Genomic DNA, 57,671 nt, shown 5'->3' on the forward strand with positions numbered 1-57,671 from the left:
GCTGCACAGCCACGCTGTTCGTGGAAGTGGATTCGTTCGCAGCGTCCAAGCGGCACCCACGACGGCAGTCGTTCCATCTGGGAGGACTCGAGCCCTACGTGAACGACCGGCCGTACGCGGCATCGTCAATGCTGAGCGTCGCCATCGGCCGGCTGTTCCGAACCGCGCTGGCCGGCACGTGCGATGCCCGGCCCGAACTCGTCGATCGGCCGCTCGACCTCGCCGTCGAGCTGCCGGCGCTGGGGGTGCGGGGAGGGGCGGACGTGCTCCGGCGGCTGTTCGAACCGTTGGGCTACGACGTCGAGTGCGCCCCCATCCCGCTCGACACGCAGTTCGGGGACTGGGGCGACAGCCGCTACTGCTCGGTCCGGCTGGCGGGCCAGCGCACCGTCCGCCGCACGCTGGAGCATCTCTACGTGATGCTGCCGGTGCTTGACGACCGCAAGCACTACTGGATCGGTCCCGACGAAGTCGACAAGCTGATGCGGCGCGGAGGCGAGTGGCTGGCCGACCATCCCGAGTCGGACCTGATCACACGCCGCTACCTGCGCTTCGGCACCCTCGCCCGGGAGGCGCTGGCGCGCCTCGCTGAAGCCGGCGAGGACGTCGAACGGGCCGACCAGCGCAATGACGACGCGGAGCAGGCGAACGAGCGCCGAATGAACCTGCGGGAGCTGCGTCTGGATGCGGTGATGGACGCCGTGCGGGGAGCGGGCGCCGGGCGAGTCGCCGACCTGGGTTGCGGCGAAGGACGGCTGTTGCAGCGGCTCATCGACGAACCTGCCGTGACGGCGATCTTGGGCATGGACACCTCGATCGGGGCACTCGAACGTGCCGAACGGCGTCTCGGTCTCGATGAGATGTCCGAGCGTCGACGGGAGCGCATCTCGCTGGTACAGGGCTCTCTCACCTACACCGACGAGCGCCTGCGCGGCTTCGACGTGGTCACGCTGGTGGAAGTCATCGAGCATCTCGATATCGAGCGCCTCGACGTGTTCGCCGATGTCGTGTTCGGCCGCGCCGCCCCTTCGGCGGTCGTGCTGACGACGCCGAATCGCGAATACAACGTCAACTTCGAACACCTCGGCCAGTCCGGGCTGCGCCATGGCGACCACCGATTCGAGTGGACGCGCAGCGAATTCACAGCGTGGGCGCATGATGTCGGGGACGAGTACGGCTACGGCTGCGAGATCAGCGGCATCGGACCTGACGATCCCGGGTGCGGGCCGCCGACCCAGATGGCGGTCTTCCGCCGGGCACCGTGAGCAGCGTCCGATGAGGCCCACGCTGACCGAGATCGAGATTGCCGAACCGGGGCTGGTCGTGCTGTGCGGCGCGTCCGGCTCTGGCAAGTCCACCTTTGCCCGCCGGCACTTCGCCTCCACCGAGGTCGTGTCGAGCGATCAATGCCGAGCCATGATCGGCGACGACGAGACCGACCAGACAGTCACCGCTGAGGCCTTCGATCTGCTGCACACGATCGTGCGCAAGCGCCTCGAGATCGGACGCCTCACGGTGGTTGACGCCACGAATGCCAAGACGCCCGACCGCAAGGCGCTGGTCGAGATAGCTCGCCGGGCCGACCTGATGGTCACAGCCATCGTCTTCGACCTGCCGCTGGCATGGTGCGTTGAACGGAACAGTTCACGCGAGGACCGCCAGACGCCGCGCCATGCCATCAAGCGTCAGCACGAGACGCTGCGCCGCAACGCCCGGCGCCTGCGCAAGGAGGGCTTCGCCCGGGTCCACACGATCGGCTCCGCTGATGAGCTGGATGCGATGCGCATCGTGCGCAGCAGGCTCTGGTGCGACCGCCGAGACGACGTCGGGCCATTCGACATCATCGGCGACGTTCACGGCTGCCACACCGAGCTCATCGAACTGCTCGACCGCTTGGACTACGACGTCGCCGCGCGCCCTATCACCCACCCCGACAATCGACGGGCGGTGTTCGTGGGCGACCTTGTCGATCGTGGGCCAGGCGTCGCCGAGGTGCTCGAGGTGGCCATGTCGATGGTCGATTCCGGCAGCGCACTGTGCATCGCAGGCAACCACGAGAACAAGCTGGGTCGAGCCTTGGCGGGACGCCAAGTGCAGATGACACACGGGCTGGCCGAGTCGCTCGCCCAGCTCGAACAGCGCAGCGCCGCCTTCCGCGATCAGGTGGCCGCATTCGTCGACGGGCTCATCAGCCACTACGTGCTCGACGGCGGCCGCCTGGTGGTCGCCCACGCGGGCCTTCCCGAGCGGTATCACGGGCGGGCGTCGGCTCGCGTGCGAGACATCGCGCTCTACGGCGACACCGACGGCGAGAGCGACGAGTACGGCCTGCCGGTCCGCTACCCGTGGGCCGCCGACTACCGCGGCGACGCGGCTGTGGTGTACGGCCACACGCCGGTGATGGCCGCGGAATGGGTCAACAACACGATCTGCGTGGACACCGGCGCCGTCTTCGGCGGCGAGCTGACCGCGCTGCGCTGGCCCGAGCGCGAGCTGGTGTCCGTGCAGGCGGCCGAGGTGTACTACGAGCCCGTCCGACCCCTCGACGCCGAGCCTCCCGCCGAGGATCGGGCACACACCGCACTCGACATCAGCGATGTCGCAGGCAAGCACATCGTGGAAACGTCCCTCGTGGGCCGCGTGACGATCGAGGCTGAGCAATCCGGCGCTGCGCTGGAGGTGATGAGCCGCTTCGCCGTCGATCCCCGCTGGCTTCCCTACCTCCCGCCCACGATGGCACCGGTCGCCACCAGCACCCGTGACGGGTACCTGGAGCATCCTGACGAAGCCTTTGCCTACTTCGAGCGTGCCGGCGTGCGCGAGGTCGTATGCCAGGAAAAGCACATGGGCTCGCGGGCCGTGGTGGTCATGGCGCGCGACACCGATGCCGCCGGGGCCCGGTTCGGCATCGTCAACGAGGCCGCCGGCGTCATCGTGACCCGCACCGGACGGGCGTTCTTTGCCGAGCCCGCAGCGACCGCATCGCTGCTGGCACGACTGCGTGCCGCCGCCGAGAGCACCGGGCTGTGGGATCGCCTCGGTACCGACTGGCTCGTGCTCGATGCCGAGCTGCTGCCGTGGTCGGCGAAGGGCGCCGAGCTGATCCAGGACCTGTATGCCTCGACAGGAGCGGCGGGAACTGCCGCCCTGAGCACTGCGAGCAGGCTGATCGCCGATGCCGCCGGGCGCGGCGTGGGGCTCGACGATCTGGCGTCCCGCACTGTCGAGCGGGCGTCCCATCTCGGATCGTTCATCGACGCCTACCGGCAGTACTGCTGGGACACCGACGGCATCGAGGGCGTCGAGATCGCGCCGTTCCAGATCCTGGCAGCACACGGCGAGGTGCTCGCCCGCCGTCCGCACGCATGGCACCTCGACGAGATCGACGCGCTGATTGCCGAGGCTCCCGATGTGCTGCGCCGCACCGATCGCCGGCACGTCACGATCGACGACGCTGCGTCAATTGCCGATGTGACCGACTGGTGGCATTCGATGACCGAGCGTGGCGGCGAGGGCATGGTGGCAAAGCCCGCCGATCCCGTCATGTTCAACGACAAGGGCCTCGTGCTGCCCGGCGTCAAGTGCCGCGGCCGGGAGTATCTCCGCCTCATCTACGGAGCCGAGTACCTGGCGCCGGAGAACCTGCAGCAGCTCCGCCAGCGATCGCTCAAGCGCAAGTCGTCGCTGGCGCGGCGGGAGTTTGCGCTCGGCATCGAAGCACTCGACCGGTTCGTCGCCAACGAGCACCTGTCACGTGTGCACCAGTGCGTGTTCGCCGTGCTCGCGCTGGAGAGCGAACCGGTTGACCCCCGACTCTAAGCCGCCGGAGGCTACGCGGCGACGAGCGGGAACTTGTCGTTGTCGCCGGGATACTCGCCGGCGACTGATGTCGTGTCGTCGTCGCCCACGATGGGATCGCACCCCGCATGGGGGTACCACACCGCGTCGTCGCCCAGCCAGCGGGTCGACAGCGCCACCCGCCGGTGATCGCCGGCATTGCCCGGCGAGCCGTGGATGATCCACGACGAGAAGAACAGCGCATCTCCGGGCTCGACGTCGAACCCGATGATGTCGTACGCGGCCCGGTCGGCCTCCACATCGGGCATCTTGGGGCCCTCGAAGTCGGCCATGAAGCCCTTCTTGCCGTCGAACGACTCGGGTGCGTAGTAGGCGTCCCAGCTGTGCGAGCCGCGCACGAACTCAAGCGAGCTCTCCGCCACGGTGACCGGCGTCATCGCCACCCACGCCGAGCAGATCTGCTTGCCCAGGAAGGGCCAGTAGGGGATGTCCTGATGCCACGGCGTGGGGTTGGCGGTGCGTGGCTCCTTGATGAGCAGGTGGTCGAAGTAGAAGCGCGCAGTGTCCGAACCCATCAGCGCCGCGGCCATCTGCGCCATGCCCGAGTTGAAGACGAAATCACCGATGACCGGGTCGATCTCCCACCGGTACCGGCTCGTGAACAGCCGGTTCTCCGGCGCTCCCGGATTCGTGTCTGACACCCACCTGCCGGGCTCGCGCAGCTGCTGGTCAGCCACGTCGAGCACCCGTTCGACCCACGCGTCCGACACCGCATGGGTCACCTTCACCACGCCGTCTGCTGCGAACACCGCCTGGTGCTCGTCGGTGATGCGCTCGCCTGACGGCTCAGCCTCTTGGGGGCGGCTCATGGCTCTCTCACCGCTTCCAGCAGGCCGGCGATGCGGGCCGGGCTGTGTGTGTGCTCGGGGGTCACGCCGAAGGCGTGGTGGGCAGGAATGAGATCGCCGAAGGGGCTCACCACGTTGACGTTGTCGCCCCCGATGAGGCCCGGGTGCTCGACTCCGCAGGCATCAGCCAGCCGGAACAGCTCCTTTCGCAACCCGATGACGTAGTTGGCGAGCCGCACGCTCTTGAGCGTCGGATCGAGCCCGCGAGAGAGCCACTTGTTCTGCGTCGCCACGCCGGTGGGGCAGTGGTCGGTGTGGCAGCGCTGCGCCTGGATGCAGCCGATCGCCATCATCGGCTCGCGAGCCACGCCGATCATGTCGACCCCGATGTTGAACGCCAGCGCTGCAGGAGCGGGAAAGCCCAGCTTGGCGGAGCCGATCATCACGATCTGGTCAGTGAGGCCGGCCTCGCCGAAGGCCCGGTGCACGACGCCGAACGCCCGCCAGAACGGCAGTGCGACGTGATCGGTGAACACCAGCGGCCCTGCGCCTGTGCCCCCCTCTGCGCCGTCCACCGTCACGAAGTCGGGTCCCCGCCGGGTCTCGGCCATGTGCTGGGCCAGCTCAGTCCAGAAGGTTTCCTGGCCGACCGCCGACTTGATGCCTACCGGCAGACCGGTCGCGCCGGCCACTTCTTCCACGAAGTTCACCAGCTCGGCGACGCTGCCGAACGCCGAATGACGGCTGGGGCTCACCACGTCTTTGCCGACCGGCACGCCGCGTGCCTCGGCGATCTCGGGGCTCACCTTTGCCGCGGGCAGCAACCCCCCGACACCGGGCTTGGCTCCCTGGGACAGCTTCACCTCGATGGATCGGACTGGCGCCCCGTCGACGGTTTCCAGCAGGCGGTCCATCGAGAACGTGCCGTCGGGATTCCTGCACCCGAAGTAGCCCGTCCCCATCTGGAACACCAGGTCACCGCCGCTGCGGTGGTACTTGGAGATTCCGCCCTCGCCGGTGTTGTGCATGCAGCCGGCCAGGGCGGCCCCGCGGTTGAGCGCCTCGATCGCCGTGCCCGACAGCGACCCGAAGCTCATGGCCGACACGTTCACGATCGACGCCGGCCGGAAGGCCTTGTCACGGTCCCGCCACGCGCCCATGATCTTGCCGCACCCCAGGGGCGCATCGGCCGGCACGGTGCGGCCCAGCGGGAACGGGCTGTGGCGGAACGTGATGTGGCCGGGCTTGTCGATTTCGTCGTCGGTGCCGAAGCCGAAGTAGGTGTTCTGCTGCTTGGCCGTCGAGTACACCCAGCGTCGCTCGTCTCTGTTGAATGGGCGCTCCTCCTCGTTGTGGGCGACGATGTACTGGCGCAGCTCGGGGCCGATCTTCTCCAGCAGGAAGCGCAGATGGCCGATCACCGGATAGGTGCGCAGGATCGAGTGCCGCTTCTGGACGATGTCGTGAACGAACACGACCACGGCGAGCGCCCCGAAGACGATCAGCCCCCACAGCCACCACGGCACAACTCGAACCTACCGCGGACGCGGCTGGGGGTCAGCGTTCGGGGCATTCGAGGGCTTCGCGGATGGGCTCCCATCCTGCCCATGGCTTTCCGTCGCTGAAGTTCTTGACCTCCGCGGCCGTAATCGTCTCGGCAGTCACGTCGGACGGCTTGGCGGGCAGGTTGTCCGCGCCCAACGTGTTCAGGATGCGCCAGAACAGCGCCGCGCTGCCGCTGTTGGCGGCGATGTGCCACGTGTAGGCGGCGCGGGCTCGGTCGATGGCGTCGTTGACCTCGCATGGCGGGTCGGCCAACGCGGGCGCCGTGTCGGGATCGGTGTTGTCGGCGCCGTCATCGGGATCGGTGTTGTCGGTGCCCGTGTCCGGCTGAGGATCCTGGTCGTTGACAGGATCGGCGCCGTCGGTGCCTGTGTCGGGCTGAGGGTCCTCTCCGTTGTCGGGGCCGGTGGCGTCGGGGTCGGGGTCGGTGCCTTCGTCGGGATCGGTGCCTTCGGTGGCGGTGTCGGGGGGCGGCTTGTCGGTGATGGTGCCGGTGGCCGTGTGCTGGTCGGGGTGGATCCGGGCTCTGCCTCCGGTGACATGGGTGATGCGGATTTGGAAGGTCTCGGGGCCTTCGTCGATGCTGTCCTGGAGTATGTAGACGGGGATGGTCTGGGTGGTCTCGCCCGCAGGGATGTGGACATGCCAGACCGAGGAGGCGTAGTCGCTGTCGGCGACCGCCGAGAGGGGGCTGGAATCGGCGGTGACATAGGAGACGGTCACTCTGTGGCCCACGGCCCGGTCGAGGGTGACGGTGAAGTTGATGATGCGGTCGGTCTCTGAGGCGGTGGCGTCGCTGATCGACACGAGGGCGGCGGGCTCGTCGTTGTCGGCGACCGCGACGGTCGCGGCGCCGGCGGCGGCGCCGGCGGCGGCGCCGGCGGCGGCGGTGTCGTAGTGGTAGGCGGCCTCGATTGCGGCGATGACGGCGCCGTCGGGCTCATCGTCGTCGTCGTTGCGGGTCTGGAGCCGCATTGTGGATGTGCCCGATACCGGGATGGTGACGGTGCGGGTTCCGGCGTCGATGCCCCAGTCGCCCTCCGCGGTGACGGAGACCTCGACCTTCAGCGGCTGTGTCGGGGCGGGGTCCGCGGTGAGGGTGAACACCGCTACGCCGCCCTCGACGATCCCGGCGCCCGCGGCGATGCCGACGGTGGGGGCATCGCCGGCAGGGTCGTTGTCGGCGATGGTCACCGTCGCGGCGCCGCTCGAGCCGAGCCGGTAGCCGCCGCCGGGGGCCAGCTTCGCGGTGACCGCGGCCTCGGGCTCGCGGGCGGTGTCGTCGACGGTGGCTATCCGCAGCACCGCGATGCCGGTGTGGTCCACGGTCACGGTGCGCCGTCCAGCCTGCCCGTCGGCGAGGTGCCCCGCTGCGCCGGCGACGTCGATGGTCACCGCTGCGGTCTCGCCTTGGGCGGGCGGCGGGTTGACCACCACCGCGAACTCGGCCGCTTCGCCCTCGACCGCGCCCGCCGACCGGGCGACCACCGACGCTGACGCCGCGGGCAGCGTCACCGTGTCGTGGTTGGTGATCGTATAGACGAACGTGTGCATGCCGCTGCGATGGCGGCTGGTGCCGACAGGGTCCTTGACGACCACGACGAACTGCTCGCCGGAGTCCTCGTGGGCGTCGTCGATGATCTCGATGTAGAAGTGGGCGCGGTCCTGCCCGGCTTTCAGCCCTGTCCCCCCCGTCACGCTGTTGTGCAGCGAGCAGTTCGACTGGTTCGGGTCCATCGCCAGCGGCCTGTTGGACCGGTCACGCACCCGATAATCCACCCCCAGCACCGCGGAGCGCTTGGCGGGGTCAGCAGCGCCCTCGAAGCACACCTGGAACCCCCACGCATCGGGGATCGGCACCCACGCGTCAGGATCGAACATGTCCGGGTCGCCGGTGTAGGTGCGCGACCGGGTCACAGCGAAATGCGCCCCATGGCCGCCCTCGGGCAGCACCGCGCCGCCCCGATAGTGCATCAGCGACAAGAAGTCGGTCCAGCTCTCGGGCCACTCGGTGCCGTCGATGTGCACCGTCACCTCGCCGGTCACCGAGTCGTATCCGCCGCCCGTCGCAGCATGGGTCAGCGTGCCCATGTCATCGTCGTCGCTGCGGCTCGTCCAGCCGTCCTCGAGCACCCGCACCGTCACCCGCTGCGGCTCGTCCCAGTCGGTCGGCAAGAAGAACAGTTTCGGCTTCAGCGTGTCGCCCGAGTCCAAGAACAGGCCGCCTGCTGCTGACACCTCCACCCCCGCGGGCACCGTGATCTCCACCGTCACCACACCCGACGGCCTCGACTCCAGACTCACCGAGTACGCCACCTCCTGGCCGTGCGCGGGCCGCTCCAGACCCGAATTCGGGTCGTGGCGGCTTTCGGACAGATCCACCGACAGCGTCGCGGTCGACGACTTCGACAGCGCCAGCAGCATCGCCGCGTCGTTGTCGGCGATGCTCACCGTTGCCTGGGTCGGCGACCCCAGCGTGTAGCTCGAATCGGACGCCGCGCCCAACGTCAGCGTGAACTCCTCATCGTCCTCGACGGCGCTGTCATCGGTGATCGTCACCTCGATGGTGTGCGAGATCGTGCCCGCGGGGAACGTGAACGTCGCGCCGGGCGCCACGTAATCAGCCCCCGTCGCGGAGCCCGCCATGTGCGACAGCTTCACCGTCAACGCCGACGACGGCGCCGGATCGGCTTTCACCGTCACGCCCACCGTCCCGGCGCCCTCGCCCACCCGGTACGACGCATCCTCGAAGCTCAGCCGCGGCACTGCCTGGGGGGTGTCGTCGTCGGTGATCGTCAACGTGTGAACCGCCGGCGCGCCCAGCCCGTAACCCGAACCGGCAGCCAACGTCAAAACGACCGTCTCGGAGTTCTCGTTGACGCCGTCGTTGGTGACCACGACCGGGATCACCGTAGACCCAGACGTGCCGACCACCACCGTGCCGCTGTTGGAGGTCACACCGCTGATCGCGTAGTCCGAGCCGCGGCCCGCGGTGCCAGACAAACCATAAGACACCGTGACGTTCGCGACCGGCGCCGGCGACAGCCTCACTGTCACGTTGCGGGTCCCGACATTCTCAGCCACCGTTGCTGCCGCCGTGGCGAAACTCGCCTGGGGGGTGTCGTCGTCGGTGATCGTCAACGTGTGAACCGCCGGGGCGCCCAGCCCGTAACCCGAACCGGCAGCCAACGTCAAAACGACCGTCTCGGAGTTCTCGTTGACGCCGTCGTTGGTGACCGCGACCGGGATGTTCACAGACCCCGAGCCGGCTGTGACCGTCACTGTCGAGGACACTGTGTAGTCGGTGCCGCGTGTGGCGTTCCCGGCGACGGTGTAGCTGAGCGTGAGGTTCTGGTACGGCGCAGGCAACAGGTTCACCGTCACGTTGCGGGTCCCGACATTCTCAGCCACCGAGTCCGAGGCTGACGCGAAACTGGCTTGAGGCACGTCGTCGTCGGTGATCGTGACCGTCGCTGTCACGGTGCTGCTGAGGGTGTATCCGCTGCCGGAGGTCAAGGTGACAGTCACCGAGCCGTCGGCCTCGTCGGTGCTGTCGCCCACGGTCGGGACGGTGATGGTCGCGCTGCCGCCGTTCAAAGACTGCGACTTGTTCGCGCCCAGGTCGCCTGATGCGACGACCTGGCCGTTCTGGGCGACGGTGTAGCGCACCGCGATTGCGCTCGCCGCGGGCGGTGACGCTGACACCGTGAACGTCGCGGCGGTGCCCTCGTCCACATCCGCGCCGGCGGTGATGCTCAGCTCCGGGACCGCGGCGGGCGGGTCGTCGTCGTCTTCCAGGGTGATCGTCGCCGATGTCACCGGCACCGTGGCGGTGCCCGACACGGTGACGGTCTCGTCGTCTTCGACGGCGCTGTCGTCGGCGGGGGTCAGCGTGAAATCGACGGTGCCGGTCTGCGCGCCCGCGGGGATCGTGATCTCGAACGGCGACGGCAGCGTCGTCGCGAAGCCGACCACGTTCGGCGTGCCCGACCCCGCCGCGCTCAATGTCACCGTGGTCGCCGTCTCGAACCGGCTCGGCCCGTCGACCGTCGCGGTGACCGTCACCGTGGTCGCGCCGTCGTCCTCGTCGATCTCGTCGGGCGAGACGCTCAGCGTGATGCCTGCCGGCGCGTTGTCGTCGTCGGTGATCGTCAGGGTCGCCGTGGTGGGCGACGCGGGCGTGTAGCCGACGCCGGCGGCCAGCTCCAGGATGATGGTCTCGGCGTCGTCGTCGAACTTGTCGTTGTCGATCGTCACGTCGATGTCCGCGTCGGTGTCGCCCGCGGGGATGCTCACGGAGCCGCTCAGCGTCGTGTAGTCGGCGCCGGCTGTCGCGGTGCTGTTGTCGGTGTCGACGGTGTAGCCGACTGTCACGTCGGCGGTCTGCGCACGCGACAGCCTCACCGTGAACTTCCCGGCACGGCTGGCCTCGGTGCCGGTGTAGGCGGTCTGGGTGAAGCTGACGGTCGGGTCGTCGTCGTCGATGATCTTCACCGTCGCCGTCTGTGGCGTGCCGACCGTGTAGCCGGTGCCGCCGGTCAGCTCGAGGGTGAACGTCTCGTCGGGCTCGTCGACGCTGTCGTCGCTGATCGTCACGTCGAAGGTGTGCGTGGTGACGCCGGCGGGGAACATGAACGACGGCAGGGCGGTGTAGTCGGCGCCGGCGGTGGCGGTGACCGCCGTCGAGGTCAGGTTCACCGTCAGCTCCGACTGGGGCGGCGCGGTCGATTTGACCGTCACCTCGGCTTTGAGGTCGCTCTCGCTGCCGCTGTAGGAGGCTTTCGAGAAGCTCAGCACGGGCGCTGCGACGGTGACTGCGGTCTCCGAGATCGTGATCGCGGCCTGGCGGGCGTCGCCCGCGGCGATCGCGCCGACGTTGGTGGTGCGGTCGGCGTGGTTCAGCAGGGTGTCTAGGGCGGGTATCTGCACCGTTACCGTGTCGTCGGTTTTGTCGCGGTCGGCGTTGGCCGAGGTGAACTCGATCTCCGCGGTCTGCGCTCCCGCGCCGGAGAAGGTCACCACCAGCGCGGCCTGCGCGGGCCGCAGCCGGCCCGCCAGCGGGTCCGCCCCCAGCGTCACCCCGGTGCCCGACACGGCCCACCTGAGCGCCCGCGCACTGCTGAACCTGGCGCCGCGGCCCGACAGCACCGCGCCCGTCGACGACGACAGCCGCACCGGCACCTGCACCACCTCGCCCGCGGCGAGTGCCCGGGCCAGCGTCACGGTCACCGTCGCCGACGGCGCCGAATTGTCGTTCTCCGACACCGTGCCGCCGCCTGTCAGACGCACCTCGAAGGCAGCGTCGTCGACCAGGCGCACAGCCAGGCCCGGTCCCGCTGTCACCGCCCCGTAGCCCGACACCGCATGAGAAACCGCGGCAGCGAGCTCGGGATCGTCGCGTGTGCCGTTGCCCGCGGTCGCGGAGTGCACGGTCACGGTCTGCGCGACCCACCAGTCCGACGGCGTGAACGTCAGCGTCGCCGACGACGCCGCCGCGCCGCCGGCCGACACCCGCACATCGCTGCCGGCGTTGACGGTGACGGTCACGGTGCCCGTCGGCGCGGTCCCGAGCCGCACCGAGTAGCTGTCGGTCAGCGGCGCCGACTCCGAATCGTTCGCCTCAGCGACCGCCGTGCCGCCGCCCGATTCGACGATCACCAGCCCCGCAGCAGCAGCCGGCTCGACCACCCCAAGCCCGAACACTGCCTGGTCCGGCGCCGTCTCCAGCCCGCCCCCGAGACTCGTGCCGTCGGACACCGCCTTGCCCAACTGCAACGACACCGACACCGAATCGCTGTCGGTCTCGACGACGCCGTCGGCGACCGCGGTCAGCTCCAGCACCGCGGTCTGCGCTCCCGCCCCGGCGAACGTCACCGTCGCATACAGATTGCCCTTCACGCCCGGCGACGCCGTCACGTCGCCCACCGACACGCCCGTGTTCGCCTCGCCCGACTTGGCGGCCAACCCGAAGTCCGCGGCCGTCACGCCTTCGCCGCCCGACAAGCCCACCCGCACCACCGCAGTCTCGCCCGCCGCCAGCGCCCGGCCCAGCTCGATCTCGATCTCGGCTTTGCCGCCCTCGGGGATCGACCCCGAACCCGCCAAGGTCATCCCCACCGCCGTCGCGTCGTCGTCGGCGATCGTCAGCGTCGCCGTGCCGACCGTGCCGATGGTGTAGCCGCTGGCGGAGTCGACGGCGACGACGACGGTCTCGGGCCGCTCATCGACAACGTCGTGCATCACGGCTACGGGGATGTCCACGCTGGCCGCACCCGCGGGCACCACCACGCTGCCCGGCAGCGCCGTGTAGTCGTCGCCGGCGGCGGCGCTGCCGGTCACGGTGTAGCTGACCGTGAACAACGCAGGCTGCGCAGGCGACACGCTCAGCGTCAACCCCCCCAGCCGGTCCGCCGCCGCTTCGCCGGCGCTGTACGCAGTCCGGGAGAACTGCACCTGCGGCGTCGAGGAGGGAGGCTGGTCGTCGTCGAGCACCCGTGCTGCGATCGTCGGCACGCTCAGTTTCCCGTAGTTGGCGTCGCTGCTGGAGATCGTGAACCTGATCCCGACCGTGCGGAACCCGCCGGAGTTGACCGCGCCCTCGTCGTCGACCGCGGTGACGGTCACGTCCTGCACGGTCCCCCAGTCCTGCGGGGTGAACGTCAGCGTCACAGACGCGCCGCCGCCGACCTTCAGCACGTCCGCGTCAGCAGTCGTGAGCGTGACGGTCACATCCGCGGTCGGCTCAGACTCCAGCGACACCGACAGCGTGTCAGTGCCCGACGGCTCGGCCACCGCCGTCGAGCCCTTCGACTCGCCCACCTTCACGCCGGCGGTGTCGTCGTCGACGATCAACACCTCGAACGTGTTGTCGTCCGTGGACGGGTTGCCGTCGTCGGACGCCACCGCGCCCGCGGCGACATTCGTGGCCAGGCCCGCCGCGGCCAGGTCGCCCAGCGCGACTTTCGCGGTCTCGTCGGCCTCGTCGATGTAGTCGTCGGACGCCCACAGCGACACCGCCGCGGCCTGCGCGCCGGCACCCGCCAGACGCACCGTCGGCGCCAAGCCGCTCGGGTCGAGCACCGACACGCCCGTGTTGGCCTGACCGGAGGTGAGCGCCGTGCTCACATCCGCCGCGGTCACATCCGCCGCGGGCATCCCAGCGCCGGCGATCTCCAGGGGCACGTCCACGGTCTCGCCCGCGACCAGAGCACGACTGAGCGTGACCGTGAGCTCGGCCGAGCGGTTCGCTGCGTCGCGGTCCTCTGAGATGTTGCCGCTGTCGGTGCGGGCCACAGTCACCGTCACCGGGTCAGGATCAGGCGGGTCAGGCGGATCGTCGGGCGCGTCGGCGAACACCGTGCCGTCGCCGACCAACGCAGCCTTGAGCGCCGTCCCCGACAGCGACACTCCCGCCGCGGACGCGCTGCCCGGCGCCACCGTCAGCTTGACGCCCACATCGGCTGCGGACACCGCGGACACCGCCACCGACGCCGTGCCCGCGGCGGGGCCGGTGAAGATCACCGACGACCCCGACAGAGTCACCCCCGCCGGGCTGCCCGAGGCCGCCAGCGTGAAATCTGTGCCCAGCGTGCCGCCGGCGAACACCAGCGGCACCGTCACCGTCTCGCCCGCCAGCACCGCGGTGTCGAGCCCGACTTCGATCAACGCCGTGTCGCTCGCGTGGTCCGCGTCAGCCGCCAGCGCCCGCGTCGCCTCCACCGACACGCTCAACAAGCCCAGCACCCCGACCGGGCCCACCGCCGCGGACGTCACCGTCCCCGGATTGCCGCCGCCGTCTGTGTAACCGACCCGCAGCCGCACATGACGGCCCGCGTCCGACACAGCAGGCGTGTACGACGCCGAGTTGTTGCCCAGGCCCGTGCCCGTCGCCCAGTTGCCGTCAGGGCTCCCGCCGTCATCAGCGGACGTCTGCCACAAGAACGTGTAGACGGCGCCCGCGCCGGGATCGCCGTCAGGATCGCCCGACACCTCGCCGAACCGCAGCGCCGAACGGCCCGCCACCCCCACACCGATCACGCTCGCCGTGTCCGCGTCGCCCTCGTCCACATCAGTCACCGACACCGACACCGACAGGCGCACACCCGTCGCCGTGCCGTCCGCGCCGACCGAGGTCGCCACCACCACCAGCGACACGCTCCGCGTGACCTCACGGTCCAGACCCGTGCCCACATAGGAGATCTGACCCGACGACGCGTCGATAGACCAGCCCGGCGGACTCTCCAGCGAATAGACGATCGGGTCGCCGTCCGCGTCAGAAGCCGTCACCGGCGACCCCACCGTGACCACCGTCGCGGACCCGTCCACGTTCTCCGCGATGCTCAGGTTGCCCGGCGCCGCGTCGAACACCGCATCCGCCAACACCGGCGGCGCCTTGGACACGTCGTCGGACACGCTCACACCCACCGAAGCGGACCCATGACCCGCAGCCGTGAACAGCACCACCGCCTGCTCGTCGTCAGTGTCCACGTCATCGGCCGCGGTCACCGTCACCGTCTCGGGCTCGTCCCAGTCGGTGCTGTCGAACACCAGCGGCGCAGGCGGCACCGACACCGCCGACGCGTCCGAGGACACCGCCGGCACCGACACCGAACCCGACGGCTCGGCGCTCAGCCGCACAGAAACCTCAGCCGAACCGTCATCGGCGTCGCCCTCGACCAACTCGGCGTCCCACGGCCACACCAGCACCGCCGGCGAAGACGGAGCGTCGTCGTCGACCACCTGCACCGACGCCCCAGCCCACCCGGTGTCGCCCACCGGCCCGGCCCGCAGAACCCACGGCGCCAGATGCGCATCAGCCGCCAGGCCGATCCGCGCCCGCTCATGAACACCGTCCGCGTCGCCGCCCGCAGCCACCGCAAGCTCCGCCAAGCCCACCTGCCCGCCCTCGAAACCGGCGAACACCACCACCGGCGCCAGCGACGCACCGTCACGCACCGACACACCCGCACGCCCCCCAGACGGCTGCGACACCACAACGTCGCCCGCCTCCACACCAGCGCCCGACACCGACAGCGGCACCTCCAACGTCTCGCCCGGCGCCACCACCCGGCCCAGCCACACGCTCAACACCGCCGACGACGACGAAACCCCCTCCGCCGCGAACCCCCCACCCGAAACCGCCACCGCCGTCAGCTCGTCATCAACCACCGTCACCGACCCAGGAACAACCGCCGCAGACGCTGCCGCCCCCGACGCCGAACCCGACAAGGTCACCACCTCAGACGGGCCGTCGGTCTCATCGGCGACCGGCGCCAGCTCGAACCACACCCGCCCCGACCCCGAACCCGACGGGATCACCACATCGAACCCGGTGACCGCCTGCCCCTCAGCGTCCACAGCCGCGTACCCCACCGCGCCGTCCACGCCCGAACCCGACAGCGACACCGCCACCGTCACATCGTCCTCGAACCGCGACGCGCCCGACAGCGACGCCGTCACCCCCACATCCACCGCCCCCGCACCCTCGGGCACCACCGCCGGGTCAGCCGACAGCACGATGTCGGGCAGCGGATCGTCATCGGTGATCACCACCGTCACCGACGACCGCTCGCCCACCACATAGCCGTCGCCGGGCAACAGCGTCAGCACCACCGTCTCAGGACCCTCCACCCACACGTCGCCCAACGGACGCACCGCCAGCTCCGCCCGACCCGGCAGACGCGGATCCATCGGCACCGCCACCGAGTCCGCCAACCCCAGATAATCCGCACCCGCAGTCGCCGAACCCCCCACCGACAACCCCACCGACAAAGGCTCCGCGCCCTCCGCGCCCCGCACCGACGACACCACGCCCACCACCCGACGCAAACCCTCGACCTCGCGCACGAACACCCGACGCGGCCCATCACCCACAAACACCGCACCCGAATCGTCGAAGCTCACCACCGGCACCGCGCTGCCGGTGTCGCCGTCGTCGGTGACGCCGATGGCGGCGCTCCACGGCGCACCGACGCGGTAGCCGCTGCCGGGCTTGATCGTCGCTGTGATCGTTGCGTCGGTTTCCTGTGTCTCGTCGTCGTCGATGGGAACCGAGTGGAGCGAGCGGGCGCTGCTGGTGCTGAAGGTGACGGTCTGGTCTCCCTCGTCGCCGGCGGCCACGAAATCGCCGACCGCGACATCGCCGGTCTCTGGGATATCGCCGGTCTCGGAGATGTGCAGCGTCACATCGGTCGACGACGACGGGACCATGTCGCCGGTCACGGTGAAGATGGCGGGCGCGGCGCCCTCGGTGATCGTTCCCGACCCGGTGACGGTGTAGGTCGGGCCGGCGAACTCGTCGTCGTAGACGTGCACCTGCACCGGCACCGTGCCGTACCCCGCGACAGGCGCCCGCGTGCCGTCGGTCACCTCCACGGCGGTGAGGCTCAGCTCGACCAGCTCGTCGGCGGCGTCGGCTGCGGCGCCGGTCTCGTCAGGCGCGGTCACCCACACCTTCTGGGGAATCCACCAGGTCTCCCGGGTGAACGCCAGAACCGTCTGGGTGCCCGACGCGCCCAGATCGGCGTCGGCCACCACAGCACCGCCGGCGCCGGCGACGTCGACCCAGAACCGGCCCGCCGACGACGGCCTGCCCGCCAGACGCACATCGAAGGCCACCGCGTCGCCGCCCTCGTCCGCGAACAGCACAGCACCGTCGCCGGTGAACGGCCCGCCGTCGGCAGACACCTCGATCCCCTCGGGACGGTCGTCGTCGAGCACCTCCACCGTCACCGACGGCCCCGCGGAGACGCCGCTGTACACAGAACCCGTCGTGGACACGCTGTGGGCGACCGTCACCGACTCGTCAGCGTCGTCGGCGTCGTCCACCGGCGACAGCGTCACCAGCCGGGGCACATCCCAGTCATCGGCGGTGAACACCAGACCGCCGTGGACCGTCACCGCAGAACCGTCGTCGTTGCGGCCGAACCCCACCGCGGCCGCATCGCCGCTGGACGGCGTGACCGTCACCGCCTCGCCCGCGGCGGGCGCCTTGGCCAGCACCACCTCATAGGTCGCCACCCTCTGCTGGGCGCCGCCCAGACTCGTGGCGCCCTCCACCAACTCCACCGCCGACTCGGAGACCCGCACCCCCGCGTCGTCGTCGAGCACCGCCACCGCCACCGGCGCAACATCCGCGCTCGCCACACCGGCATAACCCGACACCGTCCACCCGATGATCACCTCCTCGTCGCTGTTGTCGCCGTCGCTGTCGCCGGTCACCGCGAACGTCTTGCACCGCTTGTCGGCGCCCAGGTTCCCGCCCTTGAACTTCACCTGCCGTCTGCTGAAGGACACCTTCGACCAAGCGGTGCCTCCGGAGTCGGCGAACCTCGGCAGCGGCGCGACCGTCACGGTGTTCCCGTCGCCGGGATCGGTGCTCAAGCACACCACAACCTCATTCGCCTTGCGCCGCGGCGACGAGCCCGCGACGCCGCTGTAGACGGTCTGCTCCTCGGTGATCGTCAACGACCCCGGCGTCACCGTGACCCCCGGCGCCGCATCGTCGTCGGCGATGCGCACCGTGAAGCCGCGTGCCGCCGTCCCGGCGGGATGCGCGTCGCCGTAGCCGCTGACCGTGAAGCCCACATACACCTCCTCGTCGTCGAAGTCGTCGTCGCCCTTGGCCGTGAAGCCGACTATGTGGGTGCCCCTGTAGAGAACATCGTTGTCGCCGCCCGTCTTCTTGAACGTGAGCTGCACCTGGCCGTCGCCGTCGCTGTCGCCGTCGAGGCCCAGCTTGGCGGGATCGCTCGCCGTCACCGTCACCACCACATCGCGGGTGCCCCTGGGCTGCTTGCTCAACTCGACCGCCACATGGTGCACGGTCGAGTCGCCCTCTCGGATCACCGCCGAGGCGTGGTTGGTGGTCAGCTCCGCCTTCTTGTCGTCGGTCTCGAGCCCCGCGAACTCGACGCGGTTGGCGCCTGCGATCTCGCTGCGCCCCACCTGGCGCACGACCAGCCGGTCCGCGGGCAGAACACGGATGCGCTCGCCGTGAGGCTTGCCGGGAGTCAACCCGACGCCGTCGGGCGTGGCCGGGTCGTTGTCGACGCCCGCCGAGCCGTCCGGCGAGAACACCGACAGCAGCTCCACCACCAGATGACGACCGCCCGTGGCACGACTCCCGTCATCCAACGACGTGACCGTCACCACGCCCGTAAGGGCACCTGTACGAGTGAAGGCCACGATGAACTCGGCTCCGTCCACCATCGACTCGTCGACACCGTCAGTGGACGGGTCGTCTTCGGGCATCTCGGCAAGCTCGATCGCGCCGCTCCCCTTGACGGTGTAGTGCTCGCCGAGGACGCCGCCGGTGACCCGCAGACGCGCCGACACGCTCTCACCGGTGTCGGCCTGCCCTCTGCTCTGCAGCGTGATGTCGGTCGAGTCCCCCTCGTCGATCACCACCGAGTACACATTGCTCGGGTCTTCGACGTCAAACAGATGCACCGTCAGCCCCGGCGAGCCGTCGTCGTCGGTCACGTACACCGGCATGTCCGGCAGGGCGATCCCGTCGTCCACTCCACCCGTGGTGGTGCCCGCCGCATACGGCGAACTGCTGCGGAACGCCGCCGAGGAGTCCGTCGCGCCGCGGATCGAGTGGCCGATCAGCACGTTCTGCTCGCTGTCGGCATCGTCGTCAGGCTCGGGATACACCGTCACGAACTGCGGAACGGCGAAATTGCGGCGCGTGAACGCCAGCACCGCCTCACCCTCAGGCGCGATGCTCCCCGAGGTGAACACCTTCAACAGACCCACATCGGGCGAAGTCACCACCACCCGCGCCACCACCGGATCGGTCGTCGGCGTGCAACGGGGCAGATCCGCGGTCTGGGGGTCGTAATCGCAGGCGGGGAGGGCAGTGCGCAGGCCCGACGGGTCGCGGTTGAGCGACACGCCATAACGCACCGCCGCGCCGCCCTCGGTGATGAACACCCGCGGCTGGGTGAACACCAGCGTCGGAGTCTCCGCGCCCTCGAACAGCACGCCGCTGCCTGACAGGGCGGCCGACAATGCGGTGCCTGTCAGGGTGGGGGAGATATTGTCGTTGCTGCTGATGGTGATCTCGTCGATCTCGATCCTCTTGGCCACCACTGCCGCTCTGCGAGGCATGATCTCGATCACGGCCGAGGCCGGCAGCGCGGCGCCGCCGTCCCCGCCCGGGTAGTCGAACACGATCTGCACGCCGGCGGGCAGCGCCGCGGCGGTGATGCGCGGGTCGGTGCCCGCGGCGGTGCCGGCGAGGAAGTCGGTGAACGAGTCGCCGCCGGAGACCGTGAAGTCGATCACGACCTGCTCGCGTTCGACCAGAGCCTCGTCGAGGGTGACGGTGAGCTTGGCGACGTCGCTGGTGTGGTCGGCGTCGGCGGCGAGGGTGTCGGTGACGGCGACAGCGGCGTTCAGCGCCGCGAGGGTGGTCACCTCGACTGCCGCCGAGTAGACCGTGGCGCGGTTGCCGCCCCCGTCGGTGTAGGCGACCCGCAGCCGCAGCCAGCGGCCCACGTCCTCGCTGTCGACGACGTATCCGAGTCCGTTGAGGGCCTTCTCGGTGTTGCGGTAGCCCGCCGGCCTCCAGCCCGAGGTCCCGTTCGCAGACGACTGCCACAACAGCGCGGCTGTGGCGGGGTCGCCGTCGGGGTCGCCGGTCACCGACTTGAGCCTCAGCGATGTGCGGCCCGCCACAGCGGGGCCCGCCACCTCCGCGCCCGCCTTCAGCACACTCACCGTGACGGTCGCGTCGCCCTCGTCTACGTCGGTGACAGTCACCATCACTGCTTTGGTCACCGCGGTCGGGCTGCCGTCGGCGCCGGTCGAGGTGGCTACCACCGTCAGCGACACCGTCGCCGCGGTCTCGCGGTCGAGCCCGGTGCCGGTGTAGGAGATCTGGCCGCTGGTCGAGTCGATGGTGAACCCGGCCGGCGCCGGCGACGCCAGCGAATAAGTGATCGTGTCGCCGTTTGCGTCCGATGCGGTCACCGGGGAGCCCACTTCGATCGCCGTGGCCGAACCGTCGGCGTTCTCGGCAATCTCCAGGTCGTCCGGCACAGCGTCGAACACCGCGTCGGCGGGGGCCGCGGTGCCGTCGTTGTCGGTGACGGCGACCGAGAACGAATTGGCCGTCGAGTGCGGGTCGGCGCCGCCGCCGACATTGGTGACACGCGCCGACGCATCGAACCCGTTCGTGCCTGCGCCGTCGGGTCCCAGCGCCACGCTGACCGTCTCGGCGGCCTCGGCGGTGCTGTCGTCGACGGCGGTCAGCGTGAGGGTGGCGGTTCGCACGGGCCGGCTGGGGTTGTCGCTGCCGGTGAAAGTGACCGTCGGCGTCAGCGAGCCGGTCAGGCTCGCTGCGGTCACGCCGTGGTTGGCGCCGCCCGACAGCGCGAACTCCACATCTCCTGCTGCCACGCCCGAACCGGACACCACCAGCGGCACCTCGATGCGCTCGCCGGCGATCAGCCGCCGCTCCAGCGTCACCGTGAACTCGGCGTTCTCGGCGGCGCCGGCGCCGGCCTCGGCGATCACGCCCGAGTCGCTGCGCGCCAGGCTCACCGCCGTCGGGTCGTCGTCGGCGATCGACACCCGCAGATCAGCAAGCCCGATCCCCGCGTAGACCGAGTCCTGGGAGGCCAGCGTCCTGGTGACGACCACCGTGTCGTACACACCGGGGTTGTCGCGGTCGTCGTCGCCGGGCTCGTACCAGAGGTTCTGGCGGATGTTCCAGTTCTGCGGCGTGAACGTCAGCGTCTGCGATGCCGCCGCAGCTCCGCTGTCGACGTTCAGCATCAACGACCCCGGCGACAGCGACGTGAGCGTGAACGTCACGTCATGGGTCGGCTCAGAGCTGAGCCGCGGGTTCGCCGCGAGCGATCTTGTGTTCTCGGCAGCCGAAACGGCCACCGGCTCGAAGACGGTGACCGTCGCAGAGGTGCTGCTGTCGACGGGGGCGAGACCGCCGGTGAGGTTGGTCGTGCGGCCCGGCGCGTTCAGAGCACGTCCGGTGGTGGGGATCTGCACCGTCACCTTCTCGTCAGCGCTGTCGGCGTCGGCGTTGTCGGCGATCGGGCTGAACGCGACGGTGGCGGTCTGCGCTCCCGCGCCGGAGAATGTCAGCAGCAGCGACGCCCTGTTGGGCCCGCCGCGCCCTGCCAGCGGATCGGCGCCCAGCGTGACCCCGGTGCCCGCCGCACTCCACCTCAGCATCCGGCGGCTAGCGAAGCGGCCAGTCGGCGACAGCACCGCCCCGGTGCTGCTCGTCAGCGTCACCGGCACCTGCGCGATCTCGCCCGCCACCAGCGCACGGCCCAGCTCGACGGTCACCGTCGCGGTGGTCTCCCGCCGGTTCTCCATCACATGGCCGCCGCCGGTGAGCGACACCGACACCGCCGCCGCGGGGCTCGGGTCGGTGATCTGCACGCCGAAGCGGTTGTCGCGGGTGGCCGGGTCGCCGTCGTCGGACGCCGCCACGCCCTCTGCCACGTTCGTGTTGTCGGGCCTGTGCAGCGGATCCGTGGCGGAGATGTCGTCGACGGTCACGTCCAGCTTGACCGTGGCGGTCTCGGGCTGCTCGGCGGCGCCGTCAGCGGTCGCGTTCAAGGTGAGCGCCGCGGTCTGCGCCCCGGCGCCGTCGAAATCGACCACCGCACGCAACAGCGTGCCCTGCCACACCACGCCCACCCCGGTGTTGGCCGCCCCGGGGGTCTTCGCGACGGAAACGTCGGCGGCTGTGACACCGCTCACGTCGGCCTCGACGGTGACCTTCTCGCCCGCGGCGAGCGCCCGGCTCAGCATGACGGTGAAATCGGCGCCGCCGCCCTCGGTGACCGTGCCTGTGCCGACCCGGGTCAGGGTGACCGCGATCGGGTCGCCGTCGTCGGCGATGGTCAGTGTCGCCGACCCGACCGTGCCGATGCTGTAGCCGCTGGCGGAGTCGATGGTTACGACGACGGTCTCGGGCACCTCGCCGGTGCTGTCGTCGAGCACGCTGACGGGGATGTCCACCGCGGTCGAGCCCGCGGGCACGGTCACGCTGCCCGTCAGCGCCATGTAGTCCTCGTCGGCGTCGGCGGTGCCGGTCACCGTGTAGCTGACCGTCAGCGGCGCAGACTGCGCGGGCGACACGCTCAACCGCAGCACCGCGGAGCGCCGAGAAGCAGCCTCTCCCGCAGAGTACGCGGCCTTCGCGAACGCCACCCGCGGTCCGGGCTGGTCGTCGTCGAGCACCCGCACCGTCACCGTCGGGACACTCAGACCGGTTCTCTGGCTGCTGTAGCCGCTGTCGCTGCTGCGCACCGCGAACCTCACACCGGTCGTGCGGGCCCCGCCTGAGTTCTCCACGTCGTCGTCGACTGCGGAAACCGTCACGGTCTGCGCTATCCACCAGTTCTGGGGGGTGAACGTCAACTGCTGCGAGACGACGCCGCCGACCAGCAGCCTCGTGCTGTTGTTGGTGGTGGCCGTCACGGTCACGTCCGCGGTGGGCTCAGAAGCGAGCGACACCGACAGCGTGTCAGTGCCGTCCGGTTCGGTCACCACCGTGTAACCGCCCGACTCCGACACCCGCACGCCCGCGGTGTCGTCGTCGGCGATCACCACGCCGAACGTGTTGTCCTCATCAGAGGCCTCGACACCGGCGGCCACGCTGGTAGCCAGACCCGCCGCCGTCAGGTCGCCCAACGCGACCGTGGCAGTCTCGGCGTCCTCGTCGACGTCGTCGTCTACCGTCCACAGAGTCAGCGCCGCGGTCCGCGCGCCCGCGCCCGACAGGCGCACCGTCGGCGTCAGCCCGCCGCTGCCGGCCACACCCAGAGCGACACCGGCATTGAGCTGCCCCGAAGTGAGCGCCACCCTCACATCCGCCGCCGAGACATCCTCGCCGGAGATCACCAGCGGCACGTCCACCACCTCGCTCGCCGCCAAAGCCCGGCTGAGCGTCACCGTGAACTCCGCCGACCGGTCCGCCGCGGTCGGATCCTCAGAAATACCGCCGCTGTCGGTGCGCGCCAAGGTCACCTCCACCGGGTCGGGATCGGGCGGATCAGGCGGGTCGGGCGGCGCCTCGGCGAACACCAGCCCATCGCCGACCAGAGCCGCGGACAGCATCGTGCCCGCAAGCGACACGCCGGCCGCGGTCGGCGTGCCCGGCGCCACCGTCAGCTCCACACCCACATCGCCCGCCGCCACCGGCGACACCGCGACGGCCGCGGTGCTCGCAGCCGGGCCGGTGAACACCACCGACGACCCGTTCAGCGACACCCCGGCGGGGCTGCCCGACAGCGCCAACGTGAAATCTGTGCCCAATGTCCCGCCAGTGAAAGTCAGCGGCACCGTCACCGTCTCACCGGCGAGCACTGTGCTGTCGAGCCCGACTTCGACCTGAGCCGTGTCGGTGCTGTGGTCTGCGTCATGGGCCAGCACCCGAGTGACGTCCACGGCGATGCTCAACAAGCCGAGCACACCGATCGGGCCCACCGCCGCGGAGGTCACGGTCTCAGAATTGCCGCCGCCGTCGGTGTAGCCCACCCGCAGCCGCACATGACGGCCCGCGTCGGATGTCGCGGGCGTGTACGACGCCGCAGCGCTGCCCGAACCGGTCGCGGCCACCCAGTTGCCGTCAGGGCTGCCGCCGTCGTCCGCAGACGTCTGCCACTCGAACGTGTACGACGCATCAGGCGCCGGGTCGCCGTCAGGATCGCCGCTCACCTTGCCGAACTGCAACGGCGAACGACCCGCCTCGGCCACACCGGCCACGCTCACCGCGCCCGGGCCCTCATCGACGTTCGTCACCGTGACCGTCACCGGCTGGCGCACCGCTGTCGAGCTGCCGTCTGCGCCAGTCGAGGTCGCCACCACCACCAGCAAGACGCCCGGGACGGTCTCGTGATCCAAGCTGCTGCCGACGCCGCCATAGGAGATCTGGCCCGAAGCCGCGTCGATCCCGAAGCCCGCCGCCGTCGGCGCAGCCAGCGAATAGGTGATCGGGTCGCCGTCCGCGTCAGAAGCAGTCACCGGCGAACCCACCGCCACCGCCGAACTCGACCCGTCCGCATCCTCCGCGATGCTCAGATCGCCCGGCACCGCGTCGAACACGGCGTCTGCCAGTGTCGACTCGGTGACGGTGACGGTCACGCTGGGCGGCGACAGGCCGCCTGCGGGATAGTCGGCGGTGCCGGTGGTGATGGCGTGAGCGATGGTGGCGCTGCCCGCGTCGACGCCGGTGACGACGGCCTGTTGGGGTGTGCGCCAGTTGCCGGCGGTGAAGGTCAGCGGCCCGCCGCTCACTGTCGCCTTGGACGTGTCGCTCGACGTGGGGGTGACTGTCACGGTGCCGCCGGGGTTGCTCGCGAGGTGCACGCGGTACGTGGTTCCGCGCTGCTCGGACACTTCGAGCTCCGCGGGGGCCACGACCACGCCGTGGCCGGCGTCGGCGGTGGTCACCGCCACGTCGGCGACGGCGATGCCGTGATAGGGATTCGCGGAGGGATCGTCGCCTGCCACCGACACGCTGTGGGACAAGTTGAACGACTCGCCGACGACGTCGCCGTCGTTGAGCGCGCGCACCGACACCGTCTGGGGCACGGCCCAGTTCCCGTTGCCGTCGCCGGACCCCGAGCCGTCGCCGCCCGCGGTGAACACCAGCCTGCTGCCAAGCCCGGGCGTGGCCGGGGTGGTGTCCACCGACGCCGCAGTGCTGTCGCCGTTGGCCACCGTCACGGTCACCAGCGCGCCGGGATCGGCGCCGAGCACGACCGTGTACGTCTTGGCGGCGTCCGCGTCGGCGCCGAGCTCTGCCAACGCGAGCGCAGACGCCGACACCGTCACCTGCGGCGAGTCGTCGGCGTCGACCACCGTCACCGTCGCCGTGTCATTGGACCGCGCGCCCACCCCGCCGGGAACGTTGCTGTCAGAATCGCCGTCGGTCGCACTCTTGTCCAGCAGCACCGTCAGCGTCTCATCGGACTCGCTGTCGTCGCCGTCGTCGACCGCGGTCACCACCAAGGTCGCCTCCTGCGCACCCGCGCCGGCGAAAGTGATCACCGGCGCCAAAGTGGCCGCTCCCGCCAAGGCTGCGCCCGTCGCGCCCGCTTCGAGCGACAGCGACACATCGTGGGAGGTCCCGTTGCCTGTGTCGGTCGCCGTGCCCGACAACGCGAGCGTCACGTCCACCCGCTCCCCCGCGGCCAGCTCCCTGCTCAGGCTCACCGGGAACCCGGCGCTGCGATGCCTCGCCGGCACCGCAGCCGGCTCGTACAGCCGCGACCCGTCCGCGCCGCTGCCCATCGTCACGGTGACGCCGGCCTCGACCGCGATCACGCACGCCCAGCCCGACGCCGCGCCGAACCCCAAAGGCACCGCAGCGGCCACATCGGTCACCTCGTTGTCCTCCACCACCCCATCAGCCGCCACCGACAGCACCACCTCCGCCTCGGTCGCCCCATAAGGCACGAACACCGACCCCGGCAGCGCACCGAAGTCCTCGGCGGACGCATCGCCCTGATGGGTGTACGCCAGACCGATGCGCGCCGGACCCACCGCGCCGCCGCCCAGCACCGCCCTCACCACCAGATCGTCGCCCTCGCCCACCGTCGGGCACACCAACGCCGAGCCCTCAGCATCGGTGAACGACACCGTCCAGCCCCGATCCGCGGCGTCGTCGTCCACCACCCGCACAGACGTCGTCACATCGTCCAAGGTGGCCGCGTCGCCGTCGTCGAAGCCCGCCAGCGTGATCCCCGCCGACGTGGCCGAGCCCTGCGCCCCCAGATCGCCCAGCGTCACCACCACCAGCTCGTCAGCGTTGTCGCCGTCGCCGCCGCCCGAACCGTCACCGCCCTGAGCGCCCGCATCACGCCCCGTCGACACGAACGTCAGCGTGGCAGTCTCCACGTCGCCCGAACCGTCGCCGGTGAACGTCAGCACCGGCGCCGCGGTCGCCAAACCCGCAGCCGCCACCCCAGCGCCCGACACCGCCACCGAGAAATCGCGTCCCGACGAACCCGCCAGCACCGTGCCCGTGGCAGTGGACAGAGCCAGCGGCACCTCCGCAACCTCACCCGCAGCCAACGCCCGGCCCAGCACCACCGACGCCGTCACACTCGAACCCGCCCCCGACGACAGCTCGCCCGCCACAGAACCGCCGCCGCCCACACGCACCGCGATGTCCTCGATCACCGCCTTCTCGGTGACAGTCACCGGCAGCGTCGAGGCCACCCCGGTGTAGCCGCTTCCCACCGCGGTGTGGGTCAGGGTCACCGTGTCGTCGTCGCCGTCCGCATCCGCGACAGCCGCGAGCTGCACTGTCTGAGGCCTGGCCCAGTTGGCTGTGGTGAATGAGAGGCTCGTCTGGTTGTTGGCGGTGTCGGGGTCGGTGTCGACAGTCAGGTCGCTGCTCGCGTGCCCGGTGATCGTGACCGTGACCGGGACGCCGACACTCGGCTGCCTGGACAGGCGCACGGTGTATTGGCCGGTGCCGTCCTCGGGCAGTTTCACCTCGTTCGGCTCGAAGATCAGCCCCGTGTCGCTGTCGGTCACCGTCGCGGTGTACGAGGGCGTGGTGCCCACCGAATAGCCGGTGCCGCCGGTCAGGGTGACCACCAGCGTCTCGCTGCCCTCCACCGCGGAGTCGTCGATGAACGTGATCGGCAGGCTCACCGATCCGGTGTTGGCAGGCACCGTCAGCGTGCCCGATGTGCCGGTGACACCGCTGACGGTGTAGTCGCCGGTCACCGCAGCGGTGCCCGACAGCTCGAAGCTCAGCGTGACCGCCGACGACGACGGCGGAACCAGCGTGATCGGCACACTCAGCGAAGCGGTGTCCTCGGAGTGCTCGACAGCGACCGCGGAGAAGCGGGCCACCGGCACAGCGGAGTCTTCGATCGCAATCTCGAAGGACACCCGCCGGTTCTGGTCAGCAGAGTCGGCCAGTGTGACGGTGACGCTGTCACCGGACTCCGGCACCGCGTCGCCGAGGGCAGCCAGCTCGAAGGTGACGACCCGGCCGGCGCTGTCCCAGTCTCCGGCAGGGATCTGCCCGCTGCGATAGCAGACGTCCACACTGACGAACAGGCCCACCAGAGTGCCTGGATCGCAGTCGCTGCGCCCGGCCACCGTGACGCCCGGCGACCCTGCCGCGCTCAGCTCGGGCGTGCCCGTCCACGACGACGGGATGCCCGACACCGTGAACGTCTTGCGCTCGCCCTCGGTGACCGTCGCCGAGTCGATGCTCGCGCCCGCGCTGGCGACGACCGTCACATCGAAGGAAGCATCCGAGGAGTGGGGGTCGACGCCGCCGCCCACATTCGTGGCCCGCGTGGCGAGATCGAAGCCGGTGGCGCTGGTGTCGTCGGGGCCGAGCGCCACCGTCACCGTCTCGCCGGCCTCGGCCAGATGATCATCCACCGCTGTCAGGGTCAGCACAGCGGTCTGCACCGTGTCGGCGCCGTGCCCGTCGAAACGCACCGTCGGCGCCAGCGTCGTGCTGCCGGCCACCGTCACCCCGTGGTTGTCGGCGCCGGCCTTGGGTGCGACCGCGAACTCGCCCGCTGTGGCCCCAGCACCCGACAGCACCAGCGGCACCACCACGATCTCGCCGGCTGACAGCCGCCGGCCCAGAGTCACGGTGAACTCGGCGTCGGCTGCCGTATCCGTTCCGCCCTCGGCGATCGCGCCGCTGTCGGTGCGCGCCGCCGACACCACCGTCGGCTCGTCGTCGGTGATGGTGACGGTGGCCTCCGAGACCGGCGCAAGGTCGTAGTCGGCGCCGTCGGTCAGCGTCAGCACAATCGTCTCGTCGGGCTCGTCGTCGGTGTCGGCGATCACCGTCACGGCGATGTCGGCGGTGCCCGAGGCGCCCACCTGCACTGTGCCACTGAGCGCCGTGTAGTCGGTTCCGGAGGTGGCGGTACTGGCGCCCGACACGGTGTACGCCACCGTCAGGGGTGACTCGGGGGCCGGGCTGACGGTGACCGCCACATTCAACGCGGTGCCGGCCGAAGCCTCCGACACCGAGTAGGCGGCCGAGCCGAACCCGGCCTTGAGCGCGTCGTCGTCTTCGATGGTGACGGTGGCCTCGGCGTCGGCGCCCAGCTTGGCGTCGAGCGGGCTTGACAGCTTCACCTTGAACGTCTCGTCGCTCTCGGCGACGGTGTCGTCGGCCACATCGACGGTGACGGTCTTGGTGGCGTCACCGGAGGCGAACACCAGCGTGCCCGCCCCCGCGGTGTAGTCGCCGGGATGGCCGGCGCCCGCAGCGCCGGTGCCGTCCGCGGTGCTCCACCCCACCGAGGCAGGCACCAGGGTGCCGCCGGTCTTGGTGACGGTGAGCGTGACCGTCCCGGCGTCCTCGTCGACGCTGACGGCGGCTGGGCCGAACGCGAACGAGGGCAGATCGGCGTCGTCGGTGATGGCGCCGATGGCGCTGCCGCGGTCGGCATCGACGGGCGGGGCGTTGGTTCCGGTAGGCGTGCCGAGGGTGACGGTGAAGTAGTGATCTCCCTCGTAGGTGCTGTCTTGGGTGGTGGCGACGCTGACGGTGCCGGTGGTGTCGCCCGGGGCGATGGTCACGCTGCCGGCGGTGTTCGTGTAGTCGGCACCGCTGCCGTCGGCGGAGCCGGTGGCGACCACGTAGGCCGGGTCGCCGCCTACGCCCCGCCCGTCGGCCAGCGTGTACGGCACGGTGATCCCACCCGCGGGTGCCGCCCGGGGGATGGTGACGGTGAACAAGACTGGGCTGCCCTCCGCCGCGGTGGCCGCGGCGACGGCTGCGCCTGCCTGGTCCACGGTGAACAGCCCTGACAGCGCGTACATGGGCCGCGTCTGCGAATCGCGATACATGTGCTGGCAGATCGGACCGGCGCCTCCAGACCCGGTGGTGCTGCCGAGCGGCCCCAAGGGGCTGGTGGTCGCGTCGTTGAGGCGACCGGTCCACACCCAGGCATCGGCGAGGTCGGCGCCGACTGCTTGGCGGCCGTCTGCCGCGCTGCACCCGCCCCGATTCCGGCCGTCCTGGCGGCTGCCGGTCCAGTAGCCGTCGGTGTCGATCGTGGCCGCCGACCCGTCGGCGTGGCGGGGGTTGGACTCGTCGTCCCAGGCGCCGTCAGCGAAGCCGCTGTTGGCATCGGCGACCTTGGCGCCGCCGACCCAGTAGATCGGCACGTTCGGGTGGCCCGAGTTCTCGGCGTTGAACCGGGCGTGGTCTCGCGCATCGGTGGAGCTGAAGCTCGCGACGGCCTTGAAAGTGTCGGCGTAGTCGGCCAAGGCTGTCACGCCGCCTTGGGCGAGATGGTTGCCAGTGATCTCGGCTCGCACAAACGTGTCGTAATCGGCCGAGTCGTCGCTGGTGGCGTCGGTCTCCTGGCTGGTGACGTAGATGAGGCGGAACTGATCGCCGGGGTCGAGGCCGCTGGGCAGCAGTGACCAGTCGGCCGGCACGAGCGCGCCCTCGGGGGTCGGGGGCGTCTTGTCGTCGATGCCGAACCAGGCCTCCGCGTCGGCCGTCCACGCCTCGACGCCGCCGCCGAGGTTGGTGACCGGCAGCAGGAAGGCGGGCTCATCGGCACCGGCCGGAGCCTCGAGGTCGTTGTGGAGCTCCAGCCAGAACTCCTCGTCGTAGGCCTCGCCGTCGTCGAACCCGTCGCGGGCGTGGAACTCGACGGCGGCGGTCTGCGCGCCGGCGCCGCGGAACTCGAGGTACCGGTAGCCGACGTGGCTCGGGGTCAGCCGGTTGACCGCCGCCAGCGTCACGCCCGTGCCCGTCGCGGTCATCACGAAGTCGTTGTGGTGCGGCGGCCACGCCACGTTCGCGCTGTAGCGCGGACCTCGCAGCGAATCGACCGAGTCGCATGGCCGGCCGGGATCCGTCGGGGGGCCTGTTTGACCGGATTCGTTACCTGCCCGGCTCGTGTCGCACGTCTCGCCCTCCACGGTGCTGTGGCCCGTGGCCTCCAAGACGAGCGGCACCCGCACGTACTCGCCGTCGGCCAGTGCCCGGCCGAGGGTGACGGTGAGCGACCGGTCCACCCGGCTGGCGTCGCCCTCCGCCATGACTCTCGAAATGTTGGTGTCGGAGCTCGACGTGCGCACCCCGGCGCCGGCCAGCGTGACGGTAGTGGGTTCGTCGTCCACCACCGTCAGGTCACGGGTCACAGCATCGAGGCCGCTGTAGCCGCTGTCGCTGCTCGACACGGCGTAGGTGATGGTGACCGCCGCGTCGGCGGCGTCGCCCGCTATCTGCGCACCCCGGACGGTCACGATCTGCGGGGTGCTCCAGATGCCCGAGTCGCTCGGCGTGAACGTCAACGACGCGCTCGACGAGGAGACAGACGCCACAGCCGTGTCGCCGCTGGTGACCGCCACGGTCACGCTGGCAGACGGCGCGGCGTTGAGCCGCACCTCGTAGGTGTAGTCGCCGCCCTCGTCGACGCGGCCGTCGCCGTCGTCGATGATCACCAGGCCGGCGCCGGGCTCCTTGAGCGTGATGCGGTAGCCGCGCTGCGCGCCCTCGCTGGGATCGTAGTCGTCGCAGGCCACGCCCGAGCAGGCGCCGCCGTCGAGGTTCGTGTCGAAACGGTTGGCTCGCCACAGATCGGAGTGCTGCGGGATGACCACGTTCAAGGTCTCGTTCACGGTGTTGCCGTCGTCGGCCGCGGCGATGATCGCCACTGTGGCCAGGACACTCGACGGCCCGGTGAAGGTCAGCCGGCCGTCGCCGCCGGGCGTGCCGGAATAGGAGACGCCCTTGGCGAACCCGTTGAGCGCAGCGGTGAAATGCGTGCCGAGGGTGGCGCCGGTGAACCGCAGCGGCACCGTCAGCGTCTCGCCGGCCACCAGCGGACGCGCCAGCCGCACCCGGAACCGCGCCCGGTCGGTCACGTCGCCCTCGGTCGCTTCCGCGTCGGGCGCAGTGAACGGCAGCACCCGCACCCGTGTCGCCTCGTCGTCGTCGGTCACCTCGACGGGCACATCGGGGATCGCGATGCCCGAGTACACCACTGCGTCGCCCGCGGTGCCGTCGCTGAACTTGGTGTCGTCCTGCAATACCCGGAAGACCAGGTTCCCGGTGATCGACCCGCCCGGGCTGTCGACTGAGTTGTCCGCCGACACCACGGTGAAGGTCTTGGCGCCGGTCTCGCCGCTCTTCCAGCGGCCCACGATGTACTCGGCCTCGGTCGGGTCGTAGGCCGTGTCGGTGGGCCGCGGGTTGTCACGCGACAGCGCACCGCTGATCCGGGCTATCGGCGACATGAAGGCCGTGCCGTCGAGGTTGGTGCCGGTGCGCACGTCGGTGTCGGCTTTGGCCACCACCACGATGTCGGCGGTCGGCGCGGTGGTCACATTGATCGTGAACTGTGCCTGGCGGTCCGCGTTGTCGCCGTTGCGACTCACCTCCATCATCGACACCGCATCGCCGCCGGGAATGGTCACCGTGGCGCCGGTGCCGCCGGGCACCTGCGAGTCGGCGGCGGCGTCGATCACCAGAATCGTCCAGTCGCCCAGAACCGTGCCGCCGGTGCAGTCCGCGGTGGTGCACAGCTGGACGCCGAACATCTCGTTGTCGGCGTCGGCCGGATTGTCGGCGTTGGCGGTCACCTCGAAGCGGATGCGCCCGCTCAGCGAGTCGACGAACGCCTCAGCGCCGTCGCCGCCGGGCGCCAGCGCCACGGAGCGGCCCCGCCTGTCGGGGACCGACACCGCCACGTCGCTCGACTCGGCCGAGTACACCCCGCTCAGCGGCTTCATCCGCAGGAAGTAGGAGGAACGGTCCGGAATCCGCGACAGCTCGAACGTGCGGGTCTGGCCTTCGGTGAGCTCGGTGCGGTGCAGCACCACGCCCGACGGGGAGACCGCCGTGCCGCCGTCGGCACCGGGCACCACCGCATCCGCATCGGTCACCGAGACCGGCAGGTCTCTCGAGATCGACGCGTAGTCGGCCCCCGAGGCAGTGTGCGACAGAGTGACCTGCCCGTGGTCGGAATCGCCGTCGGGCTCGGCGGTGACCGCCACCCTCTGGGGCTCGTTCCAGTCCGAGGTGGTGAACGAGAGCGTGTCCTGGTCTCCGGGTGTGCCCGCATCGGTGTCCACCTTGAGGCCCGCGCCGGCGTGACCTGACACGGTGACCGTCACCGGTCCGCTCGGCTCGGTGGCCAGCACCACCGTGTAGGCCGACGAGTCGCCCTCGGTCAGCGTCAGCGACACAGCCGAGAACTCCAATGCCGGGTCGTCGTCGGCCAGGACGATCGTCGCCGGCTCGACATCGGGCAGCTCCCCGTCGAAATGAGCCGACCCTGACAGCTCGCCCGACACCGTGATCGTCTCATCGGCCGTGTACACCGAGTCGTCAGTGGGAGTGAGGGTGAACGTCCCCGTGCCCGCGGTCGTCTCGGCGGCGATCTTGATGGAGAAATCCGCGACCGCCGCGAACTTCACCGCATCGCCGGCCCCGGAACCCGCGACGCTCACCGTCACGGTCTCCTCAGCAGAGAACACCGTGGTGCCTCCCAGCGTCGCAGTCACCGTGATCGTCTGCGCCCCGCCGCCCTCGGACACCAGCGCAGAATCAACGCTCAACTCAGCAGACGCCGGCGGGGAGTCATCGTCGGTAATGACGAATATCGAGTTTTGGCGGGCCCCTCGCACGTAACCGTTCCCCGGCAGGAGTCGTACCCTGAGGCTCTCGGAGGTCTCGTGGACATTGTCGTCGATCAGCACCACTTCAAAATCGGCGGAAGTCTGTCCGGCCGGGACAGTGACTGTGCCCGAGTCTGCCTCGAAGTCGATTCCCGAGGCGGCATTGGCACCGTCGCCAGTGATTTCCTCCACCTCGTACTTGACAGTGACGTCCACCGTCGAGGCCTCGGACAGCGTCAAACCCAGGCGACCGATTCCGTCTGCCTCGAGACCGCTGTAGGTACTGCCCGTCAACATCACCGACGGCACCGGCGAGCCGGCCACCTTGAACACCGGCGACATGGCCAGCATGGGACGCTTCTCATCGCGGGGCGACTCGCCTTCCCTCAGGAGCTGGGCCAAGCTGCTGGACCCGTCGTGACCGCGGGTGACATCAGGGCTGGCGCCCAATGGGTAGGGCAATGCCCGACAAGTGTTTCTGGTGCCCGTCCACGGTCCTTTGCCGGACCGCGTACCGCCGGACTCCGTGCGCCAATCCTCCACCAGAGCGGCGCCCCAGAGTGCACGGCAGAAATTGTGGTATCCGCTCGCCAGCTGCGGGCCGTTCAGCCAGAGGATCGGAATGCCCGGTTCGGTGCTGGTCGAGCCGTCAGCCCATGATCCGCTGGCCCACAGCTCCAAGTGCTCCCGAGCCACCGCCTTCGCGGTCGAGCCTTCCGCTCGCGTCGAGCCGATCACCTTGAAGAAGCCGGCATACGGCAACAGGTCGGCATGGCCCCCGGTCGCGGCGGCGTGACGGACGAAAGCGTCGTAGTCGGCGATGTCGCCCGAGGCGGCGTCGCGTTCGGTGCTCGTCACGTACACCAGCCGGAACTCGTCGCCGCCGTTGTAGTCGGCCGGCTTGAGCGGCCAGCCGAACGGCACCTCCACGTCGCCGGTCTCGTCGTCGACCACCACGAACCCCAGCGGCCCGCCGGTGGGCGTTCCGAGCGCCGCCGGCAGGTTCGTCGAGTTCGGCGCCCGGGTCCCGGCGCCATAGTCGATGACGAGGTAGGGCTGGGTGCGCAGGTTGTTGTCGACCGGCTTGAGGCGCAAGGTGGCCGCCGACGCGCCGGCGCTGAAATGCACCGCCGGGTGCTGCGCCGAGTGCGCCCCCGACGTGAGCAGAGCCACCCCGCTCTGGGTGGCGGGCTGCAGCCCGAAGGCGAAGTCGGCGCTCACGGCGGCGCCCTGCACCACCAGCGGCACAGTCACTGTCTCGGCGCCCTCCAACGCCCGGCTGAGGGAGATGGTGACCGTCCTGTAGCCGGCGGTGTCGCCGGCGCCCTCCATCACGTTGCCGTCGCTGTCGCCGTCGGCGCCCGACATCGACACCTTCACCGACGGGTCGATGACGGTCACGTCCACGCTGGGCGGCGACAGGCCCCCGGCCGGGTAGTCGGTGGTGCCGGTGGTGATGGCGTGAGCGATGGTGGCGGCGCCCTCGCCGGCGCCGGTCACGGTGACCTGTTTGGGCGTGTTCCAGTCGGTCGAGTCGAACGACACCGCCGCCGACACGGTGGCCTTGGACGTGTCGCCCGAGGTGGGGGTGACTGTCACGGTGCCGCCGGGGTCGCTGGCGAGCTGCACGTCGTAGGCGACGGTGGCGTTCTCGTTCACCGTCACCTCGCCGGGAGACACCACCACCTTGTGGCCCGCGTCGGTGACTCTCACTACGCCCAGCGTCGAGGTGTTGACCTGACTCTTGTACGGGCCGCTGCCCGCGCTGTTGAACAGGGCGATGTGGTAGCCGTCGGAGTTGGCGGTATCTGCGTCGTCGTCGTACAGCGCATCGATCGTGACCGTCTGCGGGGTGCTCCAGTTGCCCGAATCACCCGGAGTGAACGTGAGCGTGGTCTGATACCCCGCAGTGTCGGGGTCGGCATCCGCCTTGACGAAATCTGCATCATCCGGTTCTCCGTCCAAGACATCGGTCAGCACCGAGCCGTCGCCCAAATAGTCAACGACCTTGACGGTGACCGTTGCATTCGCCTCCGGGTCGATCTCCAGACTGACCTCGAAGGTGCCGCTGGACCCCTCATCGACCGGGTTGCCGCTGCCCAGCTGGGAATAGTCGGCCACCACCTGCGGATCGCGGGCAGCAAAGGTGATATTCACCGTGCCGGCGCCCCCCGAATAGCCGGACGGGCACGAGTCCGCCGGGCACAGGGTCAAGAAGAGAAACTCAGGGTTCTCCGCCTCGTCGTCGGCTTCGGCGGTGACCTCGAAGGTGGCCTCGGTCTGCCCGGCCTTGATCGTCACTTCGGTCGGGAACGACAGGTCGCCCTCCGCCGCAAGGCCGAGATATGTCGGCTTGATCGGGATGCTCACGTCGGCAGTCGGCGCCTCAGACAGCGTCACCTTCACCGTGTGACTGGAACCCTCCCTGATGACGGTGGCCCCCGCCAGCGGCGAGCCGTCGGCGTTCGACCAGTTCACCTGCACGGCGTCGTCATCGACGATGGTGACAGTGGCTGCGGCGGTCTGGCCCAGCCTGGCGTCGAGCGGGCTGGAGAGCTGCACCTTGAAGGTCTCGGCGGTCTCGAGGTCGGCGTCGTCGGCCACATCGACGGTGACGGTCTTGGAGGTGTCGCCGGGGGCGAACTCCAGCGTGCCCGCTGCGGCGGTGTAGTCGCCGGGATGCGACGCCGTGCCGTCTGCGGTGGTCCAGTACACCGAGGCGGGCACCAAGGTGGTGCCGGTCTTGTTGACAGTGAGGGTGACCGTGTCGGCGTCCTCGTCGACGTTGGCGCGGGCTGCGCTGAACGCGAACGGGGGCGCATCGTTGGCGTCGGTGATGATGCCGACGGCGCTGCGGTTGCGGGGATCGACGGGCGGCGCGCCGACGTCGGAGGAGTCGCTGAGGGTGACGGTGAAGTAGTGGTCGCCCTCGTAGACGGTGTCATCGGTGGTGTGAATGATGATCGAGCCCGTCGTCCGGCCGGGGAGGATCTGCACGTTGCTGACGACCGCCTTGTAGTCGGCGGTGGTGGCGACCGCGTAGTCGGGGTCGCCGCTGACACCGCGTCCTGCGGTCACCGTGAAGGGGTAGATGACGCTTCCGGCGGGCGCCGCAGTGGGGATGGTGACGGTGAAGACTGCGTCATTGGCCTCGGCGACAGTGGCGTCGGAGATGGCTGCGCCGCCGACGACGGTGAACAGCTTCTGGGACAGCGCGAACAGCGGCTTGGTCTCGCTGGAGGCGGGCGGGCGGCCCGCGCCGGTGCAGCTCGACGCGCCGACGGCGGGCCCGAGCGGGCTGAGCGTGTTGTCGTCGAGCTTGCCGATGTTCACGTAGTCGCCGCCGACCCGCAGATGCCGGTGCGTATTGGCGCAGGCAGTGGCGCCGCTTTGAGGATGGGCTCGCCCGTTGGCTTCTGAGCCGGTCCAGTAGCCGTTGGTGTCCACGGTGGCCGCAGTGCCGTCGGCGGTGCGGGGGCTGTCCTCGTTCTCCCAGGCGCCGTCGGTGAAGTCGGCTTTGTCGTCGGCGACCTTGTCGCCTCCCACCCAGTAGATCGGGCCTTCAGCGCCGCAGCAGTCTTCGAGGCCCGCCCCGACCGTGGCGTTGCCGCCGCCGTTGACGCTCATCACTGCCCTGAAGGTCTGCGCGTGCGGCTTGAGCGCTTCGACGCCGCCGGCTTTGAGCTGCGAGCCGGTGATCTCTGCCCGCACGAAGGCGTTGTAGTGCGCCCAGCCTGACTGTGAGGCGGCCGTGGCGCCGTTGGTGACGTACAGCAGGCGGAACGAGTCGCCCACGGTCACACCGGTCGGCAGCAGCGGCCAGTCGAGCGGCACCTCGATCACGTCGGTGCGGATTGCATCCTCGTCGTCGTCGATGCCGAACCAGGCTTCGGCGCCGTCTGCCCACGCCTCGACACCGCCGCCGAGGTTGGTGACCGGGGGCAGGAACGACTTCTTGTCGTCGGCGACGAAGGCATTGAAGTCGTTGGAGAACTCCAGCCAGAACTTCTCGTCGTAGCTCTCGCCGTCGTCGAACCCGTCACGGGCGTGGAACTCGACAGTGGCAGTCTGCGCGCCGGCGCCGCGGAACTCCAGGTACCGGTAGCCGACGTGGCTCGGGGTGAGGCGGTTGACCGCCGCCAGCGACACGCCCGTGCCCGTGGCGCTCATCACGAAATCGTTGTGATGGACCGGCCATGCCACATTCGCGCTGTAGCGCGGGCCTCGCAGCCCCTCGACGGTGTCGCAGCGGGGCGGACCGTCCGGCGAACCGTCTCCGTTGGTCGTGTCGCACTCCTCGCCGTCGATGCTGTGGCCCGTCGCCTCGAGACGCAGCGGCACCCGCACGTACTCGCCGTCGGCCAGTGCCCGGCCGAGGGTGACAGTGAGCGACCGGTCCACCCGGCTGGCGTCGCCCTCCACCATGACCTGCGATATCTCGGTGCCCGAGATCGACGTGCGCACCCCGGCGCCGGCCATCGTGACGCTGGTGGCGTCGTCGTCGACCACCGTCAGATCGCGGGTGACGTCATCGAGGCCGCTGTAGCTGCTGTCGCTGCTGCTGACGGCATGGGTGATCGTGACCACGGCATCGGCGGCATCGGCCTGGTTGTCCACACCGGAGACGGTGACGATCTGCGGTGTGCTCCAGATGCCCGGGCCGCTCGGCGTGAACGTGAGCGACGCGCCACCCGACACCGTGGCGGCGGCCGTGTCGCCGCTGGTGACCGCCACGGTCACGTTGGCAGACGGCGCGGTGTTGAGCCGCACCGTGTAGGGGTAAGTGCCGTCTTCGTCGACGCGGCCGTCGCGGTCGTCGACGATCACCAGGCCGGCGCCCGGCTCGGCCAGCGTCATCCGGTAGCCGCGCTGGCCGCCCTCGTTGCGGTCGTAACCGGGGCAGGCCACGCCCGCGCAGGCGCCGCCGTCGAGGTCGGTGACGAAATAGCGCGGCCGCCACGGATCGGATCGCTCCGGGATGCTCACCGCCAATGCCTCGGCCACGCTGTTGCCGTCGTCGGACGCGGCGGTCACCACCACCGTGGCCTCGGAGGCGCCCGCGCCGCTGAAGGCCACCACCCCTGCCGCGGCGTCGAGCTCCGCCCCGGTCGGCGAGCCGTCCAGCGAGATGGTGAAGCCCGTGCCGAGGGTCGCGCCGGCAAAGCGCAGCGGGACGTCGACCCGCTCGTCGGCGACCAGCGCACGGTCGAGCTTCACCCGGAACTTGGCCGTGTCGCTGCTCGAGCCCTCGGTGGCGGTGTCGTCGGCAGGCGACGCGGGCAGCACGCGCACCCGGGTCGGCTCGTCGTCGCCGGTCACCGAGACCGGCACATCGGGGATCGTGATGGCCGAATACACGGTGGCGTTGCCTGGGGTGCCGTCGCTGTAGGCGGCGTCGTCGTTGAGCACCCGGAACACCAGATTGCCGCTGATGGCGCCGCCGGGGCTGTCGACCACGTTGTCGTTGGCGACCACCGTGATCGTCTTGGAAGCCCGGTAGACCAAGTCTTCAGGCAGATTGTTGGCGTCCTTCGGCCGGGCGTTGAAGGCGGCGATGGTGGCAGCGCTGTACCAGTGGCCCACGACGTACTCGGTCTCGGTCGGGTCGTACGCCGTGTTGGGCGCGCCGTCGATGCTCGACGGCTCGTTGTCGCGCGACGACGCGCCGGCGATGCGGGCGATGGGAGACATGAACGGCGTGCCGTCGAGATTCGTGCCCGAACGGACCTCAGTGTCGGCCTTGGCCACGATCACGATGTCGGCGGTCGGCTGAGACGAGAGGGTGATCTCGAAGGTGGCCTGCTTGTCGCGGCTGTCGCCGTTGCGGCTCACCTCGGCCACCGTCACCGCTGCGCCGCCGTGGACCGTGACCGTCGCGCCCGTCGCGCCGCTCACGGCGCCGTCGGCCGCGGCCTCGACAATGGTGACTGTCCAGTCGCCGAGCACGGTGCCGCCGGCGCAGTCCGCGGTGGTGCACAGCCGCAGCCCGAACGTCTCGTCGCCGCCGGCGTCGTCGGACGACGAACCGCTGTAGTCGGCGGCGGCCACCTCGAGGCGGATGCGGCCGGTCACCGAGTCGGGATAGGCCCGCGGCCCGTTGCTGTCGGGGGTGATCGGCGCCAGCAGCCGACGCTCGGGAGCGCGGCCCCGCAGGCGGCCGCTGCTGTCGGCCGTGCCCGCCTCGAAGTCGGCAGCCTCAGCAGAGAACAGCCCGGCCACGCTGGCGTGCAGGTAGTACTCCGGCCGCGACGGCAGGTTGGAGATCTCGAAGACGCGGCTCTGGCCCTCGGTGATCGACGTGCGGTGCAGCACCACGCCGCTGGCCGACACTGCCTGCCCGTCGGGAGCGGGCGGAGCCGACTCGGCCACCTCCACCGCCACCTGCGGTGCCTCCAGGGCCGACGGGTAGGCGGTGGTGGGGGTGGTGATCTGGTGCTCGACGGTGGCGGTGCCGGTCTCGGCGCCGGTCACGGTCACCTTCATCGGGGTCATCCAGTTGCTGGAGTCGAAGGTGATCTGAGTCGGCGACACCGTGGCCGAGTCGGCGGTGTCGGAGGCGAGATCGATCACCACCGTGCCGCCGGGGTCTGACGCGAGGCGCACGTAGTACTCCACGGTGTCGCCGGGGCCCACCGCCACCTCGCTCCGGGACACCACCACGGCGTGGCCGGCGTCGGGCACGGTCAGCACGAAGGTGGCATCGGCGGTGTCGAGGCCGTCGTAGATGCCGCTGGCCGCCTCAGTGTGGTGGCCCACCGTGTAGGAGTGCTTGGTAGTGGCGTCGCCGTCGTATTGGGGGAACAGCCACACGGTGCGCGGCGTGCTGTGGTCGGCGTCGGTGAAGGTGAGCGTGTCCTGGTAGCCCGCCGTGTCGAGGTCGGTGTCGACGAGCACCAGAGCGGACGCGGCCACGCCGTCGGGGTCGTGGATGTCGCCCTGGGGCGCCGAGGCGCCGTCGAGCACCCGCACCGTCAGCGTCACCGGCACGCCGGCGTCGGGCTTGCGGGCGAGCTTGACGGTGTAGCTGCCCGAGCCCCCTTCGGCGATGCTGCGGTGGGCCGCGTTGTCATCGTCGTCGGCCAGCGACGACCGGTCGGCGATCACGTGGCTGCCGTCGACGATGAACATCCGGAACTCTCTGGGCGTCGGCCCGGAGATGTACGGGGCGCTGCATCCGGGCTTGGGGCACACCACCAATGTGAAGAACTCGAGGCCGGTGTCGCCGTCGCCGGCGAGCGCTTCGAAGTTGAAGCCGGCCTCCTGGGCGCCCGAGGGGATCGTGACGGTGGCGGGTAGCGTGTAGTCGGCGCCTCGGGTTGCCGTGCCTCCCGGTTTCACGCCGAGGGCGATGGTGGCGGGGCCGGTCTCGCCGTCGGCCAGCCGCAGCTTGAGCGCGACGGTCTGACCTTCGTCGACCCGCAGGAAGCCGGAGGGTTCCGCGTACGTGCCGGGGTTGCCCGCATCCGGGGCGAGCAGCGTCACCAGCACCTCGTCGTCGACGATCACCACCGGCAGCTCTTGGCGCTTGTTGGTGTAGCCCCCGCCGTTGAGGGTGTGGACGATCGTCTCCCGGTCGTCCTCGTGGTCGGCGTCGTGGGCGGCCACCACGCCGTATCTGATCCAGCTGTCCCATGTTGCCGGGGTGCGGATGAAGGAGTTCGAAGGGTGGAAATTGGGTACGAGGCTCAGATCAGAGGTCGAATAGCCGCTGAGGGTCACCGTCACGTCGCCCGACGGCCGTTCGGAAAGCCTTGCCTGCCATACCCCTGGATCGCCCTCGGGCACGCTCAGCGGAGTCGGCACCAACGGGGTCGAATCGTCCGCGCGGCGGAACACGAGCCCCGGGTCGTCGTCGGCGACGGTCACCTCAGTGGCCGCTGTGGCGCCCACGATGTAACCGCTGCCGGGTTCAAGCGTCAGCTTGACGGTCTCGGGCAGCTCGGTGAGATTGTCGTCGGTGACGGCGACGGCGATGCTCGCCGATGTGGCGCCCGCCTTCACCGTCACCGTGCCGGCGAGCGCCGTGTAGTCGGCGCCGGAGGCGGCGGTGCCGCCGCTGTCGGTGTATCTCACGGTGATGTCGCTGGTGGGTGCGGGCGCCACGCCCAGCACGGCGTTGACGGTGCGGCTGGCCGACGCCTCGGTGGCCGAGTACGAGGCCGAGGCGAACTGCACCACGGGGCTGGAGACCGTCACGCTCACCGCCGTGTGCTGATCGGCCTGGCTCGAAGCGGGGTATGCCGTGGTGCCGGTGGAGGTGCGGTGGTTGATCGTGGCCGTCGCCGACGGCTGGCCGCCGGTGCCCGCGCCGGTGACGGTCACCGCCTGGGGCGTGCGCCAGTTGTCCGAGTCGAACTCGAGCGTGGCCGGTGCGAAGGTGATCACGCCGGCGCCGGCGCTGGGGGTGACGACCACCGTGCCGCCGGGGTCCGAGGCGAGGCTCACGGTGTAGTCGGCGGTGCCGTTCACCCCCACCGTCAAGGCGGCAGGCGAGATCACCACCGCATTGCCCGCGTCGGGCACCCGCAGCACGAAGGTGGCCTCGGGAGTGGCGCGGTCTTTGTACCCGCCGCTGGCGGCATCCACGTGGTGGCCGACGGTGTAGGCGTTCTTGGCGGAGGCGTCGCTGTCGTACTGCGGGTACAGGTGCACGGTGCGGGGCACGGCCCAGTTGCCGTTGCTGTCGCCGCTGCCGCTGCCGTCTCCCCCCGCGGTGAAGGTGAGCGTGTCCTGGAAGCCCGCCGTGTCGGGGTCGGTGTCGACGAGCACGGCGTCGGTGGCGGTCGTGCCGTCCACATCGTGGATGTCGGCTTGAGCGACCATGTCGCCGTGGAGCACCCGCACCGTCACGGTGGCGTCGGCTGTCGGATCCCCGTCCAGCGCCAGGGTGTAGCTGCCGCCGGCGCCTTCAGCGATCGACTTGCCCGAGGTGTCGTCGTCGGTCAGCCCTGTGACGTCCTTCACCACATAGGTGGCATCGCGGATAATGACACTGGTCTGCCATGGCGTGGGCCCCGTGCTGCTCGACTGGTAGGGCGCAGCACAGGCCGGCTTGGGGCAGACGGTCAAGTCGAACCTTTCGTTTGACTCAACTGAGAAGCCCAAGTCGTCCAGGAACGCTTCGATGGTGAACGTGGCGCTGGACTTCCCGGCCGGGATCGTGACCAGCTTGGGGACGGTGAAGTCGTCGGACCCCTCTGTGTTGAGTTCGTTGACCTCGATCGGAATTTCGGCCGGGCCTTGGTCTCCGTGGGCCAGCCTGAGGGTCAGCGTGAGGCTGTCTCCCTCACGGATGACGTAGCCACCCCGCCCTTCGGCCACTTCGACGAGCACCTCGTCGTCGTCGACGAAGATCTGCTTTCGGTATGTCGACTGGTTGACGTCGATGTCGTAGCCGCCGCCGGTGGCCGCGTGAAGCGTGTAGGCACTCCGATGGTTGTCGGTGTCGGCATCGTGTTCGGTGGACACGGTGACCGTCTGGGGCTTGTCCCAATCGGCCGGGGCGAAGGTCAAGGTGTCCTGGCTGCCCGGTTCGCCCGCATCGGTGTCGATGCTCAGCTTCTTGCGGTCGACGCCTACGGGGCTGACCGTCACGGTCACCTCGGCGGTGGGCTTCGCACTGAGCGCCACGGTGTAGGTGGCGGTGCTTCCCTCGTCGAGCTGCACGGCAGCGGGGTTCGCAGGCGAGAACACGAAGCCCGCCTCGTCATCATCGAGGAGCGTGAGCACGAGGTCGGCGATGTCGATGGCGTCGTAGTCGTCGTCGTCGGACGCCGAGGCGTGGGTGATGGCGGCGGTGCGCGATCCGCCCGAGTTGAGCAGGTCGTCGTCGACCACGTTGTACTGAACCCGTTGCGGCGTGGCCCAGTTGCCCGAGCCGCCGCCGGTGAAGGTGAGGGTGACCACGCTGCCCTTGGCGCCGCCCGGCTCGCTGATCTTGACGCTGTCGGGGTCCGAGGAGGTGACGGTGACCGTCACGTCGTGGGTGGGCTGGGTGCCCAGCACCACCTCGTAGAAGAGGTCACCCGAGGCCTCCGATACCGCTTGAGCGCGCTCTGAGACCTTCACGCCGGTCTCGGAGACGGTCACGGTCACGTCTTCGCTCACCGAGGCGTAGCCGCCGCCCGATGCGGCATGGGTGAGGGTGATCGTGTCGGCGTCGTTGTCGTTGTCGGCCTCGGCGTCGAGGGTCACCGTCTGGGGCTTGTCCCAGTCGGCCACCGGGAACGTGAGCATGGTCTGGCTGCCGTCGGTAGAGGTGTCGGTGTCGACGGTGAGGTCGGTGCCGGCCTGGCCGGTGATGGTGACGGTGACCGGCGCGGTGGGCTGGGAGGTGAGCGCCACCGTGTAGGTGGCCTGCTCGCCTTCGAGCAGCGTGAGCTCGGCCGCGGCCGGCACGAAGGCCAGCCCGGCGGTGTCGTCGTCGACGATGCGCGCCAGCACCTGCCTGCCGCTGGTGGCGTCGACCACACCGGCGGGCAGGGCGCCGAACTCGAGCGCCGCGTTCTCCAGTTGGGGCTCGTCGAGGTCGTCGTCGACGGCGGTGAACGTGATCGATCCGCTGGTGGCGCCCTCGGCGATCACCACGGTTCCGCCTCCCGACAGGGTGATGTCGGCGGCGGAGGCCGCGCTTCCCGACTTGAGCCGCACCGGCAGGCTGATCTGCGTGCGAGCCGGGGTGTTGACGGTGGCGGTGACGGTGGCGGTGCTGCCCTCGGCCACGTCGTCGAGCAAACCCCCGTCGACGGTGAGCTTGGCTTGATAGCCGTCGGCCAGCAGCACCGGCGAGATGCCGTACATGGGATGGGTGCTGGCCGGGTCGGCCTCCACGTCGCCGCCGGCCAGCCACCCCTTGTTGGTGCTGGTGATCGACCCGGTGCGGATGTCGGCGCCGGCGCCCAGCGGGCCGCCGCTGGCGCCCAGGTTCGATTTGGCGCCGTTGATGTGGGTGCCGGTGTAGATCTGGGCGGCGTCGCTGCCGCGGGCGGTGCCGGCTTCGCTGTGGATGTCGTAGCTGGCCCAGCCCGAGCGCTGGAAGAAGTGGGTGTAGTTGTCTGCCAGCTTGTCGCCGCCGTTCCAGTACACGGCGATGCCGGCGTCGCCGTCGGCGCGGGAGCCGTCGGCCGCGTTGGGGTGGATGCCGATGCCGATGTGGGTGCCCGCGTCGGTGGAGGCGGTGGAGCCGACGGCCCCGAACAGCCCGCCGTAGGGCTGGATCGACGAGCGTCCGCCTGCGGCCACCAGGCCTTGTATCCAGGCGTCGTAGACGGCGATGTCGGATGCGGTGGCGTCGCGTTCGTCGCTCGACACGAACAGCAGCCGGAACTGCTCGCCGGCGCCCACGCCGGAGGGGATCAGACCCGAGGCGGTGGTGACCACCAGCGGGCCGGTCTCGTCGTCTTCGATGACGACCACGAACGGTCCGCCGGCGGAGGTGACGCCGCTGGCGATGCCCGCCCAGGCGATCTTGCCGGGCGTGATCGCCACCGCGGGCTGGCTGCGGGCGTTGTTGTCGACTGCGGTGAGGCGCAGCGTTGCCTCGGTAGCCCCTTGGGCGAGCTGCACTGCGGGGTTCTGCGCCGAGTGCGATCCGCTGGTGGCCAGCGTCACGCCCGCCTGGGTGGCGGGGTGCAGCCCGAACGTGAAGTCGGCGCCCACGGTGGCGCCCGACACGGCGAGCGGCAGCGTGATGGTCTCTCCGGTGGCCAGCGCCCGGCTGAGCGCGACGGTGACGGTGACATGCTCGGTGCCGTCGCCCGCGCCCTCGGCCACGCTGCCGCCCGAGGCGGTCACGGTGGCGGCAACGGCGGGCAGGTCGTCGTCGGTGAGGGCGATGGTCTCGGCGGTGACGGTCTTGCCGACGAGTGTGCCCGACACGGTGATGGTCTCGTCTTCGTCGTCGAGCGCGTTGGCCGCGGGGGTGAGCAGGAAGCTGGCCTCGCCGGTGTCGGCCTCGGCGGCGATGGTGATGTCGAAGCTCTCGACGGGCGTGAAGCCGACGGTGTCCTTCTTGCCGGAGCCGGCCACGGTCACGGTCACGGTCTGGAACGCGGCGAAGCGGGTGGCGCCGTCGACGGCGGCGGTGACGGTGACGATGGTGGCGCCGTCGCCCTCGGCCACGGTGTCGGGGCTGGCGGTGAGGGTCACCCCTGTGGGCGCGGCGTCATTGTCGGTGATGGTGATGGCTGTCTCGGCGATGCTGCCGATCTGGTAGGCGTCGGCGGCGGAGAGAGCGATCGTGATGGTCTCGGCGTCGTCGTCGACGTTGTCGTCGGTGATCGCCACGTCGAACGACGCCGACGTGTCGCCGGCGGGGACGGTGACAGTGCCTGCGGGCGCGGCGTAGTCGGCGCCCGAGGTGGCGGTGCCGCCGGTGACGCGGTAGCGCACCACGAGGTCGGCGCTGGGAGCGGCGTCGACGTCGACGGTGACGGCCACGGTGCGCGCCCCCGACGCCTCGCCGCCGCGGTAGGCGGCAGCGGCGAACGACGCGGCGACCCTCTCGTCGGCCACCACCACCTTGACGGGCGCCAGGCCGACGGTGCCCGCGGTGTAGTCCTCCGCGTCGCTCGAGGTGATGGTGTGGCTCACCGACGTGGCGCCGGCATTGGCGCCGGTGACGGTCACCTGCTGGGGCACGTTCCAGTTGCCGGCGTTGAAGCTGAGCGCGGTGGCGGGCACCGTCGCGATCCCCGCAGCGGCTGATGTCGGGGTGATCTCCACCGTCTCGCCGCTGTCGGGGGCGCTGGTGAGATGCACGCTGTAGTCGGCGGTGCCGCCGCTGGGCATCGCGGTCACCTCAGCAGGCGACACCGCCAGCCCGGGCCCGGCGTCGATGACCGGGATGTCGTAGATGTGGTCGCAGTTCCTCCCGTTGAGGTCTTCGTTCTTGTCCCAGGCGTACGGGCCGCTCGCCGCGGACGGGCAGTGGTACAGGCTGTTCTTGACGCCTCTGCCGCCTCCGCCTACGTTGTCGTCGGTGTCGCCGTCATAGAGGGCGCGCACCGTGACGGTCTGGGGGACGGCCCAGTTGCCGTTGCTGTCGCCGCTGCCGCTGCCGTCGCCGCCCGCGGTGAACGTGAGCGTGTTCTGGTCTCCCGCTGTGTCGGGGTCGGTGTCATAGGCGAAGAAGGGATCCTCGGCAACAGCCGGCACCTGGACGCCGTCGCCGTCGATGTCGGTTGCCTCGGTGACGGTCACCGTCACATCGACCTGCGGGTCGGCCCACAGCCTTATCGTGTACGTGTCCGCCGGGCCGCCCTCGAGCAGTTCGGGGCCGCTGACGGCGGGGTCGGTGGCGAGGCTGTTCTCGGCGACGATGAAGTGGATCGTCGGCGGCGACTGACCCGACGTGTAGCCCGAAGGACAACCGTCGGCAGGGCACAGAGTGACGGTCAGCAGCTCGTTGTTCTCGCGGGCGGTGTCGGCCAGCGCTTCGAAGGTGACCAGCTTCTCCTGCTCGCCCACGGCGAAGCTCACCTCGGTCGGCAGCCCGAAATCGGGATCGGCGCCGGCGGACGGCGCCAACGCCTTGCCGACGCGAGGCGTGGCGGTGACAGCGCTCACGCCGAGCGGGATCGACACGGCCTCAGCGGCCGGTGCGCCCAGCCTCACCTTGAACGAATAGCTGTGCCCCTCCGCCACCGACTGCGTGCCCGGCAGCGCCTCGTCGTCGGCGGTGGTCCACGACACCGTCACCGGCGTCTCGTCGTTGACGATCCTCACTTCGGCGCTCTTCACAGTGAATGTGCTGTCGCCCGACAGCACGCCCGACACCGACACCGTCTCGTCGCTGTCGAACACCTCGTTGTCGGTGGGGGTCAGCGTGAAGCTTGCAGACGCCTCGTCGTTGCCGGCGGGGATCGTGATGTCGAAGTCGCTGACCGCGGCGAAGCCCACCACGCCGTCTTCGCCCGAGCCGGCCACCGACACCGTCACCGTCTGGTCGGCGCCGAAACGCGACGTGCCGTCGACCGCGGCGGTCACCGTCACCTTGGTCGCGCCCGCGTCCTCGTCCACCGCAGCCGGATGCACCGACAGCGTGATGCCCGTGGGCGCGGCATCGTCGTCGGTCACCGTGATCTCAGCAGAAGCCACCGTCGCCGACGACGGCGCAGCCACCCCAGACACCGTCAGCGTCTCGGTGCCCGACGCGAACTTGTCGTCCACCGGCGTGAGCGTGAAGTCAGCCGTGGCCGACTCTTCGCCGGCCGGGATGGTGATGTCGAAGTCGCCGACCGCAGCAAGGTCCACCAGCCCGTCGGTTCCCGTGGGCGCCACCGACACCGTCACCGTCTGGTCGGCCGCGTAGCGGGTGCCGCCGGTCACGGTGGCCGTCACCGTCACCTTGGTGGCGCCTGCGTCCTCGGCCACCGTGGCTGCGCTGGTGGACAGCGCGATGCCGGTCGGCGGGTCGTCGTTGTCGCGGATGGTGAAGGTGTGGCTGCTCTTGGCGCCGACGAGATAGTCGTCGTCGCCCACCAGCACCAGCCGGAACTTCTCGTCAGGCTCGTCGAGGATGTCGTCGAGGATCCGGATGACGATGTTGGCGCTGGTGGTGCCGCCCGGAACGGTGAGGGCGCCCGAGAACGCCTGGTAGTCGTGGCCGGAGGTGGCCGGTGGGTTGCCCACCGGCTCCACCCGATAGGCGATCGTCAAGGTGTCTGAGGGCGCCGGCGAGAACGTCACCTCCGCGTTCTTGGGGTTTGCCGCGTGCTGCTCGTTGTGCAAGTTGTTGTCGCTCCCGAACTCCACCACGGTGCGGGTGTCGGCCGTCACCTCGAACACCGGCGACATGGCGTACATGTGGTAGCGGTTGCCGCGGGGCTCGAGTCCGCAGTCGATGTTGCGTTTGCATGTGGAGCCGGAGTTTCCGTAGCCCCTGTCGAAGACAATCGATATGTTCTGATTGGGCGCGCCCAGAGGAAAGGCCGAAGACTTTTGGCATCGGTGGGTCGTGCCGGTCCACACATGGCCGCCCGTGTTCGCGGTTCCCGCCTCGTTGCGATAGTGATTCGTCTGAGCGGGATCCTGTCCGGCCTGGCCCGTGTTGTCCCATCCGTCGCCGTCGCAGAAGTCGAAGTAGTTGTCGGCCAAGATGGCGCCGTTGTTCCAGTAGACCGGTGTGCCCGAGTCCGTCGCTGTCGTCGAGCCGTCTGTCCATTTCGAGCCGTCCCACAGACCGCTGTGCCTCCTCGCAACCGTGTTGGATCCGCCGCTGCCGGTCGAGGCGAACGCCTTGAAGAAGCCGAGGTAGGGCAGCAGCGCCTTGTGGCCGTCGTCGACTGCGGCTCGGCGGACGAAATCGTCGTAGTAGGCGATGTCGTCGTTGCGGGCATCGGTCGTGTCGGTGGTCATGTAGAGGAGCCGGAAGCTGTCGCCCTGGCTGAGGCCCGACGGCACCAGCGGCCAGTTGGCGGGCACCTTGACGAGCCCGGACTCGTCGTCGGCGATCGCGAACTCCACCGGCGATCCGCTGCGGCCCACGATGCTGATCCCGCTGGAAACGCTCGGCGCCCTGGCGCCGCTGCCGTAGGCGATCACCACGTAGGGCTGGGTGCGGGCCGAGTTGTTCAGCGCCGCGAAGCGCAGCACGGCGCGGCGGGCGCCGGCGCCGAATCGCACCGCGGGGTTCTGGGCGCTGTGGGGTGCGTCGGTGAGCAGCTCCACTCCGGTCTGCGATGGCGGTTCGAGCTTGAAGGTGAAATCGGCGCCCTGGTCGGCGCCCGAGACCGTCAGCGGCACGGTCACGGTCTCGGTGCCGGTGAGCGTGCGTCCGAGGCCGATGCTGATGTCCTTGGTGGTAGCCGCCGTGCCGCCGCTTTCGGCGACATCGCCGGCGGGGGCCCACATGGCGATGCGCACGTCGCCGGCGCTGTCGCCGTCGTCGGCGATGGTGACGGTGGCCTCGGTGTATGAGGCGGCCAGGTCGTAGCCCGCGCCGTCGATCAGCCTCAGCACGATCGTCTCGGCAGGGTCGACGTCAGTGTCGTCGCGCACCCGCACCGCGATGTCGGCAGAGGTGTCGTCGGCCTTGACGGTGACCGAGCCGCTGAGGGGCGCGAAGTCGTCGCCGCTGGTGGCTGTGCCGCCCACCTGGTAGGCGATGGTGCGGTCTGTGGGCCACGCCCGGTCGAGGTTCACCGTCACCGTCGCCTGCCGGTCGCCGGCCGCCTCGCCCGCGGTGTGAGCCGTGCTCGCGAACGACGCCCTGGCGCCCACGCTGGTGATGACCAGGGCCTTGACCGAGGTGTCGCGGCTGAACCCGCCGCCCGATCCGGTGGTCTTGTAGGGGCCGGTCTCGGGGCTCAACCTCAAGATGACCGTCTCGGGGGGCTCGCCGTGGACGGTGTCGGCCAGCGCACTGGCGGTGATGGCGGCGGTGCGCACCCCGCCCGAGCCGTCGCCGGTGAAGGTGAGCGTGGCTCTCGCCGAGCCCAGGCCGGTGCATGCCACCCCGCGGCCTGAGCAGGCCAGGCTGGAATCGGACGAATGCAGGCCGGTGCCGGTGCGGGTCAGCGGCACCACCACCGTCTCGGTCGCGGTGATCGCGCGGCCCAGCCGCACCGTGAACACCGCGGTCTCGCCCTCCAAGATGCTCGACGGCGACGGTGTGCTGAGCGCGATCGCCAAAGGATCGTTGTCGGTGACCGCCGCCGTGGCTGCCGCCGCGGCGCCCAGGGTGTAGCCGGTGCCCGACGACAGCGTGAGCGTGACCGACCCGTCGGGCTCGTCGGTGCTGTCGCTGTCGAGGGTCACCGTCACGTCCACCGAAGCGGCGCCGGCGGCGATGGTGGCCGTCTTGGAGGCGCCGATGCCTCCCGACGCCACGAACGCGCCCGTCTGGGAGACCGCGTAGGTGATGTCGAGGTCCTTGCTCGGCACCGGGTCCGCGGTGAGCGTGAAGATGGCCGACGCGGACTCCTCCACCGACGCCGCTCCCTTCACAGCCGCCGTGATCTCGGGATCGGCGTGCAGCTTGAGCAGCGGCGACATGGCGTAGAAGGGCCGCTGCTGCGTGCTGTCGGCGCCGGTCGCGTGCAGGTGGTTCTGCGCCAGTGTGCCGTCGGCGGTGGCCCGTGAGACGCTGGCGGCGCCCAGCGGGAAGTCGAACGCCTCGCAGCCGTTGCCCGAGCCGGTCCACGCCTCATAGGGCTGATAGCTCGAGGGCGACGTCTGCGGGTAGTTGCTGGCGCCGTCCTCGTTGCGGATGCCGAGGCCGTTCGGCCCCCAGCCGGTGGTGGCGCCGCCGCCTCCCTGCCAGTTCCGGTCGCACAGGTCGGCATAGTTGTTGGCCAGCCGCACGCCGCCGAGCCAGTAGACGGGCGTGCCCTGGCTCGTGCTGCCGTTCGTCGCAATGGCCGACCCGTCGGTGTAGCCCCCCGACGGGTGGCCGTTGTGAACCGTGTGCAGGCCGTTGTGGACCCGCGCGCTGGTGCCAGTGGACTCGTCTTTGTCGCGGGTACCGCCGAACACCTTGAACAGCCCGGCGTAGGGCTTGACGGCGGCATGGCCGCCTCGGGCGATGGTGCGGCGCACGAACGCGTCGTAGTCGGCGATGTCGCCCGAGGCGGCGTCGCCGGTGGCGGTGGTGCGCAGGAACAGGCGGAAGTCGTCGCCCGCGGCCAGATCGCCCGGCGTCAGCGACCAGCCGTCGGGCACCACGCCGTCCCACGTCTCGTCGTCGACGATGCTGAACTCCACCAGCTTCACCCCGGAGAGGTCGAGCCCGCCGTTCACATCGGACGAGCTCGGCGCCCGGGCGCCGACGCCGGGGTCGATCACGACGTAGGGCAGACTGGCCCAGTCGTTGTCCACCGGGACGAAATGCAGCGTGGCCAGATGGGCGCCGACGGCGAAGCGCACCGCCGGGTTCTGCGGGCTGTGCACACCGCTGGTGAGCAGCGTCACGCCCGCGGCGCCCGGCGCGAGCCCGAAGGCGAAATCGTCGCCCACAGTGGCGCCGTGCACCGACAGCGGCACGGTGACCGTCTCGGCGCCGGTGAGCTTGCGGTCGAGCGTGATCGTGACGACTTTGCGGCCGGCGTTTCCGCCGTCGCCCTCCACCACGTCGCCGTCGTTGTTGCCCCCCGACGCGCCGATGGTGACCTTCACCGGCTTGTAGGTGACGAACACCGGCGACATGCCGTAGAGCGGCCGTTGCTGGGAGTTGGCCTCGGGCCTCGACTGGTGCAACAGCGAGAACGCAAGGTCGCCCCATGGCCGTCCGGCCGACACCGTGTTGCCGCCCAACGGGTTCTGGTAGGCCTCACACCGATTGCCCGAGCCCGTCCACGCCCCATAGGGCTGCTTGCCGCTCTCTGTCGTGGGTGCCGGATCGGGGACGTTGCGGGTGCCGTCCTCGCTGCGGGGATCATCGACGGCCCAGCCGGTGGTGGCGCCGCTGTGCACCCTGCTCCAATTGAGGTCGCACATGTCGTAGTAGTTGTTGGCGAGCCGGTGACCGTTCAGCCAGTAGATCGGCGTGCCGACGGCGGTGCTTCCCACGGTGGACTGAGAGGAGCCGTCAGTCCACGGCCCGCTGTGGAGCGGCCCGGTGTGAGCCGATGCCATCTCGTTGTGGACCCTGGCGCTGGTGCCGGTGGCGCCGTCGCGGTGGCGGGTGCCGCCGAACACCTTGAAGAAGCCGGCGTAGGGCTTGACGGCGGCATGGCCGTTGGCGGCGATGGTGCGGCGCACGAACGCGTCGTAGTCGGCGATGTCGCCCGAGGCGGCGTCGCGGGTTGCAGTGGTGCGAAGGAACAGCCGGAAGTCGTCGCCGAGCGCCAGGTCCGACGGTTTCAGCGGCCAGTCGGGCGGCACCGCCACCGGGCCGGTCTCGTCGTCGATGACCGCGAAGGCGGCGCTGCCGTTCACCTCGCTGCTTCGGTCCGACGGGGTCTGTCTGACGTTGTCGACCGATATCACCACATAGGGCTGCGATCGCTCGTCGTTGTCGGCGGGCTCGAAGCGCAGCTCGAGCGACGAGACCGATGTATTCGCCAGAATCTCCAGCGACTTCAGCCGCTCGTTGGCGTTGGTGTGGTAAGTGGGGGTGAGGCCGGCTCTGGGGGCGCTTCGCAGTTTCAGCGTGTAGTCGTCGGCGTCGACCCCGTCGACCACGATGTCCATGGAGATGTGGAAGGCCGGGCCGCTGCCCAGCGGCGGGTCGAACTCCAAGGTGATGGTCTTGCGGCCCGAAGCGGCAAGCGGGTTGGCGCCCTCCACCACATTCCCGTCGGCGTCGCCGTCGGAGGCGACCACGGTGATGCGGACGGGCTGCTTGCCGCTCGCCGCCTTGAACACCGGCGACATGGCGTACATGTGGTAGCGGCCACCGACGCCCTTGAGTCCGCAATCAAGCGCACGGCCCGGCTTGCCGCGGTTGTCGCCGCAAGTACTCCCGCCTTGGCCGAAAGCGTGATCGGCGATGGCCCTGCCGCCGTCGCCGAGTGCCCAGATGAAGCCGCTGACAGAGTTGAAGCGAGTGCAGTCAGACTGGGTTCCGGTCCACACGTCGCCGCCGCCGTTCGGCGTTCCGGCCTCGTTGCGGTAGTGGTTGGTGCTGCCGCGAACGTCGGATGGACCTGCACCGGTCTGGCCGGTGTTGTCCCACTTGTCGCCGTCGCAGAAGTCGAAGTAGTTGTCGGCCACCTTGGCGCCGTTGTTCCAATAGATCGGCGTGCCCGCACTGGTGGCCGAGGTCGAGCTGTCGGTCCACCCAGGGGATGTGCCCATCGCGTTGTGGACGGTCGCGTCCGTGTCCGAACCGCTCGGCACGGTCGAGGCGAACGCCTTGAAGAAGCCGAGGTAGGGCAGCAGCGCCGCATGCCCGTCGCTCACTGCGGCCCGGCGGACGAAATCGTCGTAGTAGGCGATGTCGTCGTTGCGGGCATCGGTCAGGTCGGTGGTCATGTAGAAGAGCCGGAAATCGTTGCCGTTGGTGACGGCCGAGGGCTTGAGCGGCCAGTCGGCGGGCACCTCGATGTCGCCGGTCTCGTCGTCGACGATGACCGTGCCGATCTTGGCATTGATTCTGCCGAGCAGCTTGAGCGATGTGCCGTCCCAGAAAGACGGCGCGCCCTTCACGCCGATCTGCACGTAGGGCTGGGTGCGGTCGTCGTTGTCGACGGCCGTGAGTCGCAGGGTGGCGGCCGAGGCGCCGGCGCTCATCACCACCGCGGGGTTCTGGGCGGTGTAGGCGCCCGCGGTGAGCAGGCGCACGCCTGGCTGGGTCGCCGGATGCAGCCGCAGCGTGTAGTCGACGTCGGCAGTTGCGCCGAGCACCTCGAGCGGCACCGTGAAGGTCTGGCTGCCGGTGAGCTCGCGGCCGGCCGGGACCGTGATCGTCCTGTATCCGTCGGCGCCGTTGCTGCCCTCGCGGATGTTGCCGTCGGAGTCGCCGCCCGAAGCCGATATAGCCCCCGGCTTCGGCCCCACCGTGAACACCCCCGACAGGCCGTAGTAGGGATAGTTGTGCGTCCTGGAACGGCGGGCAATGAAGAGTCTTCCGTTTCCCTGGGCAGCATTGGCGAGGCGGGCAACGGTCACAGTCTCGTCCGAAGAAACGCCGCCCAAGACAAAATCCAAATGGCTCACACATCTCTTGGCGTTGTCGCTTTGATTGGTCTGGGTTCCGGTCCAAACAAGCGCGCGACTGCCCACCGGCTGACCGTTCTCATGCCTCAAGGGGTTGCTGGTGGTCGACCAGTTGGTGTCCCAGCTGTCGTCGCAGAAGTCGATGTAGTTGTCGGCCACTTTGTGGTTGCTGCCCGAACCGCCCAGCCAATAGATCGGGATGCCGTCGCTCGATGCGCTGGTGGAGCCGTCGGCCCACTTCGAGCCGTCCCACAGACCGGTGATGTCACGCGCGTCCACGTTGGCCCCGGCGCCTGCGTCGTACACCGAGGCGAAGATCCTGAACGCGTCGGCGTAGGGCTTCACCGCGCTGTGCCCGTTGCCGGCCACCAAGTCCTGGATCACGGTGTTGTAGTGGCTCACGCTCTGGGCTGTTGCCTGGCCAGTCGTGGACGTGGCGAACAGCAGCCGGAACTGGTCGCCTGCGCTGAGCCCTGAGGGGATGAGCGCCCAGTCGCTGGGCACCTCGATGTCGGCGGCCTCCCCCACCTCGAACACCGGCGACATGGCGAAATAGGGATAGGTGCTGCTTCTTACCGGCGCCCCGCCCTGCAGTGGCGGCTCGCTCTGGTGCCTTCCGGGGGCGGCTGTCACATAATTCCCGCCGCCCAAGGTTTGGTGGCTGGCGCCCGAGACATGGGCGGTGCATTGCTGGCCGACTGCGGTTGCGTGGTCGCGGGTCCCGCTCCAGATGAAGTTGGGCCCGGTCTGATTGCCTGCCTCGTTCTTCATCGAGACCTGACGCTCGCTGTGGCCGCCGTCCCACGAGTCGTCGCAGAAGTCCAGATAGCCGTCGGCCACCTTCTTGCCGCCAAGCCAGTAGATCGGTATGCCGTTCAGATTGGAGCTGGTCGATCCGTCAGCCCAGGCGTTTCCGTTGCGCATGTCGGCGATGTCGCGGGCGTGGACGTTGCCGTTGCCGGCTTCGTTGCGCACCGACGCGAACACCGTGAACGCACCGGCATAGGGCTTCACCGCAGCGTGCCCCTTGCGGGCGGCGACGCTGCGCACGATGGCGTTGTAGTGGGCGACCCCCCGAGCCTGCGCCGTGCCGGTCTCGGAGGTGATGAACAGCAGCCGGAACTTGTCGCCGGGGTCGAGGCCGACGGGAATGAGCGGCCAGCCGTTGGGCACCACGAAGGGGTCGGCCTCGTCGTCGATGATGGCGAAGCCCTGCTTCTGCCCGGTGGGAGCAGCGACGCCGTTGGGGATGTTGTGGACGAGGGTCTGCATTGCGATGGCGACATACGGCGTGCCACGGGAGTCGTTGTCCACGTGCGTGAAGCGCACGGTGGCAACGAAGGCGCCCTCGGTGAAGCGCACTGCCGGGTTCTGGGCGCTGTAGCTGCCGCTGGTGAGCAGCTCCACGCCCTTCTGGCCGGCAGGGTTCAGCGCCACCAGGTGGTCGGCGCCCGCCGTGCCGCCGGTGACCTTGAACGGGACGGTGATCGCCTCGTTGGCCGACAGGGCGCGGCTCAATGCGACGGTGAGCGTCTTGTAGCCGCTGGCACCGTCGGCGCCCTCCACCACGTCGCCGTCGCTGTTGCCGCCCGCGGCGGTGATGGACACCTGCAGCGCCTGGGACTGGCTCACATGGAACACCGGCGAGTAGCCCAGCAGGGGGCGCTGCTGGGTGTTGGGCCGGGGATCCACATGCAGCAGGCGGCCGCCGCCGTAGCCGCCCCGCGACACCGTGGCACCGCCCAGCGGGCGGTTGAACGCCTCGCAGTAGTTGCCCGACCCCGTCCACGGCTCGTACAGGCGCGCCGTGATGTTTCCGGGGGGCACGTTCGGGGTTCCGTCCTCACTGCGCGGGTCGGCCCGGTCGAACCCGTCTCGCACCCCGGTGCCCGATCCGGTCCAGGCGTTGTCGCACAGGTCGCGGTAGTTGTTGGCCAGCAGATCGCCGTTCAGCCAGTAGGTGGGGGTGCCCGACTTGTCGGCGTCGGTGCCCGAGCCGTCCACGTAAGCGGGGTTGTGGCCGGTGTGCTCGGAGGTCATCTCGTTGTGGACCCGCGCCGAGGTGCCCGTGGCGCCCGTGTCGCTGCGGGTGGAGGCGAACGCCTTGAACGCCCCCGCGTAGGGCTTGACGGCGGCGTGGCCGCCCTGCACGATGCTGCGGCGCACGAAGTCGTCGTAATCGGCGATGTCGCGCGAGGTGGCGTCGCGCTGAGCGGAGGTGCGGAACATCAGCCGGAAGTCGTCTAGGTTCTGCACGCCCGACGCCGGCTTGAGCGCCCAGTTGGCCGGCACCACGAAGGGGCCCACCTCGTCGTCGTGCATCACGAACGCCACGTCGCCCCTCGGAGCCAGCCCGGCGGCGATGTTGACGGCGGCCGGGGCGCGAGCGCCGGTGCCATAGCCGATCACGATGTAGGGCTGGGTGCGGTCGTTGTTGTCGACCGGGGTGAAGCGCAGCGTGGCGCGGCGGGCGCCGCCGGTGAGCTGCACGGCAGGGTTCTGGGCGCTGTGGGGGTTGGCGGTGAGCAGCTTCACCCCGGCCTGGGCGGACGGCTCGAGGGCGAAGGTGAAATCGTCGGTGACGGTGGCGCCCTGAACGCTGAGCGGCACCGTGGCCGTCTCGCCGGCCAGCAGCGACCGGCCCAGCTCCACGGTGACGGTCTTGTAGCCGGTGGAGTCGCCGGCGGCCTCCACCACCCCGTCGGCGGTGCCGTCGCCGGCCGACAGCGTGACCCTCACCGGGGCGCCTTCCACCAGGAACACCGGCGACATGGCGTAGAAGGGATAGGAGATCGAGTGGTTGTACAGAGCGGAATCTCCGTCCCACAGCGGTCCCCCGGCCCGGGCGCCGGCGCCGACCACCGGGGTTTCGCCGACGAGGCTGTGCGGCTCCGGGTCGCATCTGTTGGTGCCGGTGCGGATGTGGGTAGCGGTGCTGCGAGCGCCGTCCTCCTGCTTGAGCGGGTTACGGCCCGAGGTCCAACGGACGTCCCAACTGCCGTCGCAGAAGTCGACGTAGTTGTCGGCCACCTTGTCGTCGCCGCCCAGCCAATAGACGGGGATGCCAGGATCAGTGTGCTTCGTCGAGCCGTCGCTCCACGGTCCGCTCGGCTCGGTGTACATGCCGAGGTGCTCGCGTGCCGTCACCCCGGCGCCGCCTTGTGCAGTCTTGGTGCCGCCCACCACCTTCACCGCTCCCGCATAGGGCTTGATCGCGGCGTGGCCGTTGCCCGACACCACGCCCTGCACGAAATCGTCGTAGACGGCGATGTCGTCGGGCACTGCGTCGCGAGTCTGCGACGTGACGAACACCAGCCGGAAGGTGTCGCCCGCGGCGACGCCTGAGGGCAGCAGCGGCCAGTCGGCGGGCACCGTGAACGGGCCGGTCTCGTCGTCGACCGCGGTGAAGGCGAACGGGCCGCCGGTGGCGGCGGCGAGCCCGGCGGCGATGTTGGTGTGGCTCGGGGCGCGGGCGCCGGCGCCCACCGCGATCGTGTAGCTCGGCATGGTGCGCCGGGCGTCGTCGATGGGCGTGAAGCGCAGCGTGGCCGACGCCGGGGCGCCCCCGCTGCCGCTGAAGCGCACCGCGGGGTTCTGAGCGCTGTGGCTGCCGCCGGTGAACAGCTGCACGCCGTGCTGGGTGTTCGGCTCGAGGGCGAAGGTGAAGTTCTCGCCGGCGGTGCCGCCGGTCACGGTGAGCGGCACGGTGACCGTCTCGCCGGTCACCAGCCGCCGGCCCAAGGTGACCGTGACCGTCTTGTAGCCGGTGGTGTCGCCCGCGCCCTCCACCACATTGCCGCCGGCGTCGCCGCCCGACGCGGCGACCGTCACCGACACCGGCGCGGTGTCGGCCACCTGGAACACCGGCGACATGGCGTAGAAGTGGTAGGCGTTGCCTCTGGGCGCAACCAGCAGCCGACTCAACGACGGGCCGTCGTCCTGGGCGGCCTTGCCTGCCGCAACTTGCGACTGGCCGAGTGCTTGGGCATGCGGCGCGCAGTTGTGCGAGCCGAGCCAGACGATGCCCTTGTCGAGCACCTCGCCGTCCTCGCTGCGCACGGGGTTGAACCGCTCGTCGGTGCCCGCGGTGTTGGGATCGTCGGGCACGAACGGGTTGTCGAATGCCGTTCCGTCGCACAGGTCGAAGTAGTTGTCGGCCGCCTTGACGCCGCCCAGCCAGTAGGTCGGAATGCCGGGATCGCCCGCCGCCGTCGAGCCGTCTCTCCACCGGCCGACCCACAT

Annotated in this window: 5 protein-coding genes (2 of these 5 cut by a window edge); 2 read left to right on the top strand and 3 right to left on the bottom strand. The window is 70.0% G+C overall.

The window, feature by feature from the left end:
• Together ACOQPE_RS02320 and ACOQPE_RS02325 are read left to right on the top strand one after the other, a co-directional pair.
• Positions 1–1,265 carry the 3' portion of a 3' terminal RNA ribose 2'-O-methyltransferase Hen1 gene (locus ACOQPE_RS02320; RefSeq protein ID WP_420610313.1) on the top strand. 139 nt of this gene lie to the left of the window's left edge, so only the last 1,265 of its 1,404 coding nucleotides appear in the window; the start codon falls outside the window, past its left edge; its stop codon occupies positions 1,263–1,265.
• A gap of 10 nt (positions 1,266–1,275) precedes the next feature.
• Positions 1,276–3,819 (top strand): polynucleotide kinase-phosphatase, encoded by a 2,544-nt coding sequence (locus ACOQPE_RS02325; RefSeq protein WP_420610314.1) that lies wholly within the window; start codon positions 1,276–1,278, stop codon positions 3,817–3,819.
• Positions 3,820–3,830: 11 nt separating this feature from the next.
• Here the strand turns inward: ACOQPE_RS02325 and ACOQPE_RS02330 are convergent, their stop codons facing one another.
• The 3 genes in view from ACOQPE_RS02330 to ACOQPE_RS02340 are tightly spaced (at most 31 nt apart) and all read right to left on the bottom strand, a layout consistent with a single transcriptional unit that may run on beyond the window.
• Positions 3,831–4,667 (bottom strand): phytanoyl-CoA dioxygenase family protein, encoded by an 837-nt coding sequence (locus ACOQPE_RS02330; protein WP_420610315.1) that lies wholly within the window; start codon positions 4,665–4,667, stop codon positions 3,831–3,833.
• On the bottom strand, positions 4,664–6,172 hold the full coding sequence (locus ACOQPE_RS02335; RefSeq protein ID WP_420610316.1) for an FMN-binding glutamate synthase family protein: 1,509 nt from the start codon (positions 6,170–6,172) through the stop codon (positions 4,664–4,666). The genes ACOQPE_RS02330 and ACOQPE_RS02335 overlap by 4 nt, the downstream gene beginning before the upstream one ends.
• Before the next feature lie 31 nt (positions 6,173–6,203).
• Positions 6,204–57,671 carry the 3' portion of a Calx-beta domain-containing protein gene (locus tag ACOQPE_RS02340; protein WP_420610317.1) on the bottom strand. The gene runs 9,135 nt beyond the window's last position, so 51,468 of the gene's 60,603 nt are visible here — the last part of the coding sequence; its start codon lies beyond the right edge, outside the window; it ends in the stop codon at positions 6,204–6,206.

Source organism: Candidatus Poriferisodalis sp. (assembly GCF_965219595.1).
Lineage (GTDB): Bacteria > Actinomycetota > Acidimicrobiia > Acidimicrobiales > Poriferisodalaceae > Poriferisodalis.

Coding starts and splice junctions, on each gene's coding strand:
- ACOQPE_RS02325 (WP_420610314.1), top strand. CDS start 1,276: ATGAGGCCCACGCTGACCGAGATCGAGATTGCCGAACCGGGGCTGGTC.
- ACOQPE_RS02330 (WP_420610315.1), bottom strand. CDS start 4,667: ATGAGCCGCCCCCAAGAGGCTGAGCCGTCAGGCGAGCGCATCACCGAC.